This is a genomic window from Pacificoceanicola algae (assembly GCF_049341065.1).
In the GTDB taxonomy this organism is placed as follows: Bacteria; Pseudomonadota; Alphaproteobacteria; order Rhodobacterales; family Rhodobacteraceae; genus Pacificoceanicola.
Genome location: NZ_JBMPIX010000019.1, coordinates 1 through 56878 on the forward strand (window position 1 = coordinate 1; position 56878 = coordinate 56878).

At 61.3% G+C, this 56878-nt stretch carries 53 protein-coding genes, 1 tRNA gene and 1 pseudogene (1 of these 55 cut by a window edge); 23 read left to right on the forward strand and 32 right to left on the reverse strand.

Annotated elements, in window-relative coordinates; translation table 11 throughout:
- A partial coding sequence (locus ACOYQJ_RS19995; RefSeq protein WP_422907777.1) for a hypothetical protein occupies window positions 1-271 on the forward strand: 271 nt, incomplete at its 5' end.
- Between the two features lie 234 nt (window positions 272-505).
- Here the strand turns inward: ACOYQJ_RS19995 and ACOYQJ_RS20000 are convergent.
- From ACOYQJ_RS20000 to fabD, 3 genes are all read right to left on the reverse strand, one after another.
- Window positions 506-739, reverse strand: coding sequence for an acyl carrier protein (locus ACOYQJ_RS20000; RefSeq protein ID WP_282299110.1), 234 nt, complete (start codon window positions 737-739; stop codon window positions 506-508).
- Window positions 740-946: 207 nt separating this feature from the next.
- On the reverse strand, window positions 947-1684 hold the full coding sequence (fabG, locus tag ACOYQJ_RS20005) for a 3-oxoacyl-ACP reductase FabG (protein ID WP_422907778.1): 738 nt from the start codon (window positions 1682-1684) through the stop codon (window positions 947-949).
- 11 nt (window positions 1685-1695) lie between these two features.
- Window positions 1696-2634, reverse strand: coding sequence for an ACP S-malonyltransferase (gene fabD, locus ACOYQJ_RS20010; protein WP_422907779.1), 939 nt, complete (start codon window positions 2632-2634; stop codon window positions 1696-1698).
- A gap of 153 nt (window positions 2635-2787) precedes the next feature.
- Between fabD and ACOYQJ_RS20015 the strand changes: the two genes are divergently transcribed.
- The gene (locus ACOYQJ_RS20015; protein WP_422907780.1) at window positions 2788-3987 is read left to right on the forward strand and encodes a cytochrome b/b6 domain-containing protein; all 1200 of its coding nucleotides are present in this window, start codon (window positions 2788-2790) and stop codon (window positions 3985-3987) included.
- Between the two features lie 60 nt (window positions 3988-4047).
- Here the strand turns inward: ACOYQJ_RS20015 and ACOYQJ_RS20020 are convergent, their stop codons facing one another.
- The 3 genes from ACOYQJ_RS20020 to ACOYQJ_RS20030 all read right to left on the reverse strand — a co-directional run bounded on the left by ACOYQJ_RS20020 (window position 4048) and on the right by ACOYQJ_RS20030 (window position 5543).
- Window positions 4048-4410, reverse strand: coding sequence for a hypothetical protein (locus tag ACOYQJ_RS20020; protein WP_422907781.1), 363 nt, complete (start codon window positions 4408-4410; stop codon window positions 4048-4050).
- Between the two features lie 173 nt (window positions 4411-4583).
- Window positions 4584-5156 carry a YceI family protein gene (locus ACOYQJ_RS20025; protein WP_422907782.1) on the reverse strand — a complete coding sequence of 191 codons (573 nt, stop codon included), beginning with the start codon at window positions 5154-5156 and terminating at the stop codon, window positions 4584-4586.
- Between the two features lie 150 nt (window positions 5157-5306).
- A complete protein-coding gene (locus tag ACOYQJ_RS20030; protein WP_422907783.1) occupies window positions 5307-5543 on the reverse strand; it encodes a hypothetical protein in 237 nt (78 codons plus the stop codon).
- A gap of 242 nt (window positions 5544-5785) precedes the next feature.
- Between ACOYQJ_RS20030 and rpsF the strand changes: the two genes are divergently transcribed.
- From rpsF to ACOYQJ_RS20050, 4 genes are all read left to right on the forward strand, one after another.
- Window positions 5786-6178 carry a 30S ribosomal protein S6 gene (rpsF, locus tag ACOYQJ_RS20035; RefSeq protein ID WP_422907784.1) on the forward strand — a complete coding sequence of 131 codons (393 nt, stop codon included), beginning with the start codon at window positions 5786-5788 and terminating at the stop codon, window positions 6176-6178.
- Window positions 6179-6202: 24 nt separating this feature from the next.
- Window positions 6203-6430, forward strand: a complete 228-nt coding sequence (gene rpsR, locus ACOYQJ_RS20040) for a 30S ribosomal protein S18 (RefSeq protein WP_008328567.1) — start codon at window positions 6203-6205, stop codon at window positions 6428-6430.
- Between the two features lie 12 nt (window positions 6431-6442).
- A complete protein-coding gene (gene rplI, locus ACOYQJ_RS20045; RefSeq protein ID WP_422907785.1) occupies window positions 6443-7066 on the forward strand; it encodes a 50S ribosomal protein L9 in 624 nt (207 codons plus the stop codon).
- Between the two features lie 197 nt (window positions 7067-7263).
- Entirely contained in the window at window positions 7264-8631 is a 1368-nt protein-coding gene (locus ACOYQJ_RS20050; protein ID WP_422907786.1) for a methyl-accepting chemotaxis protein, read from the forward strand.
- Between the two features lie 284 nt (window positions 8632-8915).
- Here the strand turns inward: ACOYQJ_RS20050 and ACOYQJ_RS20055 are convergent, their stop codons facing one another.
- The 7 genes from ACOYQJ_RS20055 to ACOYQJ_RS20085 form a co-directional block, all read right to left on the reverse strand.
- Window positions 8916-9524 (reverse strand): LysE family translocator, encoded by a 609-nt coding sequence (locus ACOYQJ_RS20055; protein WP_422907787.1) that lies wholly within the window; start codon window positions 9522-9524, stop codon window positions 8916-8918.
- Window positions 9525-9696: 172 nt separating this feature from the next.
- Window positions 9697-11028: a trigger factor gene (tig, locus tag ACOYQJ_RS20060; RefSeq protein ID WP_422907788.1), complete on the reverse strand. Its 1332-nt coding sequence runs from the start codon at window positions 11026-11028 to the stop codon at window positions 9697-9699.
- Between the two features lie 156 nt (window positions 11029-11184).
- The gene (locus ACOYQJ_RS20065) at window positions 11185-11949 is read right to left on the reverse strand and encodes a hydroxypyruvate isomerase family protein (protein ID WP_422907789.1); all 765 of its coding nucleotides are present in this window, start codon (window positions 11947-11949) and stop codon (window positions 11185-11187) included.
- Window positions 11946-12593, reverse strand: a complete 648-nt coding sequence (gene otnC / locus ACOYQJ_RS20070; RefSeq protein WP_422907790.1) for a 3-oxo-tetronate 4-phosphate decarboxylase — start codon at window positions 12591-12593, stop codon at window positions 11946-11948. Before otnC ends, ACOYQJ_RS20065 begins: the two co-directional genes overlap by 4 nt.
- Window positions 12590-13828 (reverse strand): 3-oxo-tetronate kinase, encoded by a 1239-nt coding sequence (gene otnK, locus ACOYQJ_RS20075; protein ID WP_422907791.1) that lies wholly within the window; start codon window positions 13826-13828, stop codon window positions 12590-12592. The genes otnC and otnK overlap by 4 nt, the downstream gene beginning before the upstream one ends.
- A complete protein-coding gene (gene ltnD, locus ACOYQJ_RS20080; protein WP_422907792.1) occupies window positions 13825-14730 on the reverse strand; it encodes an L-threonate dehydrogenase in 906 nt (301 codons plus the stop codon). The genes otnK and ltnD overlap by 4 nt, the downstream gene beginning before the upstream one ends.
- Before the next feature lie 156 nt (window positions 14731-14886).
- Window positions 14887-14971: transfer RNA gene (locus tag ACOYQJ_RS20085), tRNA-Leu, on the reverse strand.
- A gap of 178 nt (window positions 14972-15149) precedes the next feature.
- Here ACOYQJ_RS20085 and ACOYQJ_RS20090 point away from each other — a divergent pair.
- Together ACOYQJ_RS20090 and ACOYQJ_RS20095 are read left to right on the forward strand one after the other, a co-directional pair.
- The gene (locus ACOYQJ_RS20090; RefSeq protein ID WP_422907793.1) at window positions 15150-15644 is read left to right on the forward strand and encodes a Hint domain-containing protein; all 495 of its coding nucleotides are present in this window, start codon (window positions 15150-15152) and stop codon (window positions 15642-15644) included.
- Window positions 15645-15846: 202 nt separating this feature from the next.
- Window positions 15847-16341: a Hint domain-containing protein gene (locus ACOYQJ_RS20095; RefSeq protein ID WP_422907794.1), complete on the forward strand. Its 495-nt coding sequence runs from the start codon at window positions 15847-15849 to the stop codon at window positions 16339-16341.
- 56 nt (window positions 16342-16397) lie between these two features.
- Here ACOYQJ_RS20095 and ACOYQJ_RS20100 read toward each other — a convergent pair whose 3' ends face one another.
- Window positions 16398-17984, reverse strand: a complete 1587-nt coding sequence (locus ACOYQJ_RS20100) for an NAD(P)H-hydrate dehydratase (RefSeq protein WP_422907795.1) — start codon at window positions 17982-17984, stop codon at window positions 16398-16400.
- A gap of 170 nt (window positions 17985-18154) precedes the next feature.
- Here ACOYQJ_RS20100 and ACOYQJ_RS20105 point away from each other — a divergent pair, with 170 nt between their 5' ends.
- From ACOYQJ_RS20105 to ACOYQJ_RS20125, 5 genes are all read left to right on the forward strand, one after another.
- Window positions 18155-18493, forward strand: coding sequence for a P-II family nitrogen regulator (locus tag ACOYQJ_RS20105; protein WP_422907796.1), 339 nt, complete (start codon window positions 18155-18157; stop codon window positions 18491-18493).
- Between the two features lie 48 nt (window positions 18494-18541).
- Window positions 18542-19948 carry a type I glutamate--ammonia ligase gene (gene glnA, locus ACOYQJ_RS20110; protein ID WP_422907797.1) on the forward strand — a complete coding sequence of 469 codons (1407 nt, stop codon included), beginning with the start codon at window positions 18542-18544 and terminating at the stop codon, window positions 19946-19948.
- Window positions 19949-20254: 306 nt separating this feature from the next.
- A complete protein-coding gene (locus ACOYQJ_RS20115; protein WP_422907798.1) occupies window positions 20255-20392 on the forward strand; it encodes a hypothetical protein in 138 nt (45 codons plus the stop codon).
- A gap of 133 nt (window positions 20393-20525) precedes the next feature.
- Entirely contained in the window at window positions 20526-21326 is an 801-nt protein-coding gene (locus tag ACOYQJ_RS20120) for a lytic murein transglycosylase (RefSeq protein ID WP_422907799.1), read from the forward strand.
- Between the two features lie 142 nt (window positions 21327-21468).
- Window positions 21469-22323, forward strand: a complete 855-nt coding sequence (locus ACOYQJ_RS20125) for a hypothetical protein (RefSeq protein WP_422907800.1) — start codon at window positions 21469-21471, stop codon at window positions 22321-22323.
- On the opposite strand, the gene ACOYQJ_RS20130 is transcribed toward ACOYQJ_RS20125, so the two are convergent.
- Window positions 22298-23086, reverse strand: coding sequence for a heme-dependent oxidative N-demethylase family protein (locus ACOYQJ_RS20130; protein WP_422907801.1), 789 nt, complete (start codon window positions 23084-23086; stop codon window positions 22298-22300). The two genes, ACOYQJ_RS20125 and ACOYQJ_RS20130, sit on opposite strands and share 26 nt — an antisense overlap.
- Before the next feature lie 106 nt (window positions 23087-23192).
- Between ACOYQJ_RS20130 and dddP the strand changes: the two genes are divergently transcribed.
- Window positions 23193-24542, forward strand: coding sequence for a dimethylsulfonioproprionate lyase DddP (gene dddP / locus ACOYQJ_RS20135; protein WP_422907802.1), 1350 nt, complete (start codon window positions 23193-23195; stop codon window positions 24540-24542).
- 11 nt (window positions 24543-24553) lie between these two features.
- Here dddP and ACOYQJ_RS20140 read toward each other — a convergent pair whose 3' ends face one another.
- A complete protein-coding gene (locus tag ACOYQJ_RS20140; protein ID WP_422907803.1) occupies window positions 24554-25408 on the reverse strand; it encodes an endonuclease/exonuclease/phosphatase family protein in 855 nt (284 codons plus the stop codon).
- Between the two features lie 111 nt (window positions 25409-25519).
- Between ACOYQJ_RS20140 and ACOYQJ_RS20145 the strand changes: the two genes are divergently transcribed.
- A complete protein-coding gene (locus tag ACOYQJ_RS20145; protein ID WP_422907804.1) occupies window positions 25520-26734 on the forward strand; it encodes a bifunctional alpha/beta hydrolase/OsmC family protein in 1215 nt (404 codons plus the stop codon).
- 133 nt (window positions 26735-26867) lie between these two features.
- Here the strand turns inward: ACOYQJ_RS20145 and ACOYQJ_RS20150 are convergent, their stop codons facing one another.
- Entirely contained in the window at window positions 26868-27467 is a 600-nt protein-coding gene (locus ACOYQJ_RS20150; RefSeq protein ID WP_422907805.1) for a biotin transporter BioY, read from the reverse strand.
- Between the two features lie 369 nt (window positions 27468-27836).
- Between ACOYQJ_RS20150 and ACOYQJ_RS20155 the strand changes: the two genes are divergently transcribed.
- A complete protein-coding gene (locus tag ACOYQJ_RS20155) occupies window positions 27837-28184 on the forward strand; it encodes a hypothetical protein (protein ID WP_422907806.1) in 348 nt (115 codons plus the stop codon).
- A gap of 67 nt (window positions 28185-28251) precedes the next feature.
- Here ACOYQJ_RS20155 and ACOYQJ_RS20160 read toward each other — a convergent pair whose 3' ends face one another.
- The 4 genes from ACOYQJ_RS20160 to ACOYQJ_RS20175 form a co-directional block, all read right to left on the reverse strand.
- Window positions 28252-29730: an NAD(P)(+) transhydrogenase (Re/Si-specific) subunit beta gene (locus tag ACOYQJ_RS20160; protein ID WP_422907807.1), complete on the reverse strand. Its 1479-nt coding sequence runs from the start codon at window positions 29728-29730 to the stop codon at window positions 28252-28254.
- Window positions 29731-29746: 16 nt separating this feature from the next.
- Window positions 29747-31318: a Re/Si-specific NAD(P)(+) transhydrogenase subunit alpha gene (locus ACOYQJ_RS20165; RefSeq protein ID WP_422907808.1), complete on the reverse strand. Its 1572-nt coding sequence runs from the start codon at window positions 31316-31318 to the stop codon at window positions 29747-29749.
- A 145-nt stretch (window positions 31319-31463) separates the two neighbouring features.
- A complete protein-coding gene (locus tag ACOYQJ_RS20170; protein ID WP_422907809.1) occupies window positions 31464-31916 on the reverse strand; it encodes a methyltransferase family protein in 453 nt (150 codons plus the stop codon).
- A 246-nt stretch (window positions 31917-32162) separates the two neighbouring features.
- Window positions 32163-33113, reverse strand: a complete 951-nt coding sequence (locus ACOYQJ_RS20175) for an MBL fold metallo-hydrolase (RefSeq protein ID WP_422907810.1) — start codon at window positions 33111-33113, stop codon at window positions 32163-32165.
- Window positions 33114-33240: 127 nt separating this feature from the next.
- Between ACOYQJ_RS20175 and ACOYQJ_RS20180 the strand changes: the two genes are divergently transcribed.
- Entirely contained in the window at window positions 33241-33990 is a 750-nt protein-coding gene (locus ACOYQJ_RS20180) for an SDR family NAD(P)-dependent oxidoreductase (protein ID WP_422907811.1), read from the forward strand.
- A 129-nt stretch (window positions 33991-34119) separates the two neighbouring features.
- Here ACOYQJ_RS20180 and ACOYQJ_RS20185 read toward each other — a convergent pair whose 3' ends face one another.
- On the reverse strand, window positions 34120-34710 hold the full coding sequence (locus ACOYQJ_RS20185; protein ID WP_422907812.1) for a TetR/AcrR family transcriptional regulator: 591 nt from the start codon (window positions 34708-34710) through the stop codon (window positions 34120-34122).
- An 89-nt stretch (window positions 34711-34799) separates the two neighbouring features.
- Between ACOYQJ_RS20185 and ACOYQJ_RS20190 the strand changes: the two genes are divergently transcribed.
- The 4 genes and pseudogenes from ACOYQJ_RS20190 to ACOYQJ_RS20205 all read left to right on the forward strand — a co-directional run.
- Window positions 34800-35252 carry a (2Fe-2S)-binding protein gene (locus ACOYQJ_RS20190; protein WP_422907813.1) on the forward strand — a complete coding sequence of 151 codons (453 nt, stop codon included), beginning with the start codon at window positions 34800-34802 and terminating at the stop codon, window positions 35250-35252.
- A gap of 3 nt (window positions 35253-35255) precedes the next feature.
- Window positions 35256-37487: a xanthine dehydrogenase family protein molybdopterin-binding subunit gene (locus ACOYQJ_RS20195; protein WP_422907814.1), complete on the forward strand. Its 2232-nt coding sequence runs from the start codon at window positions 35256-35258 to the stop codon at window positions 37485-37487.
- Window positions 37488-37751: 264 nt separating this feature from the next.
- On the forward strand, window positions 37752-40250 hold the full coding sequence (locus tag ACOYQJ_RS20200) for a Hint domain-containing protein (protein ID WP_422907815.1): 2499 nt from the start codon (window positions 37752-37754) through the stop codon (window positions 40248-40250).
- 344 nt (window positions 40251-40594) lie between these two features.
- Window positions 40595-40822 (forward strand): annotated as a pseudogene (locus ACOYQJ_RS20205) (CatB-related O-acetyltransferase); the annotation flags it as partial.
- Between the two features lie 89 nt (window positions 40823-40911).
- Here the strand turns inward: ACOYQJ_RS20205 and ACOYQJ_RS20210 are convergent.
- The 7 genes from ACOYQJ_RS20210 to ACOYQJ_RS20240 all read right to left on the reverse strand — a co-directional run bounded on the left by ACOYQJ_RS20210 (window position 40912) and on the right by ACOYQJ_RS20240 (window position 53073).
- Entirely contained in the window at window positions 40912-41439 is a 528-nt protein-coding gene (locus ACOYQJ_RS20210; protein WP_422907816.1) for a flavodoxin domain-containing protein, read from the reverse strand.
- Between the two features lie 308 nt (window positions 41440-41747).
- On the reverse strand, window positions 41748-42524 hold the full coding sequence (locus ACOYQJ_RS20215; protein ID WP_422907817.1) for a gamma-glutamyl-gamma-aminobutyrate hydrolase family protein: 777 nt from the start codon (window positions 42522-42524) through the stop codon (window positions 41748-41750).
- 232 nt (window positions 42525-42756) lie between these two features.
- Entirely contained in the window at window positions 42757-44901 is a 2145-nt protein-coding gene (locus ACOYQJ_RS20220) for a malate synthase G (protein ID WP_422907818.1), read from the reverse strand.
- Window positions 44902-45082: 181 nt separating this feature from the next.
- A complete protein-coding gene (locus ACOYQJ_RS20225; RefSeq protein ID WP_422907819.1) occupies window positions 45083-46897 on the reverse strand; it encodes an ABCB family ABC transporter ATP-binding protein/permease in 1815 nt (604 codons plus the stop codon).
- A gap of 110 nt (window positions 46898-47007) precedes the next feature.
- Window positions 47008-49044, reverse strand: a complete 2037-nt coding sequence (locus ACOYQJ_RS20230; protein ID WP_422907820.1) for a bifunctional DedA family/phosphatase PAP2 family protein — start codon at window positions 49042-49044, stop codon at window positions 47008-47010.
- 1 nt (window position 49045) lies between these two features.
- Window positions 49046-51634 (reverse strand): bifunctional lysylphosphatidylglycerol flippase/synthetase MprF, encoded by a 2589-nt coding sequence (gene mprF, locus ACOYQJ_RS20235; protein WP_422907821.1) that lies wholly within the window; start codon window positions 51632-51634, stop codon window positions 49046-49048.
- Between the two features lie 149 nt (window positions 51635-51783).
- The gene (locus ACOYQJ_RS20240) at window positions 51784-53073 is read right to left on the reverse strand and encodes an Nramp family divalent metal transporter (protein WP_422907822.1); all 1290 of its coding nucleotides are present in this window, start codon (window positions 53071-53073) and stop codon (window positions 51784-51786) included.
- A 161-nt stretch (window positions 53074-53234) separates the two neighbouring features.
- On the opposite strand from ACOYQJ_RS20240, the gene mntR reads away from it, so the two are divergent.
- A complete protein-coding gene (gene mntR, locus ACOYQJ_RS20245; protein WP_422907823.1) occupies window positions 53235-53660 on the forward strand; it encodes a manganese-binding transcriptional regulator MntR in 426 nt (141 codons plus the stop codon).
- Between the two features lie 35 nt (window positions 53661-53695).
- Here mntR and ACOYQJ_RS20250 read toward each other — a convergent pair whose 3' ends face one another.
- Entirely contained in the window at window positions 53696-55201 is a 1506-nt protein-coding gene (locus ACOYQJ_RS20250) for a LysM peptidoglycan-binding domain-containing protein (protein WP_422907824.1), read from the reverse strand.
- A gap of 120 nt (window positions 55202-55321) precedes the next feature.
- Between ACOYQJ_RS20250 and ACOYQJ_RS20255 the strand changes: the two genes are divergently transcribed.
- Window positions 55322-55873 (forward strand): LOG family protein, encoded by a 552-nt coding sequence (locus tag ACOYQJ_RS20255; RefSeq protein ID WP_422907825.1) that lies wholly within the window; start codon window positions 55322-55324, stop codon window positions 55871-55873.
- Here ACOYQJ_RS20255 and rarD read toward each other — a convergent pair.
- Entirely contained in the window at window positions 55816-56730 is a 915-nt protein-coding gene (gene rarD / locus ACOYQJ_RS20260) for an EamA family transporter RarD (protein ID WP_422907826.1), read from the reverse strand. The two genes, ACOYQJ_RS20255 and rarD, sit on opposite strands and share 58 nt — an antisense overlap.
- Window positions 56731-56849: 119 nt before the next feature.
- Window positions 56850-56878, reverse strand: partial view of a baeRF12 domain-containing protein gene (locus tag ACOYQJ_RS20265; RefSeq protein WP_422907827.1) — the 3' portion only. Its footprint extends 424 nt past the window's final position; the window shows 29 of its 453 coding nt (coding positions 425-453); its start codon lies beyond the right edge, outside the window — the gene reads right to left on this strand; its stop codon occupies window positions 56850-56852.

The window sequence follows — 56878 nt, forward strand, 5'->3', positions numbered from 1 at the left end:
CCTGACAGGAAAGGCGCTCACGCCATGTTCAGCCGTCGATATTCTGCACTCGCGAACGGGTGTTTTTCCACGGAATCCACCAACTGCGGCCATTGGCGCAGCCGCAGCGAATTCACACTTGGTCCCGCAGAGCCGACGTTCGCGCCCCAACGCCCCGAACAGATTCATTGCGAGCTTTACATTCTCAAAGCCTGGTCGTCACAGCGATCTCGGCGCGACCTTACAACAATATTTCCAATGGGCTGGCCGCTTGGGCGTCGTCTTCATTTGAGTTGGGCCTGCCAATGCCTTGAGACGGCACCCCAGTAGAGCTGGAAGGCTGAAACACAGCTGCTACCAGCCCATGCTTGAAGAATTGCGAACTGCGTCTTTCACGAAATGCCACTTTGCGGGACGGTGGGCGGGGCGAGGTTCCGCAGGAACAAGCGCCGCTCCGCCGTCACATTCACAAAGGCAAAACGGCGCCCCGTGGGGCGCCGTTTCAAAGACAGTCAGGCAACAACGCTTATTGCGCTTCGGTGATGAACTTTACCGCGTCGCCAAAGGTCTGGATGGTCTCGGCTGCGTCGTCCGGGATCTCGATGCCAAACTCTTCTTCGAAGGCCATGACCAGCTCGACGGTGTCGAGGCTGTCGGCGCCCAGGTCGTCGATGAACGAGGCGCTTTCCGTCACCTTGTCCTCTTCCACGCTCAGGTGCTCAACCACAATCTTCTTAACGCGATCTGCGATGTCGCTCATGTCATTTCCTCACTTGTTCGAGCCTCTTGGCTCATTTCGCCCTCGCCCCGAGGGGGTGGCATCCGGTGCCCTTGCGGGCGGCTTTGACCGGGAATCTCCCGGCTCTGGCCTTTAAACGCGTTTGCGCCCCTCGGCCAAAATCTGGGGCGCTATAGCATACGCGGGCGCATTGGCAAATGCTTTGTGAACGCCGCCGCGCAGCAAGGTCTACAGCATGGCCATGCCGCCGTTGACATGCAAGGTGGTCCCGGTCACGTAACCGGCCTCGGAGCTGGCCAGATACAGCACCGCAGCCGCGATTTCTTCGGGTGTGCCCATGCGGCCCGACGGGATCTGCGTCAGGATCGCCGATTTCTGATCGTCTGTCAGCTTGTCGGTCATGGCGGTGGCGATAAAGCCCGGCGCAACAGCGTTCACCGTGATTCCCCGCGTCGCGACCTCGTAGGCCAGCGACTTCGACATGCCGATCACCCCGGCCTTGGCCGCAGCATAGTTGCCCTGCCCCGGGTTGCCGGTGGCGCCAACAATCGAGCTGATGTTCACGATGCGGCCCCATCGCGATTTCATCATGCCGCGCAGCACACCTTTGCACAGGCGGAAGGTCGAGGTCAGGTTGACCTCAAGCACGCTGGACCATTCGTCGTCCGACATCCGCATGAACAGGTTGTCGCGCGTGATCCCGGCGTTGTTGACCAGAATATCGACCGCGCCCATGGCCTCGGCGGCCTGCTTGGGCAGCGCATTGACAGCCTCTGCGTCGGACAGGTTGCAGGGCAGAACATGGGCGCGCTCGCCCAGTTCGGCGGCCAGTGCTTCCAGCGGTTCGACGCGGGTGCCGGAAAGGCCGACGGTGGCCCCCGCGGCATGCAAGGCCTTGGCGATCTCGCCGCCAATGCCCCCCGAAGCGCCGGTGATCAACGCGCATTTTCCTGTCAGATCGAACATCTATGTCTTCCTTATGCCAGAGCTTCGACGGCGGCCTTCACATCCGCCGCAGTGCCAATATTGCGCACGGTGGCGGGTTTGTGGATACGGCGCACCATGCCGGACAGGGCCTTGCCCGCACCGATTTCCCAGAATTCCTCAACGCCATGATGGGCCATCCATTCCACCGACTCGCGCCAGCGCACCGAGCCGGTAACCTGATCGACCAGAAGCGAACGGATGGTGGTCACATCTGTCACCGCCTCGGCCAGCACATTGGCGACCAGCGGCACCTTGGGGGTGTGAATATCGACATCGTCCAGCGCCTCGGCCATGGCGCGGGCGGCAGGTTCCATCAGGGCGCAGTGGAAAGGCGCGCTGACCGGCAACAAAAGCGCCCGCTTGGCGCCTGCCTCTTTGGCCAGATCGACGGCGCGTTCAACCGCGGCCTTGGTCCCCGAAATCACCACCTGCGCCGGATCGTTGTCATTGGCAGCGGCGCAAACCTCGCCTTGGGCGGCATCCTGAGCCACTTGGCGCACAGCGGCGAGATCCAGCCCGAGGATCGCCGCCATGGCACCCTGCCCGACCGGAACCGCCGCCTGCATGGCCGCGCCGCGCGCCCGCAGCAGCCGCGCCGCATCGCCCACCGTCAAAGCCCCGGCCGCCGTCAGCGCCGAGTATTCGCCCAGCGAATGGCCCGCCACATAGGCCGCGGCCTCGATTCCGACGCCTTCCGCCTCAAGCGCGCGCATGGCGGCCAGCGATGTCGCCATCAGCGCAGGCTGGGCGTTGGCGGTCAGTGTCAGGGTTTCAATCTCGCCGTCCCAGATCAGCGTCGACAGCTTTTCGCCCAAGGCGGCGTCAACTTCGTCGAACACGGCTTTGGCCGCAGGATAGGCTTCGGCCAGATCGCGGCCCATTCCGATTGTCTGCGCCCCCTGTCCGGGGAAAATGAATGCTCGGCTCATAACGCTCTACCCTCCGCGTAATTCTATTGAGTTAAGGCATTACAGGCCTGCGCCCTCACGCGCAATGCGCCCGCACGGGGAATGTGCGCAGATGAAGATTGCGGGCCCCGAGGCACCTGTTATCTGAACCCCGTCAAAGAGCAGGAGCCGCAGATGCCGCTGACCAACACCGCCACCCGTTTTGGAAGCCTCAGCAAAGCGCTGCATTGGGCCACGGCCTTGGGTATTCTGACGATGATCCCGCTGGGCATCATTGCGACTGATGCGCCCTTTGAAACGGCCGAGACACTGGCCTGGAAAGCCCAGCTGTTTTCCGTCCACAAGACCATCGGCGTGACGCTGTTTTTTCTCGCGGTGATCCGCATCCTCTGGGCCATCACACAGCCCAAACCCGCACCGTTGCACGCCGAGCGGCGGATTGAGACATGGCTCGCAGAAACCGTGCACTGGCTGCTTTATGGCTCGCTGGTGATCGTGCCGCTTTCAGGCTGGCTGCACCACGCCGCCACCACCGGCTTTGCCCCGATCCTCTGGCCCTTTGATCAGGGCCTGCCCTTTGTCCCCGACAGCCCGGCGCTGGCCGAGGTCTTTGGCGCACTGCACCGGATCTTTGAAAAGGTGTTGGTTGTCTCGATCATCTTGCACGTCGCCGGAGCGCTCAAACATCACGTGATTGACCGCGATGCCACGCTGCGCCGGATACTGCCCGGACAGACCGAGGCCGGAGACCCTTCGGTAACACATCGCCATGCCATGGCCGTTGTCGCGGCGCTGGCGGTCTGGGGCGGTGCGATCGGTCTTGGCGCAGGCTTGGGCAGCTTTGCCCATGAAGAGGCCCCCAAGGGTCCGGCCCTGGAACAGGTCGCCAGCGACTGGACGGTGCAGGACGGCAGCCTGTCGATCACCATTCAGCAATTCGGCAAGGCGGTCACCGGCCAGTTCGCCGATTGGCAGGCCGCGATCCGCTTTGATGACCCTACCGCCCCCGCCCCGCAAGGCGATGTTTCGGTGGATGTGTCGATCCCCTCGCTGACGCTTGGTTCGGTCACGGCGCAGGCCATGGGGCCGGACTTCTTTGACGCGGAAAGTTTTCCGACCGCCCGTTTCCAGGGCGAGATTTATGCGGTCAGCGAGCTCTTCGAGGCACGCGGAAGCCTGAGCCTGCGCGGCGCAGAGGTGCCTTTGACCCTGCTGTTCGAACTGCAGATCGACGGCGATACCGCACAGGCCAAGGGCTATGGCACGCTGGATCGGCGTGCCTTTGGGATCGGTGAAACGATGACAGATGCCGGGCAATTGGGCTTTGAGGTCCGCGTCGATTTTGAACTGACCGCCGTGCGCCCGGCCCCCTGACGGGTCCAGCTTGCGGGGCCGTTTTGCTGCCCCGCAAATATCGACAACCCCGGTTTTTCCCTAGGCAGCGCCTCGGCTGCCTTCAAGCTGCCTATCCGACAGCGCCAGAACGTGATGGCCGTCGAACGTGATCGGATCGCCCGGTTTCAGCCCGCGAAAGCCAAAGGGCGCAGACAGCAGGTGCCCATGGCACTGCCCGCCCTCGTGCCGGTCAAAGACCACCCATAGCCTTTCGACCCCGCCATCGTTGTCGGCAGTGACCTCTTCAAACATCAGCCGCACATGATCGCCCTGTTGCAGCGCGCCGATTTGTTCGGGATCAGGCAACAGGAAAGTCTTGGGACTGGCCTGCTGGATGAAGCGTGGGTCAATCAGACGCCAGTCATGGTGATCCTGCTTGGCCTTTGGAAAATCGACGTTCATTTGGAGTGCCCCTTTATGCAACTTGTGATGCCTGCGTGATTCCCCTTAACACTACTTAAGGTTGCTGTCGCAAATTGGGCCAGCATTGGGCCATTCAGTGAAAGAGGATTAACAAAGCACAAACGCCCCCGGATTGCTCCGAGGGCGCCGTAAGGCAAAGCCGAAAGGGATGTTCAGTTCGCTTGCATCGCTTCGACGGAAATCATCAGCTGCACTTCATCGCTGACGTAGGGTGCAAAAGCGCCCAGCCCAAAGTCCGAGCGTACAAGCGTCGCGGTGGCGTCAAAACCGGCCCAGGGCTTGCCCTCCATCGGGTGATCCATTTCCTGGTTCAGCTTGGCGGCAAGCGTCACCGGCTTGGTCACGCCGTTCAGCGTCAGATCACCGGTGATATTGGCTGTGTTTTCGCCGGTCACTTCAATCGCGGTCGAGGAGAAGGTCACTTTCTCGTCATCGGCGGCATCAAAGAAATCGCCGGACATGAAGTGATCAAAGCGGGCTTCCCAGCCGGTCAGCATCGAGCGCACGGGGAATTCAACCGTCACGCTGGAGTTGGCGGGCGTCTGTTTGTCCCATGAAATTTGCCCCTCGAAGCCCGAGAACATCCCGTAAGACGTCGAATAGCCGAGGTGGTTGTAGGTAAAGACGATCTGGCTGTGGCTTGGGTCCAGCACGTAAGAGGCGGACTCGGAAGCGGCCAGAGGGGTTGCGGCGGCAAGCGCGGCGGCAAGGAAAAACGATTTCATTTCAGCACCATTGGTTGTGTTTCTTGATGGTGCAGATGTCGGTCAGAATGCCCGGTTGCTCAATCCCGCGCGGGCGCGCAAGGTCTGTGTGTTCGCGAACGCAGCGGATTGGTCAGCCCCCTTGACGCAATCGCCCCGCCCCAAGGGCCGTTATTTTTGCCGCGCCATGACAAGAAAGCACATGCCGCCGATCAGCATGAACACCGACAGGCCCACCTTCATCAGCGAGATCCCCGGCATTTCCGCCGTTCCCGGGACCAACCACAGACCAAAGGCCGAAATACAAAGAGTGCTGCCGATGAAGCCAAAGACCAGGGCCATCAAAACCCCCGCAAACGGCACCTCAGTCGGGACGCGGCGGGACATTAGGGTAGTGACGGCGCTCATGGCTGCTCTCCTGTTCGTTCGTTTTGACTAGAATCGTCACCGATTGGGACAGCAATGCGGCGCCAAATGGGAAATGCTTTGTTCGGGCGGAACCGCGCTCACGCCCTTGCGCCGCAGGGCAAAGCGTGTATAGAGGCGCGACCTTTCGCTGATTTGCTTGAACCGCGCAGTCTCTCGTGGGCCGGGGCGAAAGGGACACTCGGTCCTATGAAATGCGCCTTGATAGAAGAAACGGAGACCACATGCCGCTGTATGAGCATGTTATGATCGCGCGTCAGGACTTGTCCAACGCGCAGGCCGAAGGCCTTGTCGAACACTTCAGCACTGTACTCACGGACAACGGCGGCAAAGTCGTCGATTCCGAGTATTGGGGCGTGAAGACCATGGCCTACAAGATCAACAAAAACCGCAAAGGCCACTACGCCTTCCTGAAGACCGACGCCCCCAGCGCAGCGGTTCAGGAAATGGAGCGTCTGATGGCTCTGCACGACGACGTCATGCGTATTCTGACCATCAAGGTCGACGAGCACGCCGAAGGCCCGTCCGTTCAGATGCAAAAGCGTGACGAGCGCGGGGACCGTGGTGATCGCGGCGACCGTGGTGATCGTGGCGAACGCCGCGAACGTCGCAACTGATCCCTGAAGAAGAGGAGTTAAACCATGGCTGCAAAACCGTTTTTCCGCCGCCGCAAGGTCTGCCCCTTCTCGGGCGACAATGCACCCAAGATCGACTACAAGGACACCAAGCTCCTGCAACGCTACATCTCAGAGCGTGGCAAGATCGTCCCCAGCCGGATCACCGCCGTATCGGCCAAGAAGCAGCGTGAGCTGGCCCGCGCAATCAAGCGCGCCCGCTTCCTCGCCCTTCTGCCCTATGCCGTGAAGTAAGGAGAGACTGACATGCAAGTTATCCTTCTGGAACGCGTGGCCAAGCTTGGCCAGATGGGCGACGTCGTCGACGTCAAGCCCGGTTTCGCCCGCAACTACCTGCTGCTGCAGGGCAAGGCACTGACCGCTTCGAAAGAGAACATCGCTTCCTTCGAAGATCAGAAAGCCCAGCTTGAAGCACGCAACCTGGAAACCAAGAAAGAAGCAGAGGCCCTGGCCGAGCGTCTTGGCGGCCAGCAGTTCATCGTGATTCGTCAGGCCTCTGACGGCGGCAACCTCTACGGCTCGGTCACCACACGTGACGCCGCCGACGTGGCCACCGAAGAAGGTTTCTCGGTCGATCGCAAGCAGATCATCATTCGCCAGCCCATCAAGATCTTGGGCTTGCACGAAGTCGAGGTGCACCTGCACCCCGAAGTCATGGTGACCATCGCGCTGAACGTTGCACGCTCGCCCGAAGAGGCCGAGCTGCAAGCTTCCGGCAAGTCCATTCAGGAACTGGCTGCAGAAGAAGAAGCGCAGGCAGAATTCGAGATTTCGGAACTGTTTGACGATATCGGCGCCGCCGCTGACGAAGATTCCGATCTGGTCGAGACCCCCGAGGGTCGTGGCGAGTCGGACGACGAAAACGCCTAAGTCCTTAACAGGATTTCTGAGAATGAGCCGCCGCGCTGGCAACAGCGCGGCGGTTTTCTTTTGCGAAACCGGGATCCGCTGTCCCTGATGCCCCTGCCGTGGTGGCTTTTGTCTTTCTGAACATGGTTAGGGAATTGGTGAGAAGTTTAACCTATTGCTCATTACCAATTCACATTGTTCAGTCTGCGGAGAACTGCATGAGACTTTTTCAAAGACCCGGACGGGAAGAAAATCACGCAACCCAAGCCGACCTTTCTCTGATCAAGATGGTGCAAGATACCCAGGCCGTAATCCGCTTCAAAAGCGATGGCACTATTCTGGACGCCAACCAGAATTTTCTCGATGCGCTGGGGTACACGGCTGAGGACATTCTCGGCAACAAACATGCCATGTTCATTGACCCGACCTATCGCGAAAGCCGGGATTACCAGGACTTTTGGGATTCTCTGCGCTCTGGAAAGGTCTTTACCGATCAATTACCACGCCTGCATAAAAATGGCTCAACAGTTTGGATACAAGCCACCTATGCGCCAATCCGGGACGCCAATAAGCAAGTCACAGAGGTCATCAAGATTGCGACCAATGTGACCGAGCGCCGCGAAGCGATCGCATCGATCGCCGAAGGGCTTGAAGAATTGAGAATGGGCAACCTGACCCACCGCGTGCCAAGCACATCGCAACCGGACATCGACCAAATTTGCGATGCCTTCAACTCTGCTGCCAATCAATTGGAAACCATGGTTTCAGAGGTCAAGACGGCAAGTTCCGCGATCCACACGAGTGGAATCAAAGTCAATGATGCGGCCAACAACCTGTCATCGCGGACCGAAACGCAGGCTGCAACGCTGGAGCAAACCGCCGCCGCCGTCGAACAACTGACCTCGAGCGCCTCTGCTGCGGCCGACAACGCCCGCAATGTGGACGACATCGCCACCCGCACCCGGGACGCCGCCAAGGAGGGCGGACAGGTTGTCAGCGACGTCATCGACGCCATGGGCCTTATCGAAAAATCTTCAGGGCAGATTTCGCAAATCATCACCGTGATCGAAGACCTTGCCTTTCAGACCAACCTTCTGTCGCTGAATGCCGGTGTCGAAGCGGCCCGCGCGGGCGATGCCGGGCGCGGCTTTGCCGTGGTCGCATCGGAAGTCCGGGCGCTCGCACAGCGCTCGGCGGATTCGGCGCGCGACATCAAATCCCTGATCACCGAAAGCTCGCAACACGTCGCGGCCGGGGTCGATCTGGTGGAGCGCGCGAACACCGAACTCAGCACAATTTTCGATGGGGTGGGCACAATCACGGACAACATCAAGAATATCGCCGGTGGCCTGACGGAACAATCCGCCACGCTGGCACAGATCAACACCGCCGTGGCCGAGTTGGACCATGTCACCCAGCGCAATGCTTCTATGGTGCTTGAAACGACGGCAATCAGCAAATCTCTGGCTGCCGATACCGATGCCCTGTTCACTCAGGTCGCAAATTTCCGCACCTCAGGCGGCATGGCGATGAGCGCGTGGAAAAGCGGTGCGACCGAGGGCGGAACAATCGCACAGGTCTTCTGACGGGTCGCGCTGTCGCCTTTAACAGCCGTTCGACATGATTGATCCCCCGAAGTGCCGGGGCGATCGACATGGCAGGAATCAATTCAGCCGAGCGCGCCGCGCCTCTCATGACGGACGGCTTTTGTCATATCGACAGAGTTGCGAGGGTTCTTGAGGCATTGGTGATTGCCCATGCCCCGAAAACGCGTCGCGCACCAAAGACTTGGGGATTTGCGGTTTTTCTGACCCGCGTCGACCTGCCAACCGCAGCCCGACTGAATTGGCCGCCTGAAACTGACCCTGCCTCAATCCGCCATCGCCAGTTTGAGCCCCAGAAAACCAAAGGCCCCGGCGAAACACGTCTTGATCCATTTCATTACATTGGGACGCTTGATGATGTACTCGCGAGCACTTGCAGCGAAGGCGCCGTAACCAACAAACACGATAAACGTCATGACCATGAAGGCGATCGCAAGCACAGCCAATTCATTGGTGACATTCGCGGAGTTCGCCGACGTGAATTGCGGCAGGAACGCCAGGAAAAACAGCGACAGTTTGGGGTTCAATACGTTGATCAACGTGCCGGTGACGGCAATCTTCGAGTAGCTTTGCGGGCTCCTCTCTTCTCTGACATCCATGGCTCCGCCATCCTTCAAAATGCTCCAGGCCATGTAGAAAAGATAAATCACACCAAGAAATTTGATAGCCTGAAACGCCAGTGCGCTGGTGTGCAAAAGAGCGGCCAGCCCAATGATGCTCGCAACGGCGGCGGGAACGGTACCAAAGGTACATCCGACGGCAGCCGCGATACTGGCCTTGAAACCTCGCCCCAAACCCACGGATAGCGTGTAAATGACCCCGGTGCCGGGCATCAAAACAACGACCAACGACGTCAGAAAGAATTCAATCGACATAATGCTGTCCCATTTGGGGGCAGTATTTTCGCGGCCTACCCAAAAGTCAACGACGTCCACCATCCTTTGGACAGGTCACATGCGCGCCGTCAGCCCCTAGTACCCGACCGGGTGCCAAACCAAAAAAGGCCGCTCCCGAAAGGAGCGGCCCCTGCCCTGCCATGCGGCGGGATTATTCTTCGTCGAGCGCCTCGACGGCCTTTTGAAGATCGTCCTTGGAGACCTCTTTCTCAGTCACCTGAGCGCCCTCGACAATGTGGTCGATGACCTTATCTTCGAAGATCGGCGCGCGCAGCTGCTGCTGCATCTGCGGGTTCTGACGGACATAATCAAAGAAGGCACGTTCTTGACCCGGGTACTGACGCGCCTGATTCATGATCGCCTGAGTCATCTCGGAATCAGAGACCTCGACCTCGGCCTTCTGGCCCAGTTCGGCCAGCAGCAGGCCAAGACGTACGCGGCGCTCGGCCAGCTTGTTGTGCTCGTCCGTCGGCTCCATCTCGCCGTGGTCGTGGCCGTGATCTTCCGGGTGCTCTTCGTGGTACAGCTGGTGTGCAATCTGCTTGGCCTCGGCCTCAACCAGCGAGGGGGGCAGATCAAAGGACACAAGGCCGTCCAGCTCGTCGAGCAGGGTGCGCTTCATCACCGCGCGTGCAGCGCCAGCGTATTCGGCTTCCAGACGCTCACGGATCTGGCCTTTCAGCGCTTCGAGATCCTCGGCGCCGAATTTCTGCGCCAGCTCGTCGTTGATCTCGGCGGCGACGGGTTCTTTGACGGCCTTCACGGTCACGTCAAAGACAGCGTCCTTGCCGGCCAGATTCTCGGCGCCGTATTCCTCGGGGAACTTGACCTCAACGGCCTTTTCTTCGCCTGCCTTCACGCCAACCAGCTGCTCTTCGAAGCCGGGGATGAACGAGCCGGAGCCCAGCGTCAGCGGGTAATCCTCGGCAGCGCCGCCTTCAAAGGCTTCGCCGTCGACCTTGCCAACGAAGTCGATCACGATCTGATCGCCGTCCTTGGCCTTGGAGCCTTTCTTGCGATCTTTGAAGTCCTGCGCGGTTTCGGCAAGGTTCGCCAGCGCTTCGTCAACCGACGCGTCGTCGGCCTTGGCCACCAGCTTTTCGATCTTGATGACGGAAAAATCGACTTCGGGGACCTCGGGCAGCGCCTCGTAGGACATCACGACATTGATGTCGTCGCCTTCTTTCCAGTCCTCGTCCGTCATCTTGACGTCGGGCTGCAGCGCGGGACGGTCGCCGCTGTCTTCAAAATGCTTGTTCATGGCGCCGTCGATGGCCTCTTGCATCGACTCGCCCAGCAGGCGCGGGCCAAACTGCTTTTTCAGCAGCGGCATCGGCACCTTGCCCTTGCGAAAGCCCTTCATCTCGATTTCGGGCTGAGCTTCGGCCAGCTTTTCGTTGACCTTCTCGTCAAGCTCGGCGGCCGTGACAGTGATCGCGTAGGCGCGCTTCAAACCTTCGTTCAGCGTCTCGGTGACCTGCATGGTATTCCTCTTCGGCTCGGGCCCGCAGGAATTGCGGTCGCCCCTGTTCAAAATCTGCGTTCTTCTAAGCACCGAGGCCATGTGGCGCAAGGTGAATCGTGGGGGGATTGGGCATGTTCCTGCCCCATCCGGGGGAATAAGCCGGTGATTGGCGGATCAGACCTTGGATAAGGGCGCCATCCAGCCCAGCGACTCGGCTGTTGGGCCGTTGGGTTTGTACTCGGCGCCAAGCGGCACCGACCAGCCCTTGGCCGCCAGATCGGCAAAGATCATGGCATAGTTCAGCTCGCCCTGATCGGGACGGCCGCGATCAGGGACCGAGGCAAACTGGACGTGGCCAACGATATCCCGCAGATCCGCAAAGCGGGTGGTGATGTCGCCTTCGGTGCGGCCGATGTGGTAGCAGTCGAACATCAGCTTGAGGTTCGGCGCGCCGACCTCGGTGATGATCTGGCGCGCCTGATCCGTTGTCTGAAGGAAATAACCCGGCGCGTCGTGCCGATTCAGCGGCTCGATCAGGATGGTGATCCCCAGCGCGGCAGCGGCACCTGCCGCATGAGACAAATTTTCCGCAAAGGTTTGCGCCGCTTCCGGCCCCGAGGCAAATCCGGCCATGACGTGCACCGCCCCTGCCCCGATCTGCGCGGCATACTCCAGCGCCTGATCAATCGCCGCGCGGGCCTCGGCCTGCCGCCCCGGCAGCGCGGCAAGACCGTTCTCTCCGGGATTGCCGCGCACCGTGTTGATCCCGAGCATCTTAAGCCCGGTGTCGTCCAGCGCGGCCTTTGTCTGTTCCGCCGGTGTTTCATAAGGCCAATGACACTCCACCGCCGCAAAGCCTGCGGATTTGGCGGCGCGAATGGCTTCGGGCAGGCTCATATCCTGCCAGAGAAAGCCGAGGTTGGCGGAAAACTGCGTCATACGTCCCACTCCACGTTGAATTCGGTCACGACGGCCTGAATTTGCTCAGCCGTCAACGCCCGCGCCTGCGTGCCGCGCAACAGCATCGCCAGCTTGGCGGTTTCTTCAAGCTCTTCTACCGCGTTGCAGGCGGCCTCGACATCCTTGCCCGCCACCACCGGCCCGTGGTTGGCCAGCATCACCGCCGTGCGTTTGCCCGCCAGCCCGCGCACCGCCTCGCCCATGGCTGGATCGCCCGGCAAAAAGAAGGGCAGCAGCTTGACCTTGCCAAGCTTCATCAAGGCATAGGGCGTCAGCGGCGGCAAAAAGTTGTCTTCATCGACATCCGGCAGCATCGACATGGCGACCGAGTGGCATGAATGCAGATGCACAACTGCCCCCGCCGTGCTGCGCGTGTCGTAAAACGCCGAATGCAGCGGCATTTCCTTGGTCGGCTTGTCGCCAGAGATCAACCGCCCCGAGGCGTCAAAGCGCGACAGGCGCGCCGGATCAAGACGGCCAAAGCTGGTGCCCGTGGGCGAGACCAGCAGCCCTCCGTCCTCGGTCCGGGCCGAGATATTGCCGGTGCTGCCGTGCGTCAGCCGCCGGTCGAACAATGACTTGGCCAGCAGGCAAATCTGTTCGCGCAGCGCCGCCTCGCTCATGCGGCACCTGACAGTTGCTTGTTCGCCTTGGCAAAGAAATCCTCGGCGCCGAAATTGCCGGATTTCAGTGCCACAACCAGATCGGGCCGGGCGCGCAGGGCCGGCACGCCCGGGTCGATTTCGGGGCCAATCTCGAGCCTGTCGAGCGCCAACCCCTCGACGATCGCGCCAGAGGTTTCGCCCCCCGCGGTGATCACCCGTGTCGCGCCGCCAGCGACGCACAGGCGCGCCACTTCGGCAAAAAAGCCTTCCAGCGCTTCGGACGCCGTTTCGCGGCCAAAACGCGCCTGCACGTCTTTGACCACCTCGGGATCGGCGGAACTGTAGACCAGCGGCAGCCCATCGGCGCCCATCGCCCAATCGGCAATCTCAAGCGCGGAAAGCCGTTTTTCGATCACATCGGCGGCTATGATCTCGCGGCTGGGGTTGGTCTTTTTGTGCAAGTTTACTTGAGCGCGCGTCGCGATCGAACAGGATCCGGACAGTGCCACGGCGCGCCCCGCCTGCCCCTGCCACGGCACCGCCTGCGCGCTGCAGCCGAAATTCGCCGGCAGCCCAAGCGCCACGCCCGAACCACCGGTGATCAAGGGCAAACCGTTCGCGGCGCGGCCAATCTCGATCAGGTCTTCGTCGCGAATGGCATCCACCACGATCAGCCGCTTGCCCGCCGCATGCTGCGCGTTCAACGCGTTGGCAATCGCCTCGGCCCCGGCAAAGACATCACTGGCCGCTACATGGCCGACCTTGAAGCTTGTCTGCGGCGCCAGCCAACGGCGCAGGTCCGGGTCGGTCATCGGCGTCAACGGATGGTTCTGCATCCCGCTTTCGTTCAAAAGCTGGTCCTTGACGAACAAATGCCCCTGATAGACCGAGCGCCCGGTGCCCGGAAAAGCCGGACATACGATGACCTGATAGGCGTTCAGCGCCTTGGCCAAAGCCTCGGCCACCGGACCGATATTGCCCTTCGGGGTGGAATCGAAGGTCGAGCAATATTTGAAAAAGATCTGCTCGCACCCCTGCGCCCTTAGCCACTCCAAGGCGGTAAGCGATTGTGCGACCGCCTCGCCCGGATCAATGGAGCGCGATTTCAGCGCCACCACACCGGCCTGCACATCATTGCTGGCGGGGCCTTCCGGCACGCCGGTATATTGCACCGTCTTCATGCCGCCCTTGGCCAGCGTGTTGGCCAGATCAGAAGACCCCGTGAAATCGTCTCCAATGCAGCCCAGTTTCATGCGTCATCTCCCGGCAAGGTGATCCCCGAATTGCGTGCATAAACCTTGGCCACGGCGGCGTCATCCTCGCCGCCCAGCCCCATGCCCTGCGCCGCAAGGTATTGCTGCATGGCCGCGGCAGTGATCGGCGCGCCGAATTTCGCGGATTTGGCGATGTCCAGCACGATGCCCAGATCCTTGGGCCAGATATTGACCGAGGAATGCGGCGTGTAATCGCCCGCCACGATATGCGGCGCGCGGTTCTCCAGCATCCAGGACGTACCGGCGCATTTGCTGATGACTTCGACGAACTGCTCGGGGGCGACCCCCTGGGTCATGCCAAAGGTCAGCGCCTCGGCCATGGCAGCGATGTGCACACCGGCCAAAAGCTGATTCACCGCCTTCATGGCGCTGCCCGCCCCGGCGCTGTCTCCCAGTTCGAACACCGTCTCGGCGGTGGCTTCAAGCACCGGGCGCGCGGCGGCAAAGGCTTCGGCTGTGCCCGAGGCCATGACCGACAGTTGCCCGTTTGCTGCCTTGATCGAACCACCCGAAATCGGCGCGTCCAGATAAAGCACACCCTGCTCGGCGCAGCGTGCCTCCATCGACCGGGCGAAGTCCGGCGGAACGGTGGCGCAGGCCATGACGGCTGCCCCCTTGCGCAGCTGCGAGACCACGCCCGCCGCCCCAAAGAGGACATCTTCGGTCTGCGCCGCATTCAGCACCACAACGACCACCACATCCAGACCTGCGGCAACCTCGCTCAGCCCGCCCGCCGCACCGCCGTCGCTGGTAAAACGCGCTTCGGCGGCGGGATTCACGTCAAAGCCATGGGTCGGCAATCCGGCCTTCAGGCAGGACGAAGCCATGCCATACCCCATGGAGCCAAGGCCAATCACTGCGGTCTTTGTGTCAGCGGTCACGTCACAATCCTTTTCATTCTATTCGCGGCAAACTGGCGGCGATTGTTAACGTTCTCAGTGCGAAGAATTACCGGGCGAGTCAATCATGCGCAACATCGCCCAAGACCAAGACCGCAGGCCAAGTCGATCGGCCGTATCATCCGAATTTTGAAAAAATGGTGCGGGTGGAGGGACTTGAACCCCCACGCCTTGCGGCGCCAGAACCTAAATCTGGTGCGTCTACCAATTTCGCCACACCCGCATCCGGCCCGGAAAACCACCGGGCAGGACGCTATCTAGCAAAGCATTTGCATAAGCGCGAGAGGAAAATTCGGTACAAATTGAAGTCATCGAATTCCCAGAATGGACGCCGCTTTTACGCATTCTTGCCACATTTGGGCGGAAATAAGGGCACAGACAAGATGACAGGATGATCGACCATGGACCTTCAGCCCCTTGAGCACGCTTCCAAGACCCTCGAAGCCCGCCACGTCGCGGCCGAGGATGGGCGCAACGCGCTGACCGCCGGCACCGTGGTGCTGACGCTGGACGGCGCCCTGCCGGTCGAATTCATCGCCGAGGGCGACAAGGTCATCACCCGCGACAGCGGCATCGCCATCGTCCGCCAGGTGCGTCGCACAAAGGTCCAGATGAAAACCGTGGCCATCAAGGCTGGCTCGCTGGGCAACACCCGCCCGGATCGCGACGCTGTCCTGCCCGCCGCACAGGAAATCCTGATCCGCGACTGGCGCGCCGAAGCGCTGTTCGGCGCATCGCAAGCCTTGGTCCCGGCTTCGCGCCTTGTGGATGGCGAATACATCCGCGACATCGGCACGCGCGAGGTTGAAGTCGTCGAACTGATCTTCGACGCCCCCCACATTCTTTACGCAGACGGTCTGGAAGTGGCCTCGGCAAAGTCAGAGCTGACCGCCTGACCTCAAAAAACTGCGATCTTGTTCAGCTGGGCGGACCACACGGTCCGCCTTTTGCGTTTAGGGGGCTGCCTCAACTATGGCCGGAAAGACTCAATGGAGGAGTTTTTCCGGTATGGCACCAGAAATCGACGCGACTTGGGCACATTCCTGCCTTAATCCTTGATCAAAAAAAGAGGCAGACAAGATGACAGGAACGACAAAAATGAACCTCCAAGCGCTTGAAAAACCGGCCAAGACCCTCGAAGCCCGCCACCTCGCGGCCGAGGATGGGCGCAACGCGCTGACCGCCGGCACCGTGGTGCTGACGCTGGACGGCGCCCTGCCGGTCGAATTCATCGCCGAGGGCGACAAGGTCATCACCCGCGACAGCGGCATCGCCATCGTCCGCCAGGTGCGTCGCACCAAGGTCCAGATGAAAACCGTGGCCATCAAGGCTGGCTCGCTGGGCAACACCCGCCCGGACCGTGACGCTGTCCTGCCCGCCGCACAGGAAATCCTGATCCGCGACTGGCGCGCCGAAGCGCTGTTCGGCGCATCGCAGGCTCTGGTTCCGGCCTCGCGCCTTGTGGATGGCGAATTCATCCGCGACATCGGCACGCGCGAGGTTGAAGTCGTCGAACTGATCTTCGACGCCCCCCACATTCTTTACGCAGACGGTCTGGAAGTGGCCTCGGCAAAGTCAGAGCTGACCGCCTGACCTCAAAAAACTGCGATCTTGTTCAGCTGGGCGGACCACACGGTCCGCCTTTTGCTTTACAACTCCAAAGCGCGAAAAACTTTGGGCAGTTCTTCCGGCAAATCCTCGGCAATCAGGCCGGGGCCAAATGATCGCGCGCATTCGACGTGCAGCCAAGCGGCGGTTTCGGCCGCCCGCATCGGGGAAAACCCGCGCGCCAAAAGCCCGGTGATGAAACCTGCCAGAACATCGCCTGAACCGGCGGTCGCCAGCCAGGGCGCTTTGCGATCGTAGACTGCAGCATTCACGCTGCACCGCCCATCCGGCGCAGCGATCACCGTGTCGGGGCCTTTGAATAGCACCACACAACCTGCCCGGGCAGCCGCCGCGCGCGTGGCATCCACCTTGGAACAGGCGGGGCCTTTGGTCGCCGGAGCGTTGAGTTTCTCAGAGATATCCGGGAAAAGCCGGGCGAATTCGCCCGCGTGGGGCGTCAGGATGCAACTCTCGTGCAGCAAGTCAAACAGTGTCTCGGGGGCCTCTGCAAATGCGCTCAAAGCATCCGCGTCCAGCACCGTGGGGCGGGGCTGCGCCCCGCCTTGCCCCAAGATCACAGGGACCAAAGCGCGTGCCCGCCCCAACCCCAGCCCCGGCCCAAGGCACGGCGCATTCAGGCGCTTATCCTTCAGAACCTCGACAAGCGCATCGCCATCCTCCACCCGCCGCAACATCAAAGCGGTGATCTGGCAAGCCACCTCCATCTGCGCCGCCCCCGGCACGCCCAGCGTCACAACCCCTGCGCCGATGCGCAAAGCCCCGCGCGCGGCGAGACGGGCAGCCCCGGTACGCCCTGCCCCACCGGACAGGATCAAGGCGTGGCCATAAGAGTATTTATGACGCCAAAAATCGGCCTTCCCAATGTCCCCGGGACGTTCGGCCAATCGAACGAAAGACTTTTGTGGAACTTGCGACCCAAGCCCGATCCCCTTGACCACCAGCTTGCCACAGACATCCGGGCCATCCTCAAGAAAGTGGCCAAGTTTTGCCATGTGAAAGCTGACCGTCAGATCAGCACGAAAATGCGCTAACTGCGTGTCAGCAGATTCCAACACTTTGCCGCTGTCCGAACATAGGGCGGAGGGAATATCCACCGCGACATACCTTTCGGTTTCGCGGCACGACCTTTCAAAGGGCCAGATAGCGAGGCGCAATTTGGTCAGGATTCTGGCCAATTCACCCTCGACCGGGCGGGTCAACCCTGTCCCGAAAAGGGCATCAACGTAAAGGTCACGATGCTTTTCATTTGCGTCGGGAAAGCCTTCATTCGTCAGCGAAAGAACGCGATCCTGCTCTTGCCAACGATCATGGTTTATCTTCGCATCCGGCGGCAGCCGCTCAGGATCGCCGTAAAGAAAAACCTCTACCTCCCACCCCCGCTCGCGCAAAAGCCGCGCCACGACAAACCCGTCGCCGCCGTTATTGCCCGGCCCGCAGAGCACCACGACGCGGTGCGCGCCCTGCCCAAGCTCGGGCCATTCCTCAAAAACCGCCTCGACCACGCCAGCCCCGGCGCGTTCCATGAGTTCCAAACCGGTCACGGCGCCGGAGTCGATCGCCGCCTGTTCGATGGCCCGCATCTGCGCCGCTGTCAGAAGTTCCGTCATTAACCACTCCCGATTCAATTTCGATTAATTTTCGGGCTATCTGCCTAAATTTTAACCTTGCCAAAATTTTCAGCACTTTCCTCAGCCGCAGAATGGCCCTATCCGATTGTGGCCGCCAGACAGAAATGTTCTGCACAGGTCCAAACGAATGACGAGGAGACAGGAAGGCCATGAAAAAGATCGAAGCGATCATTAAGCCGTTCAAACTCGACGAAGTGAAAGAAGCACTTCAGGACGCAGGCATTCAAGGCCTGAGCGTTGTCGAGGTCAAAGGCTTCGGCCGTCAAAAAGGCCACACGGAATTGTACCGTGGGGCCGAATATGTGGTCGACTTCCTGCCAAAGGTTAAGATCGAGACCGTGCTGGACGATGACCAGGTTGAAGGCGCGATCGAGGCCATCGTGAACGCGGCAAAGACCGACAAGATCGGCGACGGCAAGATTTTTGTCAGCCCGGTCGAACAGGCGATCCGCATCCGCACCGGCGAATCCGGCTCGGACGCCCTGTAAGACAGCACCAATCCACAGTTAAGAATAACCAACCAAGGGAATAGCGATATGAGCGCAAAAGACCTGCTCAAACTGATCAAGGACGAGGACGTCGCATATGTCGACATCCGTTTCACTGATCCGCGTGGAAAACTCCAGCACGTGACCGTGATGGAAAGCGAAGTCGACGAGGACTTCCTTGAAGATGGCTTCATGTTTGACGGCTCTTCGATTGCTGGCTGGAAGTCCATCGAAGCTTCGGACATGAAACTGATGCCAGACTGCGACAGCGCCTACATCGACCCCTTCTATGCCGAGAAAACCGTCTGCGTGCATTGTTCGGTCGTCGAGCCCGACACCGGCGAATCCTACGGTCGCGACCCGCGCGGCACCGCCGAAAAGGCCGAGGCTTATCTCAAGTCTTCCGGCATCGGTGACGTGTCCTACTGGGGCCCCGAAGCGGAATTCTTCCTGTTTGACGACGTGCGCTATTCGAACACCATGAACAAGGTGTCCTTCGAAGTGGACGCACTGGACGCGGCATGGAACAGCGGCACCGAGTACGAGATGGGCAACACCGGCCACCGTCCGGGCATCAAGGGCGGCTATTTCCCGGTCAACCCGATCGATGACGGTCAGGACATTCGTTCGGAAATGCTGAGCACGATGAAGCGCCTCGGCATGAAGGTCGACAAGCACCACCACGAAGTGGCCTCCTGCCAGCACGAGCTTGGCCTTGTGTTTGGCACGCTGACCAAGCAGGCGGACGAACTTCAGAAGTACAAGTACGTCGTGCACAACGTCGCACAGGCCTATGGCAAGTCGGCCACTTTCATGCCCAAGCCGATCTACGGCGACAACGGCACCGGCATGCACTGCAACATGTCGATCTGGAAAGACGGCAAGCCGCTGTTCGCAGGCGACAAATACGCCGACCTGAGCCAGGAAGCGCTGTATTTCATCGGCGGTATCCTGACCCACGCCAAGGCGCTGAACGCCTTCACCAACCCGTCCACCAACAGCTACAAGCGCCTGATCCCCGGCTTCGAAGCTCCGGTTCTGCGCGCCTATTCCGCAAGCAACCGCTCGGGCTGCGTGCGTATTCCGTGGACCGAGAACCCCAAGGCCAAGCGCGTCGAAGCGCGTTTCCCCGATCCGGCGGCAAACCCCTACCTGTGCTTTGCAGCGCTCCTGATGGCCGGCCTCGACGGCATCAAGAACAAGATCGATCCGGGCGAAGCCATGGACAAGAACCTCTACGATCTGCCAGCAGAAGAGCTGGCCGGAATCCCGACGGTTTGCGGATCGCTGCGCGAAGCGCTGGAAGAGCTGCAAAAAGACATGGACTTCCTGCTGGCCGGTGACGTGTTCACCAAAGACCAGATCGACGGCTACTGCGATCTCAAGATGGAAGAGATCGAGCTTTACGAGCACACGCCGCACCCGGTTGAGTATGGCATGTACTACAGCTGCTGATCTTTTCAGCCGCACTCATGCGAAGGGGCGCCCGTTCGGGCGCCCCTTTTGCGTTTCCGGCCTTGGATCTTTGCCTGCCCCGGTTTGGGGGAGTTTTCCAACCAAATTCCCCCTTTACGAAGTCCACGCAATCAACCGCAACAATCTGTGTCCCACAAGCGACTTACTGCAGAGCTGGAAACGACCAATTTAAATGAATATGACAAAGCCCCTGATTTCGGGCAAATCACGGCCCAATGTCTAAACTTATCCTTAAACGCGGCCTGTCAGATGCTCTGGATCGCGGCAGGAAGGCGGCAACTCACCGTGATTCATGGCCCTTTCGCCAAATTCAACGCCGCGCGCGGCGAAGATTTCCGCGTCGCCTCGCTGGCCATGGCGCTTGGCGGGTTCTTCCTTGCGCTGAACACCTCGGGAGCCATGGCCGCCGCCAACGTCTTTTGATCCGGGTCGCGAGGCCCGCACCGGCCGTCTGAGTGCGGTCGAAGGGGCGCGACAAAGCAGGAATTCCCTCTTGGAAGTTACACACCAAAGCGGCTAACCTCATGGTTAACGTATTTTGTGACCGGAGACTTCAATGCGCCGTTTTCTTACCGCCCTTTGCCTGACAGCCCTGACCGCTGCACCGGCCTTTGCCGCAAGCTGTGGCAACAACAAGTCAGGCTTTGAGCCCTGGAAAAAAGAATTTGCCGCCGAGGCGCAGCGCGCCGGGGTTGGCCAGCGCGGCATAAGTGCCCTGATGAACGCAAGCTATTCCACCAAGACCATCAACGCGGACCGCAACCAGAAAGGCGTGAAGTACAGCTTTGACAAGTTCGTCAAGATCCGCCTTGGCTCGCTTGACGGGTTCGCATCTGGCGGCCGCAAGCGTCTTGCCCGCAATGCCAATTTTTATGCCTCCCTGGAAAAGCGTTTTGGCGTCCCCGGCGGTGTCTTGATCGCCATTCACGGGATGGAGACAGGTTATGGCCGCAACATGGGCTCGGAACCGGTGGTCAATTCGATCCTGACCGTGGCCTATGACTGCCGCCGTGCTTCCTTCTTTACCCCGCATGCAATTGCTGCACTCAAGATGGTGGATCGCGGTATGTTGGCCCCCGGCCAAAAAGGCGCCTTCCACGGAGAACTGGGCCATACGCAATTCCTTCCGGGCAATGCCATGCGATATGGCGTCGACGGCAATGGCGACGGGCGCGTGGATTTCTATAACGAGGCCGACGCGCTGGCCTCGACCGCCAATTTCTTGCGCCAGAAAGGTTGGAAGCCGGGTCAAGGCTATCAACCGGGCGAGTCGAACTTTCGCGTTTTGAATGAATGGAATGCGGCAACGGTTTACCAACAAGCCATCGCTGCGGCGGGAATCCGCATCGATAAGTAACCATTTTCTCATCAATGGGACGATGATCAGGAGATTGTTCGCAAACTCCTGATTAATAAAGTTAACGGCGTCAAACATTTACCCAAATTACAATGCAATCTTTTCTTCATCAGAGCAAACTCAGCCTGACGAGGAACCAGAAATGCGCACATATGACCAACCATACGCCGGATTGATTCTTCCCGATGAGAGGGGCCTCGATATTGCCCCTTATCTGGATGCCTGCCAGCAGGTTCTGGCACGCCTCGACCCTCGGCCCGTCGGCGTCCCCAAACGTTCAGCCCGGCGGCAGGCGGTTTTGGGCGATTACTATGGGCTGCGTGTTCAAGCTCAGCCCGACAGCCCCTTCGGCCCCCGCATCCTGATCGAGCTCATCACCCGCGACGGCGAAACCCCGGATGAGGAAAAAGCCGCCCGTATCCTGTCAGACACGGTGCTGGCCGCACTGCATCACTCGCCCGCTGACACCATCGAATGGTATTCCCCCGATACGCTGATGGATACCGACGACTTTATTCGCCTGCGCAGCTATGTCTCGCCGCATCGCGAAGCAGCCCCGGCCCTTCCCCAAGACACAGCCGTTCACGCGGTCGAGGAATTGCTGCAGGAACAGTCCAACTACACACAAGACGACCAACTGGACGCGCCGGACGAGTACATCCCGTCCGAAGAACAACTGGCCACGCGCGATCTGCGCGCCTTGCTGTCAGAACCCGATGACGTGCCGGAAAAAACGCCCTACAACCCACTGGAGCGGCTGCGCGAAAAGATGGAAACCAAAGACGCCGAAGAAATTCGCATGGGCACTGCCGGCTGGATGATGTCCGGTCTACTGGCGGTGATCTGCTTTCCTATGGCCGTCGTTGTCTGGATCACGTCGCTGCGTCGCGGCATGGATTTCCGCCTTACGACGCAGGTTCTTTCGGTGACCATGTTGTTTGTCGCGCTGCAAAACAGCAGCCGGCTTCACCTCATGCTGGATCACGTCCTGCGCTAAGACTGGCGCGGGCCAGAACATAGGTGTGAATGGAAAACACCACGGCCCCGCTGACCGGCAGTCGTATCAGGCTTTGGCGTTCGCTGCGCATGTAAGGCGCGCTGGCCGGGTCCACAGGGATGCGCCGATCGCTTGAGCCGCGAGGGTGGAACAGATCTGGCTCGGCGTACCAGAGCGCGTTGAACCGCCACAGCGGTCGCCCCACCTGAATGCCGTCGAACAGCCTCTGAACGCGTTTTGCGATGCTTGCGTCGTACGATGCCACCGGGTCATGAATGCCGATCAGCGGGCGTCCGGCCTTTTCCGCCAGCATCCAACTGGCCGGAAAACACAACAAAGCGCCGCGCAAGACGTGTTCATCGCCTTCTTTCACCAACAGACAGAAATCCTCTTGCACCAGATGGCCCAGAGTGCCGAGCGGATCGGACCAGTCGGGTTGAACCCGGCGACCATCGGGGCACAGCACCGTGTCGCCATCTCGCGCGAAGCCTTGCGGCAGGGCTTTGAGAACCTCGCTCAATAGTTCCTCGGCGACGGGCTGGGCTTGCGGATCCAGCCACAGAACCTTGCCCCGCGCCTCGCTCAAAAGCCTTGCCTTTTCAGCCAATTGACCGGCATAGGCGTCATTGATCTGCAGCCAGCCTTCGGGACCAACCGGGGTGATCCCCGGCAAGGGACGCGGGGCAAGCGGATCATGCGGGATGGTGTTGTTCAGGATCATGGCCGCAGCGTGATCCAAGGCCGCCCGCTCTGCAAGGCCCAAGGCCAAAGCCTGACGCGACGGCGCAAAAACGACGCCAAATCGCGTCGCAAACTGGCGCGCCGTTGGTTGCCCGGCTTGCCACGCTTACGCAAAGCGAGGGCTGACCATGAACAAGCATTTCCGCGATTTCCGCAAGATCGATCCGACGCGCGGCGCCATGTTGGGCGACAACACCCCAAACAATTCCGACCGGATCGAAATCGGCCCAACCCGCCTGGCCTATGGCGAATGGGCGGCGGCCGGGCTTGAACTGCCCGATCTTCAGGAAATGCGCCGCTACCGCTGGCAACGACTGGTCGATCATATCAATGCGCGCGACTATGCCGGGCTGCTGGTCTTTGATCCGCTGAACATCCGCTACGCCACGGACAGCACCAATATGCAGCTGTGGAACACCCATAATCCGTTTCGCGCGGTGCTGGTCTGCGCAGACGGTCACATGGTGATCTGGGACTACAAGAATGCGCCGTTCCTGTCGTCGTTCAACCCGCTTGTGCGCGAGGTCCGCTCTGGCGCAGACCTGTTCTATTTCGACCGGGGCGACAAGGTGGATGTGGCCGCAGATGTCTTTTCCAACGACATTCGTATCCTGCTGGAGGAGCGCGCCCCGGGCAACCGACGCCTCGCGGTGGACAAACCGATGATCCACGGGCTGCGCGCCCTCGAAGCGCAGGGTTTGCAGGTCATGGAGGGCGAAGAGCTGACGGAAAAGGCGCGCTCGGTGAAAGGCCCGGACGAAATTCGCGCCATGCGCTGCGCCTCGAACGCCTGCGAAGCGGCGGTCGCCGAGATGGAGCGCTTTGCCCGCGCGCAGGTGCCTTTGGGCCAGACCTCTGAGGATGACATCTGGGCCGTGCTGCACGCCGAGAACATCCGCCGCGGCGGCGAATGGATCGAGACCCGCCTGCTGACCTCGGGGCCGCGCACCAACCCGTGGTTTCAGGAATGCGGGCCAAGGATTGCCCGGAACAACGAGATCGTCGCCTTCGACACGGATCTGATCGGAAGTTACGGAATTTGCGTTGATATTTCCCGCACCTGGTGGATCGGCGACCGCCCTCCACGCCCCGACATGGTGGATGCCATGCAGCACGCGCACGAGCACATCATGACCAACATGCAGATGCTGCGCCCCGGCGTGAACATCGAAGATCTGTCCCGCAACACGCATGTCCTGCGCCCGGAGTTTCAAGCCGGGAAATACGGCTGCCTGATGCACGGGGTTGGGCTTTGTGACGAATGGCCTCTGGTCGCCTATCCCGACAAGATGGTTCCCGGCGCCTTTGATTACGAGCTCGAAGCCGGGATGGTCCTTTGTGTCGAGGCTCTGGTTTCACCCGAGGGGGGTGACTTTTCGATCAAGCTGGAGGAACAGGTGTTGATCACCGATGACGGCTTTGAAAACCTGACCCGCTATCCTTTTGACGCGGCTTTGATGGGATATGGCGCGTCCTGAACCGGTCTCGGCTAGGGCCGTTTTATGACCGCCCAAAGCCCGTGATGGTCCGAGCCCAACTTCGGCAAAGGGCGCAGGCGCTGCCCTTTGCCTTGTGGCGCCAGCACATGGTCGATCTCGATCGGCAGGCCGATCCCCGGCAGCGAAAACGTCTTTACATAGCGCCCAACCCGCTTTGTCCGCGTGGCCTCGGCCACTCGGGCAAGCGTATGTGACCACGCCACGGAGTTGAAATCCCCACCAAGGATCACTGGCCCCTCAAGCGCGCGCAACTCGGGCAACAGGCTGGCCACCTGCTGCGCCTGATCGTAGGGCCAGGGCCAGGTCAGATGCAGCGACACCAGCCAGATCGGAGCGCCGCCCAGATCCACCTGCGCCGCCGCAAAACCATCGCGCCCCGAGCAGCGCGTGCTGCCTTCGATCAATGGGTGACGCGAGAGAACCGCCTCTCCCAACTCAGGCCCAAACGGGCAATGATGCTGATAAGGGTAAAGCGGGCGAAGTGCGTCGAGCAGGGCAAGGTTTTTCTCAGACACTTCTTGCAGCGTCAGAAAATCCGGGCGTGCGGCGCGCACCGCCGCCAACCAGGCATCGTATTCGGTTCGGTTCCACAGCAGGTTCTGTTGATACAGCGTCAGTCCCTCCCCCATGGTGGTCGGCCACCAGACATGCGGCAGCAGCCCCAGCATCGCCAGCCCCGCCAGGGGCCAGCGCAGTTTGCGCGGCCACATACTCCAGATCACCGCAAGCGCGAAAAGCAGCAAGAACGGCACACGAAACACCGCCAGCGCATCGCCCGCCGGGTGAAGAGCGCCGCCAAAGCCTGCCAAGATCAGGGCGCCCAGCACTACTGAAACAAGCTTCACCAAATGTGGTCTCCCTCTCACCTTGCCGTGACAGCGCCCCGCGCTGCCCTTGCGCATTGCGCCATCGCCCGTCACCTATGGAGCACCGCCCCTTAACATTCGGCTAGTACAATGCGCACAGAACGTCTTAGCTTTCCCGGCCATTCCGGCGCCACTCTGGCGGCCCGCCTCGACATGCCGCAAGGTCCGCATCTTGCCACAGCGCTTTTTGCCCATTGTTTCACCTGCGGCAAGGACATCCCGGCGGCCAAGCGCATTTCGGCGCGGCTTGCGGCCATGGGCATCGCCGTGCTGCGCTTTGACTTCACAGGCCTTGGACATTCCGAAGGCGAGTTCGCGAATACCACCTTCACCTCCAACGCCGCCGATCTCGAGGCCGCCGCCGCCCATCTGGAAGAAATCGGCATGCCGCCAAGCCTGCTGATCGGCCATTCTCTGGGCGGGCTTGCGGTGCTTCAGGCCGCCTCCCGGATCGCATCGGTGCGCGCGGTGGTCACCATCGGAACTCCCTTCGATCCCGCCCATGTGACCGACCATTTCGGCGCACAGCTTGAAGCCATCCAGTCCGAAGGCCGCGCGCAGGTTTCGCTGGGCGGGCGCCCTGTGACCATTGGCCATGACTTTGTGAAGGACGTGCGCAATCAGGACTTGGCCCCCACCATCGCCGGGTTGAAACGGGCCCTGTTGGTGCTGCATGCGCCGCGCGACGAGATTGTCGACATCTCAAACGCGACCAAGATCTTCACCGCTGCCAAACATCCCAAAAGCTTTGTCACGCTGGACGAGGCCGATCACCTGATCAGCGCGCCGCGCGATGCCGAATACGCCGCCGAGGTGATCGCCGCATGGGCCGGGCGTTACCTGGATCTGGCACCGCCCGCGCCGCCAATCGGTGCCCCCGAGGGCATTACTCGCGTCTCCGAAGCCGATCCTAGCGGCTTTTTGCAGGACATCCAGAACGGGCCACATCACCACGCCCTTGCTGATGAACCCAGGGCCTATGGCGGCACCAATCGCGGCATGTCGCCTTACGGCTTTCTGGCGGCAGGTCTGGGCGCCTGTACCTCGATGACCATCCGCATGTACGCACGGCGCAAGGGCTGGCCACTCACCCATGTCTGCGTTGACGTCACCCACGACAAGCTGCACGCGCAGGACGCCGGAACCGGGGCCGAAACCCGCATCGATGCCTTTACCCGCCGCATTACCCTGAGCGGTGCTCTGAGCGATGACCAACGCACGCGGCTTTTGGAGATCGCGGACAAATGCCCGGTGCACAAGACCCTCGAAAAAGGCGCAACGATCAAGACCGAGTTGACAAGCTAAAGCCCAAGTGGCGCACGTTCTGCTGCTTCACCTTGTTCCAAATACCCAAAAAACAACGTCGTTAAACAGCAAAAGGCCGGGTACAAAGACCCGGCCTTTTCCAATGTTTGCAATCAGGGTTTCCCCTTTGGGCTTAGCCGCGGGCGCGGCCAACCAGTTTCCATGCGGCGGGCAGAACCAGCGCGGCCAGAACCAGCTTGAGCACGTCACCCATCACAAAGGGGGTCAAGCCCCACTGCAGGATCGGCTTGTCCCAGCCGTAGAGCATCCCCAGCCAGATCAGGCCCGGCACATAGATGATCACGTTGCCCAGCAGCATGGCACCCGCCATTTTACCAGCCGTGCGATCCCAGCCCGCACGGGCCAGAACGCCCAGCATGACAGTTGCCAGCACGTAGCCGACCAGATAGCCGCCAGTGCCGCCCATCATGTACTCAAGCCCGAAGGCCTCGGCCGAAGAGCCTGCGAACACGTCAAAGCCAAGAGCGCCTACGATCATGTAGCCAAGAATGGTCACCAGTCCCAGACGGGCGCCATAGGCCGCGCCCAGCGTCAGCACGGCAAAGGTCCCCATGGTCATTGGCACGGGCCACATCGGCACCTTGATTTTTGCGGCCAGTGCCAGAATGGCAATGCCCATCACAACCAAAGCAACCTGCTTGACGCGCAGCGCAACGCCTTCATTCGCGCCAAAGGCCTCGGCCAGCACATTGCGGTTCATCGTGAGGTTCATGTCGTCCCCCTTCATCCTGAAATTGTTCTCTAGTGTTCTGCCTCAAGCCCCATGCTATCGCAAGCCTGCTTGCGCATTGCGGGTCAACAAATTTGCAAAACGCGTATTTGCAATTGCAAACCCGGCGCCAATTTGGGCGGCAGAAGAGCACAAACATAACGATACCAGGATGTATAAAACACAACCACAAGCTTACTTCAGGGTTGTATGGTAGTCCAGTCTCGGACAGGCTGGTGACCAAGCGCCGCCTGCCACCTCGAACAACCGTGGAAAAATCAACTTATGCCGATCCAAGCCCATGTCGTCGACAATTCAAGGCTTCTGTGCGTCCGCTTCAGCGGAGAACCAAACGGTGATGAAATACTGGGCATGGCAAAGCACCTCACCGCGCTTCCCGGATATTGGCCGGGCATTCCGGAGCTGGTGGATTCGTCGCGCGTCCTGAGCACGGATCTGGATTATGCTTCGATGCGGGCCGTGGTTCGCGCGGCCATCGACAAGGACAAAGGCCTGACCACCACAAAGCGGATCAGTTTTTTCGCGCCGGATGACACCAATTTTGGAATGGCACGGATGTTTTGCACGATCACGGACACGGCGCCGGAACCAATCGAAGCTGGCGCCTTTCGCACCGAAGCGGAAGCACTGGGTTTTGTCGGCCGGATTGAAACAAGGCTTGCCGAAATTCCCGGCTACGTGGCGGCATTCGGAGGCTGACGGCAGGCTCTCCAACAAAAAGGGGCGCTCCGAAGGAACGCCCCAATTCATGAACTGCGCCCCGGAATTAGGGGATCTTGGTCAGCAGCTCGCCAATCGATTGCTTGGCATCGCCGTAGTACATGCGCGTGTTCTCTTTGTAGAACAGCGGGTTTTCGATCCCGGAATAGCCGGTGCCCTGACCACGCTTGGACACAAACACCTGCTTGGCCTTCCACACTTCGAGAACCGGCATCCCCGCGATGGGCGAGTTGGGATCTTCCTGTGCGGCAGGGTTCACGATGTCGTTCGACCCGATGACGATGACCACATCCGTATCCGGGAAGTCTTCGTTGATCTCGTCCATCTCAAGCACGATGTCGTAAGGCACCTTGGCTTCGGCAAGAAGCACGTTCATGTGCCCGGGCAGACGGCCTGCAACGGGGTGGATCGCGAAACGCACGGTCTTGCCCTGCGCGCGCAGCTTGCGCGTCAGTTCAGCGACGTTCTGCTGCGCCTGCGCCACGGCCATGCCGTAGCCCGGCACGATCACAACGCTGTCCGCCTCTTCCAGAGCGGAGGCCACACCATCTGCGTCGATCGACACCTGTTCGCCTTCAACTTCCATCTGCGGGCCGGTGGAGCCACCAAAGCCGCCAAGGATCACCGAAACGAACGAGCGGTTCATCGCCTTGCACATGATGTAGGACAGGATCGCACCGGACGAGCCGACCAGCGCGCCGACCACGATCAGCAGGTCATTGCCCAGCGTGAAACCAATCGCCGAAGCCGCCCAGCCCGAATAGCTGTTGAGCATCGAGACAACCACCGGCATGTCGGCGCCGCCGATGCCCATGATCAGGTGATAGCCGATGAAGAAGGCAAAGACCGACATCAGCAGCAAGGCCCAGAAGCCCGCGCCGTTGAGGTAGGCAATCAGCAGCAGGAACGACAGGATCGCCGCGCCGAGGTTCAGCATATGCCCGCCGGGCAGTTTTTTCGCCGACGAGGTCAGCTTGCCCGCCAGTTTGCCAAAGGCCACGACCGATCCGGTAAAGGTCACCGCACCGATAAAGACGCCTAGGAAAACCTCGACCTTGAGAATGGCGATTTCCGCGCCGGTTTTGTGCGACAACACGGCGGCAAAGCCTTTGACGCCACGCTCGTGCATGGCGGCGGCAATGCCGGTCTCGGTCAGGCCGGCTGGCAACGCGGCCTTGATTTCCATGACCCGGGCCAGCTCGATATGAGCGTTGTAGCCGATGAACACGGCCGCCAGACCCACGAAAGAGTGCAGCGCCGCAACCAGCTGGGGCATTTCGGTCATTTCAACCCGCTTGGCCAGCACCGTACCGACGCCCGCGCCGATCAGCATCGCGATCAGCAAGAAGCCATAGTTGCCGATCCCCGGACCGAAAGTCGTGAACAGCACCGCCAGACCCATGCCGACAATACCGTACCAGACAGCGCGCTTTGCGCTTTCCTGGCCAGACAGCCCGCCAAGGCTGAGGATGAACAGAACGCTCGCGGTAATGGCCGCGGCGGTCACCAATTGATCTCCGAACATATCTAACTCCGCAGCCTTAAGATTTCTGGAACATGGCCAACATGCGGCGCGTCACGAGGAAGCCACCGACAATGTTGATCGTCGCCACAAGCACGGCGATGGTCGACAGGAAGACCACCACACCGCTGCCCGACCCGATCTGAAGCAGAGCGCCCAGAACGATAATGCCGGAAATGGCATTGGTCACGGCCATCAGCGGCGTGTGCAGCGAATGCGCGACCCCCCAGATCACCTGGAAGCCGACAAAGCAGGACAGCACAAAGACGATAAAGTGCTGCATGAACGACGGCGGGGCAACAAGACCAAGCAGCGCCATGACCACGCCGCCAACGACCAGCAAGGTCGCCTGAGACTTGGTCTGCGCCTTGAAGGCGGCCACTTCGGCGGCGCGCTTTTCTTCGGCTGTCAGCTCTTTGGGCTTTTCTTTCTTCTGCGCCGCGATGGCCGCCACTTTCGGCGGCGGCGGCGGGAAGGTGATTTCCCCCTGATAGGCCACGGTCGCGCCACGGATCACGTCGTCTTCCATGTTGTGATTGACCTTGCCGTCCTTCTCGGGCGTCAGGTCGGTCATCATGTGACGGATGTTGGTCGCATAAAGCGTCGAGGATTGTGCCGCCATCCGGCTGGGGAAGTCGGTATAGCCGATGATGGTCACGCCATTGTCGGTCACCACCTTCTGGTCCATCACGGTGCCTTCGACGTTGCCCCCCTTTTCGGCGGCAAGGTCAACGATCACCGATCCCGGCTTCATCGCCTTGACCATGTCCTCAAGCCACAGCTTGGGCGCTTCACGGTTCGGGATCAGCGCCGTGGTGATGACGATATCGACCTCGGGGGCCAATTCGCGGAACTTGGCAAGCTGCGCCTCGCGGAACTCGGGCGAAGAGACCGAGGCATAGCCGCCGGTGGCCGCGCCATCCTGCTGCTCTTCCTCGAAATCGAGATAGACGAACTCGGCGCCCATCGATTCAACCTGCTCGGCCACTTCGGGGCGCACGTCGAATGCATAGGTGATCGCACCAAGACTGGTCGAGGTACCGATCGCCGCCAGACCGGCGACACCGGCGCCAACCACCAGAACCTTGGCTGGGGGCACTTTGCCCGCAGCGGTAATCTGCCCGGTGAAGAACCGGCCAAAGTTGTTGCCCGCCTCGATCACGGCGCGATAGCCAGCGATATTGGCCATCGAGGACAGCGCATCCATCTTTTGCGCGCGGGAAATCCGCGGCACCATTTCCATGGCGATGACATTGGCGCCCTTGGACTTGGCCAATTCCAGACCCTCGGCGTTGCCGCCCGGGTTGAAGAAGGTGATCAGCGTCTTGTCCTTGTTCAGGCGCTTGAGCTCCGTATCCGTGGGGATACGGACCTTGGCGATGATATCCGCCTCTTTCCAAAGCGCGGCGGCGGTGCCGACAACGGTCGCACCGGCGGCCTCGTAATCCGCGTCCGCAAACCCGGCAAGCGCGCCTGCGCTCTTCTCGATCAAGCACTCATAGCCCAGCTTCTGCAAGGCCGTTGCCGAATCCGGGGTCATCGCAACGCGCGCTTCCCCTGCTTCGACTTCCTTTGGCGTCCCAATTTTCACGGTTGTCCCCCTCATTCAGGAAATTTCCACGCCCCTTACGGAACGTCATTTGGCAATCGGTCTACAGTCCTGACCTACCGACCACAAGCTATGCGGCGCGGCCATGTCAGGCATCGCGCGCTGTAGATCACAGGTAACAGGTAAATTAAACCCACCTTCTCGTTTGTTGCGTGTACTTGTGAAACTCAGCAAGAAACTTGCGCCTCAAGCGCGCTTCTTCCGGCTCGATAAAGCGTTTTTCGATAATCCAGACGAAAAGCGGGATCAAAGGCAGGCTCAGCACCGCGTCCCAATACAGGATCATCCCGGCCAAAACGAGCGAATCGCCCAGATAAATAGGGTTGCGAGAACGTTTGAAGATCCCGCTGGTGACCAGCCGTGCGGCCTGCCGATGCGGGATGATCGTGGTCTTGTGCCGGTTCATTTCATAGGCCGCGAGCAGCATCAGAACGAGCCCTGCCCCCACCAGAAGCCCGCCCAAAAGGTCCGCGACGACAGGACCAAAGTTCAATCCCATGGCGTGGTAGGTCTTTTGCCACCAAGCCACAAACAGGCACCCCAGCAACCACACGGGCGGCATATCCAGCCATTTCATCATTGTGCGATATCCTCGATTCTCACAGGCAAGGGCGCTGCGCCCCATTGGCGTATCAGCCCAGGACCATAACGCAACCTGTGCGCCAAGCGTAGGTCGTGGTCAGTCAAACAAGCGCCGCCGCGCGCTGGAACGCGCGTTGCGCAGGCGCGCAAATGTCGAAGGTGTGGGCTGCTGATCTTTTTGCCCGTCAAAAAGACAGCCCTGCCCACCCGCTGTGCGCGCTGGGACGTGCTGGGACGCGTAGCGTTATTCCCACTCCATTTCTTCATAGACGCGGCCGGCATTCTTGGTGGCCAGTTCCTCGAAGGTATCTAGATACTGCCAGCGGTCCTGATCCACGTAATAGGCCTCGGCCAGATCACCGCCCTCGTCGATATGGGCACCAATCTTCTCGCGCAGATCCCGCAGATATCCAACGGTTTCCAACGTCACCATCGCCATATTTGTCGGATGCCCATGTCCGGGGATCACGAAGGTCGCGCCAAGATCGGTGAACGGCCCTTCAAAGGTCTCGATCCAGCAGCTTGTGCAGGTGCCTTCAAAGATTGGCGGCATCCGCTCGTGAAAGGCCATATCGCCGGAAATGACGATGCCCCACTGCGGAATCCAGACCTGCGTGTCACCGGGGTCATGCGCCGGACCAAGATGCAGGGCCTCAAGGGTCACGTCGCCCATCTCGATGACATATTTATCGCTGAAAGAGATGTTCGCAGGCACCACCCGCGTCCCTTCGGCCTTGTCGCGATTGTACCGTTGCATCCCCTGAAGGATGAAATCGCCATCCTCCTCGACCACCGCGATGGCATCTTCATGCGCAAGAATGTCGACGCCAAGATCCGCCCAGTAAGAATTGCCCAATATGGCATGCCCTTGACCGTTCTCATTGATCACCAGCTTCACCGGCTGATCCGTCACCGCCTTGATCTCTTCATGCAGGGCTGCCGCCAGACGCGCGCTTGCACCACCGTTGATCACCACGACCCCGTCGCCTGTCACCACAAAGGACAGGTTGTTGTTGTGTCCGGAGTTCTCGTAGGTCGGCGGCGCCGTCGCCCCGATCGCGGAATAGACCTGCGGGATCACCTGCACCGGCTTGTTGTACAATTCAGACTGCGGATACATGTCCGCGATATCCTCATGCGCCCAGGCCGCGCTTGTCAGCAACGTGCCCGCCAAGACCAAACCCATCTGTTTCATTGTCAGAACCCTCCCTCAAGACGCGCATACATTCGCATACGTGAATGCCTTTGCCAAGAAGCGACAGCCGACGCCTTGTCACAGCCCCACTCTGCGATAGGGTACGGCCAAACTCAGGGAGAAACAGATGCTCACAGGCAAACACGCATTGGTCACCGGTGGCGGCACAGGGATCGGCCTTGCCATCGCGCAGGCCCTCGCCGCGCAAGGCGCAGAGGTCACCATCACCGGCCGCCGTCCCGGCCCGCTCGAGGCCGCAGCAAGCGCCCATATCCATCCTCTCGTCATGGACGTGATGCAGGAAGCTTCGGTCGTCCAAGGCATCGAAGCCGCCGTCAACGCCCGTGGCCCGATCCAGATCTGCGTGCCCAATGCCGGCATCGCCGAGGGCCGCGCCCTGCTGAAAACCGATATGGATTTCTGGCGCCGAATGATGGCCACCAATGTCGATGGCGCGTTCCTGACGATCCGGGAATCCCTCAAATCCATGACCCAGACCGACTGGGGCCGCGTCATCGCCGTGTCCTCCATCGCCGGAATTCGCGGCCTCAAGGGCGCGCCGACCTACACCGCCAGCAAACACGCCCTGCTCGGCCTGATCCGCGCGCTGGCCGCCGATTACGCCACCAAACCCTATACCTTCAACGCGCTTTGCCCGGCCTATGTCGACACCGACATCGTGACCAGCAACGTCACCTCGATCATGAAACGCACCGGCATGGACGAAGCCGCCGCCCGTGATCTCATGGTCGGGGTCAACCCGCATGGTCGGCTGATCGCGCCCGAAGAAGTCGCCGAAGCCGCGCTGTTCCTCTGTGGTGACCACTCCGGAAGCGTCAACGGTCAGGCCATCCAGATCGCAGGCGGCGAAGTCTGACGCCCCGCCAAGCCTTTCACTGGTCCACAAATATCCCGGGGGAGTCGCCAAAGGCGACGGGGGCAGCGCCCCCCGGGCAGGCACCGCCTGCCTGTTGAAAATCCTGCGCGCCGCAGGCGCTCTGCTGCGTCAAACCGCCAAGGCCGCGCCGAACAACCGCGCCAAACGGTCCAGATGCGCCAGATACCCTGCGTAATCCGGTGTCCGCCCGCCGGCCTTGGCCCCCTCCAGGGCCGCCAGCATGGTGCTGGCAAGATCCTCTGGCCTGTCCAGCAAGGTCACGCGCCCGGCGGCGGCCTCTTGCCGTAACCATGCGGCGAAGATCGCAACCAGACGCTCGGTCCCATCGCGCGCAAGATCTGCGGCCACCGTGCTGCCGACGTCCACCAGTTCCGAGCCATGCGGGCTTGTCAGAAGCATCGCCATGAACTCTCCGCCCTTGGCGCGAAAGGCGCGGGCCAGAACATCGGCAACGGGGCCAGGCTCGGACAGGGCCAAGGCCACCGCCTGCGCCGCATCTTCAAAGAACACCTGCACCGTCGAGCGAGCGATATCCTCTTTGCCCTGATAATACTGATACAGCGCAGGCCGCGACATGCCCGCCGCCTGTGCAATGTCCCCCATCGAGGTACGCCGGAATCCATATTGCGCAAAAACCGGGCAAGCCGCGTCAAGAATGGCGCGGCGCTTGACCTGATCCTTCAGAGTTGCATCTTCCATAATCAACACCTGACAAAAACGCCGCAAACTGTCAATTGACAAACTGACATATTTCGGCAAAATTGTCAAAAACAGCGAAAGGACGCCCCATGCCCGCAATCACCGTGAATGGCACGGACCACGACGTGGACTTGCCCGAAGATGTGCCCCTTCTCTGGGTTCTGCGCGATCAGCTGAATATGACAGGCACCAAATACGGCTGCGGCGTGGCCGCATGTGGCGCTTGCACTGTGCACATCGATGGCGAGGCGGTGCGATCGTGCCAAGTGGCGCTTGGCGATGTCTGGGGCGAGGTGACGACAATCGAAGGGCTCGGCACCCCCGACACCCTGCACAAGTTGCAAAAGGCCTGGATCGACCATCAGGTGGCCCAGTGCGGATATTGCCAGTCCGGCCAAATCATGCAGGCCGCCGCGCTGCTGGCGGAAAACCCCGCCCCCAGCGATGACGACATTGACGCCGCGATGAACGGCAACCTGTGCCGCTGCGGCACCTACCCGCGCATCCGCGCCGCCATAAAATCCGTGACGGAAGGGGCATAAACCATGGCCAGCATAGGAAAAATCGCCCGCCGCAGCTTTCTGTTCGGATCGCTCGCCATCGTCGGCGGCGCCGCCTTTGGTGCGTGGTATGTCACCAAACCCGCCCCCAATCCGCTGGACCCGAAGGACGGCGCGCTCAACCCCTTTGTGATGATCAACGCGGATGGCATCACCCTGATCGCCCCGCATGCCGAGATGGGGCAAGGCACCCACACCACATGGGCCGCGCTTCTGGCCGAGGAACTGGACGTCACGCTGGATCAGGTGCGCGTCATTCATGGGCCACCCGCGCAAGCCTATTACAACAGCGCCCTGATGTCCGAAGGTCTGCCCAACAAAGGCTACGATGCCAGCGGGTTCCAGCATTCTCTGGCCGAGGCGATGGGCCATCTCGGCAAGGTGTTTTCCATGCAGGTCACGGGCGGCTCGACCGCCATGAAGGACGGCTTTGAACGCATGCGGGTCGCAGGTGCAGGCGCGCGCGAAATGCTCAAGGAAGCCGCAGCGCGGCGGCTTGGCGTCGACCGCGCCTCGCTCAGCACCAAGGGCGGCATGGTCATCGCGCCCGATGGGACTGAAATCGCCTATACTGATCTCGCCGGTGAGCTGGACGGGATCAAACCGCCCAAGGTCACCCTGCGCCCGCAGTCTGAATGGACCGTTCTGGGCAAACCCCAGCCGCGCATCGACATTCCCGGAAAATCCACCGGCACAGCGCAATTCGGCATCGACACCCGCCTGCCGGGGATGAAGTATGCCGCCGTGCGCATGGCCCCGACCCGCGCGGGCATGAAAAGCTTTGACGGCTTCGAGGCGGGGCGCATGCCCGGCGTCGAAAAGGTCGTGGATCTTGGCAACGGCGTCGCGGTGATCGCGAACAATACGTGGCTCGCCATGCAGGCCGTGAACGCCATCCCCGTCGAATGGGATGACGCGGCCTATCCCGCCACCACCGAAGCCGCTTTCGCCGCGTTGGAAACCGCCTTTGACACCGAGCCGGATTCGACCATGCGCGAAGATGGCAATTCCGACGAAATCCCTTCCGGCGCAACCATGCTGGAGGCCGAGTATCGCGTGCCTTTCCTTGCTCATGCAACGATGGAACCTTTGAACGCAACCGCTTGGTTCGAGGGCGAAAAACTGCGTTTGTGGTGCGGCAATCAGGGGCCGGTCTTCTTGCAAAAGGCCTGCGCCGATGAAGCCGGGGTCGATGAGGCGGATGTCGAGGTCAACGTCACCTTGATGGGCGGCGGTTTTGGCCGGCGCGGCGAATTCGACTATGCCGTGATTGCCACCCGCGTCGCCAAGGCCTTGCCCGGCACGCCGGTCAATGTCACGTGGTCGCGCGAAGAGGACATGACCCACGACTTCTATCGCCCGCCCGCCATTGCGCGGATCAAGGGCGCGGTACAGGACGGCCTGCCGATCGCCTTCGACGCCAAGGTCTCCTCGCCCTCGATCGCGGCGCAGGCGCTCAAGCGTTGGATGGGCTTTGCCCCCAGTGGGCCGGACAAGAGCATTGTCGACGGCATCTTCAACCAGCCTTACGGCATTCCCAACTACCGGGTGCACGGCCATCTGGCCGATATCGCGCCGCCCTTGGGGTTCTGGCGCTCGGTCGGGGCCAGCTACAACGGCTTTTTCCATGAAAGCTTTATGGACGAGCTGGCTCATGCCGCCGGTGCCGATCCGATGGAAATGCGCCTGAAGCTGACCCGCGATGAATGGCTGCCCGGCTTTTTCTGCCTTGAAGCGGTGCGCGACATGTCCGGCTGGACGGGCAAGACACCCGAGGGCGTGGGCCGCGGTCTTGCCATGGTCTATTCCTTCGGCACCCCCGTCGCCATGGTCATCGAGGTCAAGGATCAAGACGGTCTGATCCGCCTGACCAATGCCTGGATCGCCGCCGACCCCGGCATCGCGCTGGACCCCGGTATCATCGAGGCACAGTTGACGGGGGGGATGGCCTATGGCCTGTCCGCCGCCATCGGAGAAGAGATCACCTTTGATGGCGGTGTCGCGCAACAGCAGAACTTCCCCGATTACGAGCCGCTGCGCATGTCGCAAATGCCGCCTGTGCAGGTGCAGATCCTCGAAAATCAGGAACGGCTGAATGGCATTGGCGAGCCGGGAACGCCCCCCGCTGCCCCTGCCCTTGCCAATGCCATCTTTGACCTGACGGGCAAACGAGCCCGAGAACTGCCACTTAACAAAACCTTCGACTTCTACGTCTGAAAAGCGGCCCTTTTCGGCCCGAACCGAAACAATGCCAGCGCCCGGCCCCTGCGGTCGGGCGTATTGTTTCAAAATTCTTTCCAATTTTCGCAAATTTGCCACAATCTTGATTAATATTGTTTTAATCAGGCTGTTTGGCTTTCGAAATCAAAGGCTTCGCACCAGACTCTGCCTGAGTTTTACAAAACATCCGTCGCGCCATTGGCTGACGGATCGTTCCGGCACCGGCGCAAAGACCGGGCGGGATGAGGCAGGAGTATCAGTATGCCCAATGGGTATCTCGTCACCCTTGGTGACAACAGTCTCGATTCCGGGGATGTCATCAGTGGCGGTCTGGTCACTTTTACAACTGACACGGTGATCGGCACGGGCCAATGGGTCTGGTCCGGCACATGGAACGGCAACTCCTACAACAACGTACAAGAACCCGGCAGCTATTACCTGGCGACCAATGGTAACGTGTACTTCGTGCCTTCCTATGGTCCGGTTGATACGCTCACCACCTCCTCCGTCGTGACCGCCCCCAGCTATGTCAGCCCCTCAGACGGAATTGTCTTTGGCACCGGGCTGGATGACCTGATTGATCCCGATTTTGTAGACACGGACGGCGACAGCCCGGACAGCGGCAATCCAAACGATGACATCCGCGCAGGGGCAGGCAACGACACCGTGATTGCCGGGCAAGGCAACGATACGGTCGATGCCGGCGATGGCGCGGATCTGGTCTATGGCGACTATGGCAGCTACTCGCCAACAAATATCGCCGAAACGCTGGACTGGACCAACCAAGGCGGCAATGGCACCGATCTGTCGGGCGGCTTTACACAGGATACCGGCACCGTCGATGTCACTGTCGGCTTTACCAACGACGGCAACAACGCCCCGACCTTTCAGGTGGACACCGCCACCCCGCAATATGCGGCTGGCGGCTTTGACCCAAATTCGTCGCTGTTCCTTTTCGGTCAGGGCGATGGCCCGACCTCGACGACGACCATCGAATTCACCCCCAGTTCCGAAGGCGTCGCCGCAGACGAAGTCGAGAACGTCCAGTTCCGTATCAACGACATCGACTGGGGCGCCGCGAACCACACGGACATCGTCACCATCAACGCCTATGACGCAGACGGCAACCCGGTGCCTGTCACGCTGACGGTGGGCGGCGGTGATATGGTGTCGGGAAATACCATCACCGCCGAGGCCGTGGCCGAAGACCCCAACCAGCTGGGTGGGTCGGTTCTTGTCGATATTGCCGGGCCGGTCGCCACGATCGAGATCATTTATGGCAATGGTCAGACCAACACGCAGGGGATCTGGGTCACCGACATCACCTTTGACGCCGTGCCGATTGCTGTGGGCGACGACAGCCTGCTTGGCGGCGCGGGCAATGACACGCTGTTCGGTGAGACGGGCAACGATACGCTGGATGGCGGCGCGGACGACGACAGTCTGAATGGCGGGCTTGGCGACGACTCGCTGCTGGGCGGGACCGGCAACGACACGCTGGAAGGCGGCGCCGGGGCGGACACGCTGAGCGGCGGCTCGGGCTTGGATTTTGCGTCTTACGAATCGTCCGATGCGGCGGTGACGGTCAACCTGACCACCAACACATTCTCGGGCGGCCATGCCACGGGCGACGTCAGCCTCGGCGGTCTGGACGGTATCATCGGGTCGGACTTCAACGACAGCCTGACCGGTTATGACGCTCAGGGCCCCGACTGGACCAACGTCTTTTACGGCGGGCTTGGCGACGACACGCTGGACGGCATGGGCGGCGACGACTCGCTTTATGGTGAACAAGGGGCCGACTCGCTGCTGGGCGGGGCGGGCAACGACTATCTTGATGGCGGAGCGGACAGCGACACGCTGGATGGCGGCATCGGCGCCGATGTCCTTTTGGGCGGGCTTGGCAACGACACGATCTTTGCCGGTGTCGGCGATACCATCAACGCAGGCGAAGGAGACGACTATATCACGCTGGTCGATACCGGCGAAGCCCCCGGCACCATCACCATCGAAGGCGAAACCGGCGGGCAAAGCGCAGGCGACACGCTGGACCTGAACGGGTTGGCCGACCGTTCGACCATCAACATCACCGACAACACCGGCGGAGAGTTGACCGGGACGGTGACGTTGCTGGACGGCACGATTGTCTCGTTCTCGAACATCGACAGCGTGATCTGCTTTACCCCCGGCACGCGCATCCTGACCGATACCGGCCCGCGTCCGATTGAAAGCCTTGCCCCTGGTGATCTGATCGTCACCCGCGACAATGGCTTGCAGCCGCTGCTGTGGAAAGGCGCGCGGCGGATGCTGGCGCGGGGCGAAAACGCCCCCATCCGGATTGCGCCGCATCTGTTCGGCGGCCAGCGTGCGCTGACGGTTTCGCCGCAGCACCGCATGTTGATCGAAGGCTATCACGCCGAGCTTCTCTTTGGCACGCCCGAGGTCTTTGCCGCCGCCACCCATCTGATCGACGGCAAGACCGTGCAGCGCGCGCCCGATGGCGAAGTGACCTATATTCACCTGCTGTTCGAGCGCCATCAGGTGATCTATGCCGAGGGCATGGCCACCGAAAGCTTTTTCGCCGGCGAAAATGGCCTGGGTGCGCTGGATGCCGCCTCGAGAGAGGAACTGTTCCGCGTCATGCCGGTATTGCGCAGCGATCCCGCCCAATACGGTGAAACAGCCCGCATCTGCCTGCGTGCCTTCGAAGCGCGGATGCTGCTGGAACACCAACAGGGCCGCATCGCCCGCGTTGCCTGACCTATCGCGCGCTTGCACCGTCCGACGTTGAGGGCTAGAGCGCGTCATCAGGGAAACGCGAGTCAGGCTTGATGTGGGGCTTCACAAACAAACGCGACCGCGACTTTCGACGCCGCGGTGTGGAGATTGCCAAGGGCAGCCATATCGGCGCAGGCTGCCGGATTGGCGATCACACCCGGATCAACGCGCCCTCGCACCTGTCCAATTGCAGTATCGGCGCCTATTGCGCGATCGGCGGGCGGCTGGTTGTGCGCGACCGAACCCACGAAACCCGGTTTCTGAACATGCAAGGCAAGGCGCAGCGCGAGGTGATCGGCTCGGACTTGCAGGTGTCACGTCTGACCAAAGGGGAAACCCGCATCGGCAACGCCTGCTGGATCGGTGACAGCGTGATCGTTCTGCCGGGGGTGACCATCGGCAATGGCGCGGTGATCGGCGCAGGCAGCGTCGTCACCCGCGATGTGCCGGACTATGCCATCGCCGCTGGCAACCCGGCGCGCGTTCTGCGCATGCGCTTTTCCGAGGACAAGATCGCCCTTTTGCAGGGGCTGAACTGGTGGGACTGGCCGAACGACAAACTGCGCCGAAACCGCGGTTTTTTCGAACTGGACATCGACGCCTGCACCCCCGAGGCCCTGCGCGCCGCCATCGCCGCCGTGACCTAACCGGCTGCCCAGTCGTCAAGAATCCTGGTCAAAGCGGCCCAATCGGTGAATTCCGTGTCCTGATGCGGGTCCACTGTCTGGCCATGTTGCGAGGCGATCCAGCGCATGGCGAGCGATTTGAAAAAGTCGTATTCGGTAAACCGAAAGGCCCCGGCGATATGCTCGGTGCGGCCCGGGTGCCAGCCAAATTCACGCGCCGCCGTATCGGCGATCTTGCGCAGATCGGCCCACTCCTGCGGATCCTTGCCCGCCGCAGCCCCCGAGACCTGTAGATACAGCGTCTTTAGTTTGCGGAGCACCGCGCCGTTTTCATTCGCAAAATCAAGAAGTTCAGGTTGGATCTTCCCGACATGCACTGACCCGGCCAAAACTGCCGCATCAAATCGGCCCAGCTCAAGCCCTTCGGCGTCACGGACGTCCAGCAACTCGACGCTATGACCTTGGTCCACCAGATGATCGGCGGCAAAGCGACAGATCTTCCGGGTTTGCCCCTCGGTCGAGGCATAGGTGATCAGAATGCGCATCGGTTCCTCCTTGAGTTCGATGCGCTAAGTCTAACGCGTTTTTGCGCCCCTCGCCTTGTCCTGACGCAAGGCGGCGCACGGTGGTCCAAGACCGCGTTAACCAATAATCGCCAAAGTCTTGGAATCGGATCTGACACGGGCTGCAAAATACGGGGCTGCAAACTTGTCAGACTGCTTGTGAGCCAACCTCGCTCCCTTAGGGTTTTGGGTCGCACAACCGATGCAAAAGGTCCTCAGGGCACGATGACCCAAGCGTCAGGCCCCGGCCGGGTTTTCCCCGCGCCGGGTGCTTGGGCATCCTGTAACCCCTAGGCGCTGCGCCTAAGATCGCCTGCCTTGCCCGCCGACCAAGCCCGCACCGCATCGCCAAAGGCCATAAACAGCGGGCGCGAGACGGGATCATTGGCCGCGTCCCATTCCGGGTGCCATTGCACCGACAGGGTAAAGCCCTTGGCCCCTTCGACGTGAATCGCTTCGGGTGTGCCGTCGGGCGCATAGCCTTCGATCACCACACGTTTGCCGGGGGTCTTGATCCCCTGCCCGTGCAGTGTGTTTGTCATCACCTCGGTTGCGCCGAACAGGCGGTGGAACACGCCGCCCTCGGTCAGGCTGACCTGATGGCGCAGGGCAAACTTCTCTTCCATCGTGCCATCGGGGGGCATGCGGTGGTTCATCCGCCCCGGCAGATCGCGAATCTCGGGGTAAAGCGTGCCGCCCATGGCGACGTTGACCTCCTGGAAGCCGCGGCAAATCCCCAGAAAGGGCTGCCCCCGCTCAACGCAGGCCCGCACCAGTGGCAAGGTGATCGAATCGCGCGCCCTGTCATGGGCGCCATAGGCTTCGGTCCATGTCTCGCCGTATTCTTCGGGGTGCACATTGGGGCGCCCGCCGGTCAGCAAAAAGCCGTCGCAGGTGTCCAGAAGCTCCTCGACCGAGACAAAGCGCGGGTCTGCCGGCACCAGCAAAGGCAGGCAATCCGCAACGTCGGCCACCGCCTCTGAATTCATCTCACCGCCGCCGTGAACGGTGTATTGATCATTGATCAAATGCTGGTTGCCGATAATCCCAACGATAGGCCGCGCCATCTGTCTTGCTCCATGCCTTTGCGCCATAATTAAACCATAGCGACTACTAGCGAAAGATGAAGCACCCTGCGCAAATGCACAAGCAGCACGCAGTGCCTGCAAAACGGGCAACTCACGCCGGAGCGGTTGCCGTAGGGGCCGGAGTGACCCGACCCTGCCAAAAGCAAGAAGGAGGGCAAAGCCCCCCTTCTTCAAGCGCCGCGCGGTTGCCCGGTGGCACCTTTGTTTTGGCTCAAGAGGCTTTCAGCTCCAAACGGCGGCGGTGCAGGACCGGCTCGGTATAGCCCGAAGGCTGCACACGGCCCTCGAAGACCAGATCGCAGGCCGCCTTGAAAGCGATACCATCAAAGCCGGGAGCCATCGGTTTGTAAAACGGATCACCGGCGTTCTGGCGATCCACAACCTCGGCCATGCGCTTCATGATCTGCATAACCTCGTCGCGCGACACCACGCCATGGTGCAGCCAGTTGGCGATGTGCTGGCTGGAAATCCGGCAGGTCGCGCGATCTTCCATCAGGCCCACATCATGGATATCCGGCACCTTGGAGCAGCCGACGCCCTGATCGATCCAGCGCACGACATAGCCAAGGATACCCTGCGCGTTGTTCTCGACCTCTTGGGCGATCTGCTCTTTCGTCCACTTCTGGAAAGCCGCCAGCGGGATATCGAGGATCGTATCCACATGGCTGCGCCGCCCGCCCTTCAGCAGGGCGGCCTGTACCGCGAAAACATCCACCTTGTGGTAATGCAGCGCGTGCAGTGTGGCGGCGGTGGGCGACGGCACCCAGGCGCAGTTCGCACCGGCCTTTGGGTGTTCGATCTTGCTTTCCAGCATGGCCGCCATCTTGTCGGGCATGGCCCACATGCCCTTGCCGATCTGCGCGCGTCCGGACAGCCCGCACTCCAGACCAATGTCGACGTTCAGCGCCTCGTAGCCGCCGATCCAGGCCTTGCGCTTGATGAAATCCTTGCGGCTGAACGGCCCAGCCTCCATCGAGGTGTGGATCTCATCGCCAGTGCGATCAAGAAAGCCGGTGTTGATAAAGGCCACACGATGCTTGGCCGCGCGGATACATTCCTTGAGGTTCACGCTGGTGCGGCGTTCCTCGTCCATGATGCCCAGCTTGACGGTGTATTCCGGCAGACCCACCACTTTTTCGACAAAGCCATAGGTTTCATTGGCAAAGGCCACCTCTTCGGGGCCGTGCATCTTGGGTTTGACCACATAGACCGACCCCGCGTGCGAATTGCGCAGACCGCTGTCCTTGTTCAGATCGTGCCGCGCGATCAGCACGGTCACCATGGCGTCCATCAGCCCTTCGAAAATCTCGGAGCCATCTTTCAACAGCACCGCAGGGTTGGTCATCAGATGTCCGACGTTGCGCACCAGCATCAGCGCACGCCCCTTGACCGTCAGCTCGCCGCCATTGGGGGCCGTAAAGGTCAGATCGGGATGCAGGGCCCGCGTAACGACCTCCCCGCCCTTTTCAAAGCGGTCCTCAAGATCGCCCTTCATCAGCCCCAGCCAATTGGTATAGGCCTGCACCTTTTCCTCGGCATCGACGCAAGCGACGGAATCCTCGCAGTCCATGATCGCCGAGATCGCGGATTCAAGCCGAACGTCAGCCAGCCCCGCCTGATCGCGCGCGCCAATCGGGTGCGTGCGGTCAAAGACCAGTTCCACATGCAGCCCGTTGTTCTGGAGCAAAACAGCATCCGGCGCCTTGGGGTGGCCCTTGTAGCCAACAAATTTCTCGGGCGCGATCAGGGGCTGATCGTCCACCAGCAGCGCGCCCTTGTGCACGTAATAGCGGCGCGCATCTGCGTGGCTCAGTCCGATGATAGGGAAGGCCTCATCCAGAAAAACACGGGACCGCGCCACAACGCGGGCGCCGCGGCCGCGCTCGAACCCGCCTTTGGGCGGCAGCGATCCCATGGCATCGGTGCCATACAGCCCGTCATACAGGCTGCCCCAACGGGCATTGGCCGCGTTCAGCGCATAGCGTGCATTGGTGATCGGAACCACAAGCTGCGGGCCGGGAACGCTGGCAATCTCGGGATCGACGTTCGAGGTGTCGATCTGGAAATCCTCGCCCTCGGGCAGAAGATAACCGATGTCCTCAAGGAAGGCGCGATATTCGATGTGCGAATGCGGCAGGCCCAGGTGCGCCTTGTGCCATTCGTCAATCTGCTTCTGCAAATCCTCGCGTTTGGCCAAAAGCGCCGCGTTGCGCGGGCCAAACTCATGCGCCAGTTCCGAAAACCCCGCCCAAAAGGCCGAAGGCTCAACACCGCTGCCCGGCAGAGCCTGGGTTTCAATGAAATCAGCCAATTCCTGCGCGACCTGAAGCCCGCTCCGTTCAACCCGTTGCGACATGCCTGTCTCTCCCTGTCCGGTCTTGTTGCAGCCAAGATCCCAAATAAGCCCCAAGTTTCCGATAGGCAACAGGTCTGGTCACATGATTTTACCAATTCAAGCATTCGCGGTGGCGAACCGCCAAAGCCGCGCGACACCAATCAGCGAAAGCGTTTCCACCGGCCCCCGATCAACAGGCCCTTCAAGCCGCTTCTTCTTCCTCGGCCTGCTGACGGGCCCAAAGCGCCGCATAGCGGCCACGGCGCGCCAGAAGATCGTCGTGCGTGCCTTCTTCGACAACTTCGCCCTCTTGCAACACCACGATCCGATCTGCATCCGCAATGGTCGACAGGCGGTGGGCGATGGTGATCACCGTGCGGCCTTCGCCCGCGCGTTTCAACGCGTCCTGGATCGAGGCTTCGGTCTCGGTGTCGAGCGCGCTTGTCGCCTCGTCCAGCAGCAGGATCGGCGGGTTCTTCAACAAGGTGCGCGCAATGCCCACCCGCTGCTTTTCACCGCCCGACAGCTTGAGCCCACGTTCACCCACGGCTGTGTCATAGCCTTCGGGGAGTGATGTGATGAAGTCATGGATCTGCGCCGCCTTGGCCGCCTCGATGATTTCATCCTGGGTAGCGCCGTCGCGACCGTAGGCAATGTTGTAACGGATGCTGTCGTTGAACAGCACCGTGTCCTGCGGCACCACGCCGATGGCCGAATGCAGGCTGACCTGAGTCACATCGCGCAGATCCTGCCCGTCGATCCTGATCGCACCGCCGCCGACATCGTAAAACCGAAACAGCAGCCGCCCGATGGTGGATTTGCCCGATCCGGAGGGGCCAACCAGCGCCACGTTCTGTCCGGCGCCCACCTTGACCGACACGCCCTTGAGGATCGGGCGCGTGGGATCGTAGCCGAACTTGACGCTGTCCAGTTCCACAACGCCGCCTTGCACGTCCAGTTCGGGCGCGCCGGGTTTGTCCGAAACCTCCTGCGGCTGTTCCAGCAGGTCAAACATCTCGCCCATGTCCACAAGGCTTTGGCGAATTTCGCGGTAGACCGTGCCAAGGAAGTTCAGCGGCATGGTGATCTGGATCATATAGGCGTTGACCATGACGAAATCGCCCACGGTCAGGCTGCCGCCCTGCACCCCCAGCGCCGCCATCGTCATGACGGCCACAAGCCCCGAGGTGATCAGAAAGCTTTGGCCAAAGTTCAGGAAAGCCAGCGATGTGGCGGTTTTGACTGCCGCGCCTTCATAGGCCTTCATCGCAACGTCATAGCGCGCGGCTTCGCGGGCCTCGGCGCCGAAATACTTGACGGTTTCAAAGTTGAGCAGGCTGTCGATGGCCTTCTGATTGGCATCGGTGTCCTGCTTGTTCATCTCGCGGCGCAGCTTTACCCGCCATTCGGTAACCTTGAAGGTAAACCAGACATAAAGCGCGATCACCCCGGTAACGACGATCAGATACCAGACGTCAAACAGGTAGAAAAGAACGCCTGCGACCAGCGTCAGCTCCAACACCAAAGGGCCAACGCTGAACAGCATGAAGCGCAGAAGAAAGTCCACGCCCTTCACACCGCGCTCGATGATCCGGCTCAGACCGCCGGTCTTGCGGGTGATGTGATAGCGCAGGGACAGGCGGTGAATATGGGTGAAGGTCTCAAGCGCAAGGGTGCGCAAGGCGCGCTGCCCGACCTTGGCAAAGATGCCATCGCGGAGCTGCTGGAACCCTACGGTCATCAGCCGCGCCATGCCATAGGCCACGGTCAGGCCAACAGCGCCCAGCATCAGGTCAGGCACCTCGCCGGACAGGCTGTCGACGGCGCGTTTGTACAGGATCGGCGTGCCCACGGCGATCAGTTTGGCCAGCACCAGAAGCGCCAGCGCCATGACCACGCGCTGCTTGACCCAAGGCTTGTCGTCCGGCCACAGATAGGGCCCGACCTTGCGGACGGTCCGCCAGCCCGAGCGGCGTTCTTCGGCTGCGATTTCTGCGGCACTTTGCACAGGTGGCATCTGTCTTCCTCACATCACGTCCCCGCGATGTAAGGCGCTGCGCCGCGGAATACCAGAGCCAAGGCCCAAGGACCGACCGCACCGCCTTGGTTTTGCGGGATAAGGCGCGCTTACTGAACGGACATAATGCCGACGTCACCGCCTGCGGACATCGCGACTTCAAGGCCATTCAGGCCGGTCTGGCGAACCAGCGCGATCAGCCGGTCGCGGGCTTTGGCGACCTCGTCCTCGGTCGGCGCGGTTTCGGCCAGCCGGTCGTCCGGCGTGACCGAGCCGACGAAGACGCGACCGCCGCTGGACGTGACAAACCCGGTGCGCCAGAGCCGTGCGATCAGCGGTGCGGCCCCCGAAGTGTCGAACTGCACCCCCAGATCATCGGGCATACCGGACCAGAACAGCGGAAGGATCAGGTTGGCCGGAGTCGCTTTTTTCCGGATCGCCTCACTGGCCAGATCCGCAAGCCTTCCAAGCGTTGTCGGGGCCGCCGTGACCGTGCCCCCTGCCTGCGTCATCAGCGCGGCCACCGCGTCCTGATCTGCTGCCACCACGATCAGGTTGATTGGGCTGGCCCGGTCGCCGATCAGCGTTTCGGCATAGGGCTGGTATTTGGGCATGGACAGGATGCCTTCGGGCGCCGCGATCAACTGATCGGCCTGAAGTGAGGAGCGGACAGCCAGCGCCTTGTCATAGCCCGTGATCTGCCAGATGGCGAAGGCGACCAGCGCGCCAATGCCGGCAACCCCGGCCACCCCACGCGAAAGTGCAACGGTATCGGTGCCAAACCCCATGCGCTGGTGAAGGCGCCACTCGGCCACGGTGACACCGACCAACAGCCACAGACCGCCGATCAGCCAACCGTTCAACACGTCACTCAGGTAGTGTTCGATCAGGATCACCCGGCTGGACCCGATGGCCAGTGCAAGGATGCTGGCCGACATGAACCCGGTGACCTGCCCCAGCCGCCCCAACCGCCAGAGCACATAGGCCAGCGTCCCGTAGAAGGCGATGGAGATTGCCGCGTGGCCTGACGGAAAGCTGCCCGAGGTTTCGACGAAATAAGCCAGCTCCGGGCGCGGGCGCGCGAAGATGGCTTTCAGCAGCGCGACCGAAAGCACATTGCCCAGAACCGCAACCATGAGGCCCGTCATCAGCGCCCAGCGACGCGCCAGCAGCAGCCAGATCACAGTCGCCCCCAGCAGGGCCACGATCACCCGGCTGTCGCCCAAGGCCGTCACATGCGCCGCGATCCGCAAAATGACCGGCGACCAGAACAGATGGGCCAGTTGGGCGACGTTCTGATCAATCCCAAAGACCGGCGCCGAAAGGGCAAAGTCCAAGGTCACGTCCGCCCAAACGCCCAGCACATAGACAAAGACAAGCGCAAGGCAGGTCAGTGGCAGACCAAGGAAGCTGTCCGCGTCAAAGCGGTGTGCAAGCCATTGCCGAACCTGAGGATGGGCGGACAGCCAGCGCGCAAGAACCGGCCATTCGGCGATGGCCGTCAATGCGGCGCGCGCCAGCGAATACGCTGTCGGCAACAGCCGGAAAAGCCGGAACAACAGCCACCAGACCAAGATCAGGACGATGGCCAGAACGCCCAGCAGCAAGGCAAGGCGGGTCGCACGGGCACCGATATGGCCCAAGGCGCCGCCCAGCAGGTAGCCGATCGACACATGGGCAAAGGCAAAGGGGATCGCCCCGACAATGTTCCAGATCACGAAGGTCCGACGCTCGATCCCGGCCAGAGCCGCGACCAGGGGCACAAGCCCCGCGACCGGCCCGGAAAACCGCCCCAGCGCAAGGGCAATCCCGCCGCGCCGGGCAAACAGCGATTGCGCCCGCGCGTAGGCCCGCGATTGCATGAACCGAGAGCCGGGACTGAGCGTGGATTTCGCCAGCCGCCCGGTCCAGTAACTGGCTTCGCTGCCAAGGATGGACCCGATGGCCACGAACCAGACAAGATCGAAATAGTCGAGCACGCCGCGCTGTACCAGAATCCCGCCCGCATCAACGATCAGAGTCCCGGGGATCACAACGCCGGTCAGAAAGAACGCCTCGAGCATCGAGGCAGCGGCAATGATCCAATAGCCCAGAATGCCAAGCGACTGGATAGACGGCAGGATCTGGTCGAGCGTTATTCCCGGCACATCACTTCCCGATCAACCCGCGCGGCCCGCCCGCGATCAGCAACGCCACATCCGCCATCGCGCGTGTCGGCGACAGCCCGGGCGGCACCGCGATATAGCGCGGCCGCCATTCTGGGCGGAACTTTTGCTTGAAGGCCCGCAGCCCTTCAAAGTTGTAGAAAGCACCGCCGTGGCGATAGATGAAGCGGCCAAAGCGGTTCCAAAGCCGTTCGACCGAGCGCGTCGACAAACCCGACAATGGAGCCACGCCCAGACTGAACTCTGCCGCGCCCATGTCGCGGAAGTGTTCGAGCAGGGAAAGGAACAAGAACTCCATCATCCCCGAGGCCTCCTCGGGCAGATAGCGCATCAGGTCGATCGAGATCTGGCGGCCATCGCCGGGCGCCATGATGTTGGCAAAGGCCAGAATCCGCCCCTCGCGCCGCACCAGCGCTATGGGAAAGCGGTTCAGATAGTCCGGATCGAACCGGCCAACGGAAAAGCCCTTTTCGCGCCCCGATTTGCCGCCTAGCCAACTGTCGGATATGACCCGCAACTCTTCGATCAGCGCAGGCGAATGCGGCGGCATCGTGATCTCCATCGACAGCCCTTCGCGCAGACGTTTGTTGTAGGCCGCGCGCATGGACTTGAAGCTGCTGCCGCTCAGGCTGAAGTCTGGTAACAGGACGATAGCCTCTTCGCCGACCTTGTGCAGGCCCAGACCCATCTCGACGAAAATCGGCAGGTTTTCCGGGCCGACTTCGTAGAAAAGGGGCTGGCCGTTGGCGCGGCGGGCCAGATCAATGAAGGCCCAGCACAGGGCCGGAAATTCCGCCGGATTGCCGATCGGATCGCCAAAGGCCACCCAGCGCCGCCCCTGCACGCCGTACATCAGGAACGAACTGCCGGTGTCGGAAAACAGGAACTGCTTGTCCCCTGACAACGCAAGACAGCCTTGCGGTTGCCCTGCCCTGTCCAAGATCGCGCTGACGGCGCTCAGAACCCCCGCGTCCTGTGCCGACACCGGTTTGCGACGCACCGGGCGCAGGGCGGTGAATACGCCAAAGGTCAGCAACAGCGCCGAGGCCAAAAGCCCCGCCCGCAGCGCGCGCGGCGTGTCTGCCCCATGCGCGATCTCGGTCCAAAGATCGTTGGAATAGGGTGTCGTGCGATGCAGGAAAAAGAAGAACCCGGCCGCGGCCACCACGACGCCAAAGACCAGCAGGAACCACGCCGCGCTGAATACGCCTTCGGTCAGCTTGGCCTGTCGGGGGAAGCCGCCCGCGAAAGGCAGCAGCAGCAGCGCCCCAGAGATCAGCAGCGCCGCAGTCTCAAAGTCCAGATCGTTCAACAGGGCGGCAAAGGCCCCAAGGGTCAGCGCAAGCAGCGTCAGCAGGAAGGCCGCCCTGATCCTGCGCGCAAGCCCATGCGACAGCACCAGCAGGACCACGCCGGTCATTGCCGACAGCAGCGTTCCGCCCTCAAGCAACAGCGCCGCGACGAACTCACCTTCGACAAGCGCGCTGTCGCGGGCCGAGGGGATCACCGAAACCACCAGCAGATAAGCCCCGAACCCAAAGGTCACGAGCGCCGCCAGCGATGGCGCGATGCCGTGCACCGCTTCGATGGCCGGGCGCGAACTGTCCGGGATGCGGCCCGCAAGGCGACTGATCATGCCCCCGGCCAGACGGGCCTCGTTCAACGAGACCAGCACAAAGCCCAAGGCAAAGGGCACCAGATAATAGATGATGCGGAACAGAACCAGTGCCGCCGCGGCATCGCTGACCGCTGCGCTGGCGGGCAATGTTCCGATCACCACCGTTTCAAACACGCCGATCCCGCCGGGGACGTGGCTGAGAACGCCGACCATGGTCGCGATGGCATAGATCGCAACGAACGAGCTGAAATCCGGCGTTCCGGCCGGCATCAGAACCCACAGCGTAAAGGCTGCAGCAATGACATCGAAAACGGTGATCACCAGTTGAGCCGCGAGGCTTTTCGGGGACGGCAGGCGCAGGTCAAAGCGCCAGATCTGCAACCGGCGCTGCCCGACGGATATGTAAAGGATCAGCGCGACAGAGACCAACAGGACGGCCAACGCCCCAAAGCGCACGACATCGGGCGGCAGGCTGAGGACCGGCGCGATCACTGTGGGATGAATGCCGAGCGCGGCAAGGCCGATCAAGGTCAGGCCGGTGCCCAAAGCGGCGGCGATATAGCCCGAAACCGTAGCGACATCAAATGCGTCGAGACCAAAGGCCGAATAGATCCGATAGCGCACGGCGGCCCCGGAAACGATGCTGACCCCGATGGTATTGCCAAGCGCATATCCAAGAAACCCGCCGAACCAGACGACACGGGCAGGCAGGGATTTCCCAATAAAGCGCAAGGCAAGCGCGTCATATCCAATCAGCGCGACATAGGCGACCGCCGTTGCCGAGAAGGCCAGCGCCAAAGCGTTGAACGGCGTCGCCTTGATCTGCACCATGACCAGCGCCGGATCGACCGAATGCATCAGGTGGCTCAGCGCATAAAGGCCAAGTCCGAACAGAGCGACCCCCATTAAAATCGGCAGGGATCGGCGAAGCGCGCTCAGGTTCGGCGTGGTCATGGTTTGCCTTGGCCCTTGTCGATGATGCGGGTTCGCTATGCTGGTAGGCCATAGACCGGGCCACTGTAAACATCGGCGGATGCAAGAAGGCCGTTTGTTACCGATTTTCAAGCTTTTGGAAACGCCCCGCCCAGCCAGTCGGACGCGGCTCAGCCATCGAAAAACGGCATGGAGAGGCCAAAGAAATCAGCCAGCAGAATGAAGTTCAGGCTCAACACCGCAATCGCCCCGAGCAACGCAAGCACACGCAACACGGGGCCAACCCGAAACGCCCCCATGATGTCGCGCCGGGCCGAGAATATGATCAGCGCCACCATCGGCACCGGCAGCGCGATGGACAGGATGACCTGACTCATGACAAGGGCCTGCGTGGCGTTCACGCCCATCGCCACCACCGCAAAGGCGGGCACCATGGTCACCAACCGGCGCAGCCAGATCGGCACCTGAATGTGCAGGAATCCCTGCATGATCATCTGGCCCGCCATTGTCCCCACCACCGAACTGGACACCCCCGAAGCGATCAGAGATGTCAGGAACATGCCCGCCGCCGCCGCGCCCAACAAGGGCGTCAGAGTGTGGTAGGCGGTCTCGATTTCGGCAACCTCGGAGTGACCCTGATGAAAGGCACTGGCCGCCATCATCACCATCGCCATGTTGACCATCCCGGCCACGGCCAATGCCAGAACGACTTCGACGTTCGAAAAGTTCAGCACCTTGCGCCGATCATCGTCGTTGCGCACGTCCGCCCGCGACTGGGTCAGCCCGGAATGCAGATAGATGGCATGCGGCATGACGGTTGCGCCGATGATCCCGACCGCAATGGTCAGCGCCGCGCTGTCGGGCAGAACCGGTTGCATCATGCCCAGCCCGGTCGCAGCCCAGTCGACCGGCGCGATCACCAGTTCGGCCAGATAACACAGTCCGATCACCCCAACCATGGCGCCGATGATCAGCTCCATCGGGCGAAAGCCCTGCCGTTCGAACATCAAAATGGCATAGGTCACGATCGCCGTGACAGTCATGCCCACGATCAGCGGCAGGCCGAACAACAGCGACAAGCCGATCGCGCCGCCCAGAAACTCTGCCAGATCGGTGGCCATCGCGGCCACTTCACTGACGCCCCACATAATCCAGACGATGGGCTTGGGGAAATGATCGCGCGACAGCTCGGCAAGGTTCTTGCCGGTCACGATCCCCAGACGCGCCGAAAGCGACTGGAACAGCATGGCAATGAGGTTGGCCAGCAGAACCACCCAAAGCAGGGTATAGCCATATCCCGCCCCCGCCTGAATGTTGGTCGCATAATTGCCCGGGTCCATATAGGCGACCGAAGCAATGATCGCCGGACCGGCAAACAGAAACCGGCTGCGCCAATCGCGGCGCTCGCCGCTGAGCACATCGGAAATGCCTTTGCGTGTCTTTTTGGTCAGGCTCTGCATGGTTGGATACCGGAAAAGGCTGCGTCTTGCAGATATAGCCAAAGCTATCTTTTCTACAAGGCTAAATTCAAGATTGCCTGGCCTTGGTCCTGGAATATACTGGTGTGACTGATAAGCCTTGGCTATACATTACCCCTACCGCCTTGTCCCGGAAAGCTCCCATGCCAGACACGCCGCATCACCCGCAGCAACAAGCCGACCGTTTTACCCGGGCGCGTCAGGTGCAATCGGTGGCCTTGCTTGAGGATTACGTCGAGATGATCGGCGATCTATTGAGCGAGTTGGGCGAAGCCCGGGTGGCCGATATTGCCGAACGTATGGGCGTTGCCCAGCCCACGGCAACCAAGGCCATCGCCCGGCTGAAACGCGAAGGGTTGGCCACCGCCCGTCCCTATCGCGGCGTATTTCTGACGGAAGAAGGGGCCGCGCTGGCCGACCGTGTGCGCGCGCGTCACCGCACCGTTGTCGAACTGCTTGTCGCCGTGGGTGTCCCGGGCGATGTGGCCGAAATGGACGCCGAAGGGATCGAGCACCACGTGTCGGATCGCACACTGGCGGCCTTCGAGGCGTTTCTCAAAGACCGCTAAAGCTTTGGTCCGTCAGGGGCGAAGCCGTCTGGGGATCACTGCGACGGTAGATCGAAGATCTGCCCGGGATAAATCAGGTCGGGATCGCGGATGCGGTCTTTGTTGGCCTCGAAAACCTTGATGTAATCCATCCCCTCGCCATAGCGGTTCCGTGCGATCGCCCAAAGCGTATTGCCCGGTTGCACCGTGATGGCGGTGATGGGCCCGCCCACTGGGGCGGCCGCAAGCGCCTCGGGGCTTTCGCGCAGGAAGGGGCTTTCGACGCGGGCAATGACCTCGCCTGCCGCGTCCAGTTGATCAACGCGCAACGTGTAGGTGCCGGTGTCGATCGCCGGCAAGGTGACCCGCCAGCGCCCGTCGGCGCGAATGCGCGAGGTCGTCACCGGGGCATTGTCCAGATAGACCCGGACAAAGGCGGTTTGATCGCCACGTCCAGACAACAAAACCTCGCCTGCCTCGTCATAGTTGATGGAATCCAGCGCGACGTCGCCGGGGGCCAGAGGTGCGGTTGGCAGAACCTCAACGCCGCGCGACGAGGACAACAGAACCGCTGGCGCTTGTGTAGCTGGGGCCGGATTGATCGGAGGAGGCGCGGCTTTGGGCGCAGGGGCGGCGTCCTTTGCGATCACCTCTGGCGCTTCGGCGGGCAAAGGGGCCACAGCGGCCAATTCCGTGGTCACATCCGGGGCGGTTTGGGCAACTTGAGGTGCCTTGGCCGGCACAGTCTCAGGCTGAGCGATCTGAACCTCTTGCGGTGCCTTGGCCCGCGTTTCGGGCGCAGGCTGGGCAGGTTTGGTTTCGGGTGCGGCGGGTTCAGTCTCGGTCAGACCGGGTTTGCCGGGGTCCAGCACCGCGAGCTGCTCGTCCCTCGGCTTTGGCTTTGGCTTTGCGGTGGCGACGACCGGCACCGGCGCGATGATCACTTCCTCGTCCGAGGTCAGTTCCTCGGCGCCCAGCTTTTGCAACAGCCTCAGCACATGCGACTGATCGCTGGCGACAAGGTCCAGAAAGACAACAAAGCGGCCGTCCGGGCCGATCTGTGTGTTGGCCATGGCATCGCCATCTACCATCACCTCAAGCGTGGCACCGGGGGTGCCCGCGCCAGCCACAAGGGTGCTGCCGCCCGGCTCGGCGCGCACCAGATCGAACCGAGGACCAAGGGCGGCCGCGGCCTTTGGAGGTTCGGCGGTTTGCACGGCGGGTTCGGGCGCGGACTGCGGTTCAGCCAACGGTTGGTCTGGCACGGGTTGCGGCGCTTCAAACGGTTTGTCCTGCGGCGGCTGAAGCACCGCTTCTTCGGACTGGTCCGGCTTGGCAGCGGGCAGTTGCGCCGGGTCCGCCTTCAAAGCGGCGTCGGGCGCCGAAGGGGCCGCCGGTTGACTGGGCGTGTCGACCTCCGGGGCGACCAAGGCCGCCTTCACGGGCGCAGCTTTACGCCCCAATAACTTGTCCAGATCAATCACGCCTGTGGCAACCAAAACGGCCGCTGCCGCCAATGTTCCCGTGCCGCCTATCGCGGCATAGAGTGCCAGTTTGCTCATCGCAGTTCCATGACCTGTTCCCATCCCCCCGGACCCGCGCGCATGCGCGCGGTTGAGCGTGTATATCAACCAGCTTATCAAGGGTCAAAAGCCCTTTTCCACAAGCTTCGGAGCGCCCCCATGTCCACCAAATCCATCTGCGTCTACTGTGGTTCGCGTTATGGCACGCAAAGCGCCTATGCCGACGAGGCCTCCGCCCTTGGCCAGATCATCGCTGCCGAGGGCTGGCGGCTGGTGTACGGCGCAGGTGACGTGGGGCTGATGGGCACCATTGCCCGCGCCACCCAAGAGGCCGGCGGCGAGACATTCGGCGTGATCCCCACCCACCTTATGCGCAAGGAGGTCGGCAAGACCGACCTGACGACCTTTGTCATCACGGAAACCATGCACGAGCGCAAGAAGGTCATGCTGATGAACGCCGATGCGGTGGTGGTCATGCCCGGCGGTCCGGGGTCGCTGGACGAATTCTTTGAGGTGCTGACATGGCGCCAGCTTGGGCTGCACGACAAGCCGATCATCCTGCTGGATACCATGGGCTATTGGGGGCCGTTGCGCGGGTTGTTGCAGCATACGGTGGATCACGGCTTTGCCGAGGCAAGCCTGCTGGATTTCGTTCAGAGCGGCGCTTCGGCCAGCGAGGTCGCGGCGCTTTTGCGGCGCGCCCTGTCCTGAGAGATGCTGACCCAGGAATAGATCGCCAGCGCCAGCCAGATCAGCGCAAAGGCCACGGCGTGATAGCCGGTAAAGCTTTCGCCAAAGATCACCACGGCGCAGAAGAATTGCAGCGTCGGGTTGAGGTATTGCAGCAAGCCCACGGTGGACAGGCTGATCTTTTGCGCCGCCTTGGAAAACAGGATCAGCGGCAGCGCTGTCAGCAGCCCAGAAAACGCCAAGAGCGCCGAAGTGCGAAGGTCATGGCCAAAGACCCCCTGCCCGTGACTGTGCAGCCAGCCCAGCCAGATGATCCCGATCGGCGACAGCAGCGTGACTTCGGCGGTCACCGAGACAACCGGCCCGGTGCTCAGCCGCTTCTTGACGATACCGTAAAGACCAAAAGTCAGGGCCAGCGTCAGCGATATCCAGGGCGCCGCGCCCAGACCCCATGTCAATTGCGCAACGCCCAGTGCCGCCAGCGCCACCGCCAGCCATTGCCAGCGGCCCAGACGCTCTTTCATCACGACAACGCCCAGAAGCACCGCTACGAGGGGGAACATGTAGTAGCCCAGCGAGGTTTCGGTGACGCGGCCGATCTGTACGGAAAAGATGAACAGAAACCAGTTGACCGAGATCATCAGCGCCGCAAACCCCAAGATCGCGGCAGCGCGCGGGCTCCGCAATGTTTCGCGCAGCACGCCAAGGCGCCCCTGAAACGCCAGCAAGGCGGCAAAGGTCACCAGCGACCAAAGCGTGCGATGGGCCAGCAACTCAAGCGGCGGCACATTGGTCAACAGTTTGTAATACAAGGGAGACAGCCCCCAGATCATACAAGCGCCGATCATGGCCAGAATGCCGGTCTTGCTGTCGCTCATGCCTTGCCTCAGTCGATTGCCCTGCCAGAAAGCGCGACGCTACGCCCCCTCGCCCGCAGGGGCAAGGGGCGGCTGATCTGCTGTGAAAGTCAAAGCCGACGGCAGGGCATCGCGAGATCTCAGAGAGCGAATTCCTGCGTCAACAGCT

Coding starts and splice junctions, on each gene's coding strand:
- ACOYQJ_RS20120 (WP_422907799.1), top strand. CDS start 20,526: ATGCGCCGTTTTCTTACCGCCCTTTGCCTGACAGCCCTGACCGCTGCA.
- ACOYQJ_RS20180 (WP_422907811.1), top strand. CDS start 33,241: ATGCTCACAGGCAAACACGCATTGGTCACCGGTGGCGGCACAGGGATC.
- ACOYQJ_RS20100 (WP_422907795.1), bottom strand. CDS start 17,984: ATGACGGAACTTCTGACAGCGGCGCAGATGCGGGCCATCGAACAGGCG.
- rpsF (WP_422907784.1), top strand. CDS start 5,786: ATGCCGCTGTATGAGCATGTTATGATCGCGCGTCAGGACTTGTCCAAC.
- ACOYQJ_RS20160 (WP_422907807.1), bottom strand. CDS start 29,730: ATGTTCGGAGATCAATTGGTGACCGCCGCGGCCATTACCGCGAGCGTT.
- ACOYQJ_RS20000 (WP_282299110.1), bottom strand. CDS start 739: ATGAGCGACATCGCAGATCGCGTTAAGAAGATTGTGGTTGAGCACCTG.
- otnC (WP_422907790.1), bottom strand. CDS start 12,593: ATGAGCGAGGCGGCGCTGCGCGAACAGATTTGCCTGCTGGCCAAGTCA.
- ACOYQJ_RS20175 (WP_422907810.1), bottom strand. CDS start 33,113: ATGAAACAGATGGGTTTGGTCTTGGCGGGCACGTTGCTGACAAGCGCG.
- fabD (WP_422907779.1), bottom strand. CDS start 2,634: ATGAGCCGAGCATTCATTTTCCCCGGACAGGGGGCGCAGACAATCGGA.
- ACOYQJ_RS20185 (WP_422907812.1), bottom strand. CDS start 34,710: ATGGAAGATGCAACTCTGAAGGATCAGGTCAAGCGCCGCGCCATTCTT.
- tig (WP_422907788.1), bottom strand. CDS start 11,028: ATGCAGGTCACCGAGACGCTGAACGAAGGTTTGAAGCGCGCCTACGCG.
- ACOYQJ_RS20015 (WP_422907780.1), top strand. CDS start 2,788: ATGCCGCTGACCAACACCGCCACCCGTTTTGGAAGCCTCAGCAAAGCG.
- ACOYQJ_RS20190 (WP_422907813.1), top strand. CDS start 34,800: ATGCCCGCAATCACCGTGAATGGCACGGACCACGACGTGGACTTGCCC.
- glnA (WP_422907797.1), top strand. CDS start 18,542: ATGAGCGCAAAAGACCTGCTCAAACTGATCAAGGACGAGGACGTCGCA.
- ACOYQJ_RS20050 (WP_422907786.1), top strand. CDS start 7,264: ATGAGACTTTTTCAAAGACCCGGACGGGAAGAAAATCACGCAACCCAA.
- ACOYQJ_RS20215 (WP_422907817.1), bottom strand. CDS start 42,524: ATGGCGCGGCCTATCGTTGGGATTATCGGCAACCAGCATTTGATCAAT.
- mprF (WP_422907821.1), bottom strand. CDS start 51,634: ATGACCACGCCGAACCTGAGCGCGCTTCGCCGATCCCTGCCGATTTTA.
- ACOYQJ_RS20025 (WP_422907782.1), bottom strand. CDS start 5,156: ATGAAATCGTTTTTCCTTGCCGCCGCGCTTGCCGCCGCAACCCCTCTG.
- dddP (WP_422907802.1), top strand. CDS start 23,193: ATGAACAAGCATTTCCGCGATTTCCGCAAGATCGATCCGACGCGCGGC.
- ACOYQJ_RS20250 (WP_422907824.1), bottom strand. CDS start 55,201: ATGAGCAAACTGGCACTCTATGCCGCGATAGGCGGCACGGGAACATTG.
- ACOYQJ_RS20150 (WP_422907805.1), bottom strand. CDS start 27,467: ATGAACCTCACGATGAACCGCAATGTGCTGGCCGAGGCCTTTGGCGCG.
- ACOYQJ_RS20105 (WP_422907796.1), top strand. CDS start 18,155: ATGAAAAAGATCGAAGCGATCATTAAGCCGTTCAAACTCGACGAAGTG.
- mntR (WP_422907823.1), top strand. CDS start 53,235: ATGCCAGACACGCCGCATCACCCGCAGCAACAAGCCGACCGTTTTACC.
- fabG (WP_422907778.1), bottom strand. CDS start 1,684: ATGTTCGATCTGACAGGAAAATGCGCGTTGATCACCGGCGCTTCGGGG.
- ACOYQJ_RS20255 (WP_422907825.1), top strand. CDS start 55,322: ATGTCCACCAAATCCATCTGCGTCTACTGTGGTTCGCGTTATGGCACG.
- ACOYQJ_RS20020 (WP_422907781.1), bottom strand. CDS start 4,410: ATGAACGTCGATTTTCCAAAGGCCAAGCAGGATCACCATGACTGGCGT.
- otnK (WP_422907791.1), bottom strand. CDS start 13,828: ATGAAACTGGGCTGCATTGGAGACGATTTCACGGGGTCTTCTGATCTG.
- ACOYQJ_RS20065 (WP_422907789.1), bottom strand. CDS start 11,949: ATGACGCAGTTTTCCGCCAACCTCGGCTTTCTCTGGCAGGATATGAGC.
- ACOYQJ_RS20125 (WP_422907800.1), top strand. CDS start 21,469: ATGCGCACATATGACCAACCATACGCCGGATTGATTCTTCCCGATGAG.
- ACOYQJ_RS20210 (WP_422907816.1), bottom strand. CDS start 41,439: ATGCGCATTCTGATCACCTATGCCTCGACCGAGGGGCAAACCCGGAAG.
- ACOYQJ_RS20090 (WP_422907793.1), top strand. CDS start 15,150: ATGGACCTTCAGCCCCTTGAGCACGCTTCCAAGACCCTCGAAGCCCGC.
- ACOYQJ_RS20095 (WP_422907794.1), top strand. CDS start 15,847: ATGAACCTCCAAGCGCTTGAAAAACCGGCCAAGACCCTCGAAGCCCGC.
- ACOYQJ_RS20170 (WP_422907809.1), bottom strand. CDS start 31,916: ATGATGAAATGGCTGGATATGCCGCCCGTGTGGTTGCTGGGGTGCCTG.
- ACOYQJ_RS20225 (WP_422907819.1), bottom strand. CDS start 46,897: ATGCCACCTGTGCAAAGTGCCGCAGAAATCGCAGCCGAAGAACGCCGC.
- ACOYQJ_RS20195 (WP_422907814.1), top strand. CDS start 35,256: ATGGCCAGCATAGGAAAAATCGCCCGCCGCAGCTTTCTGTTCGGATCG.
- rarD (WP_422907826.1), bottom strand. CDS start 56,730: ATGAGCGACAGCAAGACCGGCATTCTGGCCATGATCGGCGCTTGTATG.
- rpsR (WP_008328567.1), top strand. CDS start 6,203: ATGGCTGCAAAACCGTTTTTCCGCCGCCGCAAGGTCTGCCCCTTCTCG.
- ACOYQJ_RS20200 (WP_422907815.1), top strand. CDS start 37,752: ATGCCCAATGGGTATCTCGTCACCCTTGGTGACAACAGTCTCGATTCC.
- ACOYQJ_RS20240 (WP_422907822.1), bottom strand. CDS start 53,073: ATGCAGAGCCTGACCAAAAAGACACGCAAAGGCATTTCCGATGTGCTC.
- ACOYQJ_RS20055 (WP_422907787.1), bottom strand. CDS start 9,524: ATGTCGATTGAATTCTTTCTGACGTCGTTGGTCGTTGTTTTGATGCCC.
- rplI (WP_422907785.1), top strand. CDS start 6,443: ATGCAAGTTATCCTTCTGGAACGCGTGGCCAAGCTTGGCCAGATGGGC.
- ACOYQJ_RS20155 (WP_422907806.1), top strand. CDS start 27,837: ATGGCAAAGCACCTCACCGCGCTTCCCGGATATTGGCCGGGCATTCCG.
- ACOYQJ_RS20220 (WP_422907818.1), bottom strand. CDS start 44,901: ATGTCGCAACGGGTTGAACGGAGCGGGCTTCAGGTCGCGCAGGAATTG.
- ACOYQJ_RS20145 (WP_422907804.1), top strand. CDS start 25,520: ATGCGCACAGAACGTCTTAGCTTTCCCGGCCATTCCGGCGCCACTCTG.
- ACOYQJ_RS20030 (WP_422907783.1), bottom strand. CDS start 5,543: ATGAGCGCCGTCACTACCCTAATGTCCCGCCGCGTCCCGACTGAGGTG.